The organism is Pseudomonas sp. NFX98 (assembly GCF_047784845.1).
Lineage (GTDB): Bacteria > Pseudomonadota > Gammaproteobacteria > Pseudomonadales > Pseudomonadaceae > Aquipseudomonas.
In genome coordinates this window covers 288,357-344,538 of the sequence record NZ_JBLNNF010000003.1, presented here as the reverse complement: position 1 = coordinate 344,538, position 56,182 = coordinate 288,357, and the positions used below count along the sequence as shown (strand labels likewise).

The following is a 56,182-nucleotide window of genomic DNA, read 5'->3' as shown; positions in this document are numbered from 1 at the left end:
GCGGCGTTCGTCAAAACCCCGGATGCGAAAGACCTGGCTTACCTCGGCGCGGTGCCGTACGACCCGATCTTCGGCAAAGGCGTAGGCGCGGGCATGCGCAAGGACGACACCGAGCTCAAGGCCAAGCTCGACAAGGCGATCAAGGAACTGCTGGCGAGCAAGGACTATGACGACTTGTCGCAGAGCTACTTCGGCACGAGCGTGAAGCCGACGTTCTGATCATCAAATCCAAACACAAATCCCTGTAGGAGCAAGGCTTGCCCGCGATGGGGCCCTTGAGGCTGTCAAAAGCATCGCGGGCAAGCCTTGCTCCTACAGGGGCCGGCGGTGCTTTTGGAGACTGAAATGCCAGCAATGTTCGATTTGATCAATTTCACCGAACAAGGATGGGGTGGGGCGCTGCTCAAGGGGCTCTGGATGACCCTGCAGATTTCGGCCGGGGCCTTTGTGCTCGGGCTGGCCATCGGTTTGGTGGTGGCTTGCCTCAAGTTGGGCGCGCCGAAACCGATTGCGGCATTGGCCCGTGGCTACACCACGTTGTTCCGGGCGGTTCCGGAATTGTTGCTGATCCTGCTGCTGTTTTACGTCGGTTCCATGCTGCTCAATTCGCTGATGACCTCGCTCGGTTACGAAGTGGTCAACGTCAGCGGTCCGCTGGCGGCGATCGTGGTACTGGGACTGGTGCAAGGCGCCTACGCGTCGGAGATTTTCCGCGCGGCCATCCAGGCGATTCCTTATGGTCAGATCGAGGCGGGCAAGGCGTTTGGCCTGCACGGTTTCGGCCTGTTCCGTCGCGTCACGCTGCCGATCATGGCGCCCTATGCAATAGCGGGGATGTCCAACCTGTGGATCAACCTGATCAAGGACAGCGCGTTGATCAGCGTGGTCGGCACCAATGAGCTGTTGTACACCGCCAAGCAAGCGGCGGGGTCGACGCGTCACTATCTGTTGTTCTACCTCACGGCTGCGGCGCTGTATTACGCGGTGACGCTGGTGTCCAACTACCTTTCGGGACGGTTGGAGCGACGTATTCGTCGCTGGATGCCTCTTGTTGACTGAACCGGCAGAGTGAATGAAATGATTCCAGCGTGGATAGTTGAATACGGGGCGCTGTTGGTCCGGGGGCTGCAAACGACCATCGCCATCCTGTTGATTTCCAGTGTGTTCGGTTTTGTGCTGGCGGTGCTGGTGGCGCTGGCGCGGATCTCGAAAAACAAAGTGATCGCCAAGGTCAGCCTGTTCTATACCAGCGTGACCCGCGGCACACCGTTGCTGATCCAGATCTACATTTTCTACTACGGCCTGGGCAGCCTGTTTGCGCAGTTTCCGTTGATTCGCGGCAGTTTCCTCTGGCCGTATCTGCGCGATGGTTACTGGTACATCGTTTTCGCCCTGGTGGTGTCGGTGGGTGCGTACGTCGGCGAAGTGATTCGCGGCGGCCTGCTGGCGGTGCCAAAAGGCGAAATGGAAGCAGCCTCGGCGTTCGGCATGACCCCGCGCCAGGCCCTGTTGCGTGTGCGGTTGCCGCGGGCGCTGCGCCTGCTGTTGCCGACCCTGGCCGGGGAAACCGTGATGCTGCTCAAATCCACGGCGCTGGCCTCGACCATTGCGGTGATTGACCTGCTGGGCGCGGCCAACGTGGTGCGTGCGCAAACCCTGCAAGTGTATGAACCGTTGCTGCTGGTGGCCGGTGTCTACGTTTGCCTGACGTTCCTGATCGAGGCGATGTTTGCCTTTTTCGAACGCCGGGGCACACCGGTACGCAGGTCCGCATGATGAACAAGCCGATAGTCGACCGCTCGTTACAAGGCATAGGTCTGTGCACTTTGGGCTACGCGTTCCTGTCCTTGCAGGACGCCGGCATCAAGTGGCTGGTGGCCGATTATTCGGTGTTCACCATTCTGTTCTGGCGCGCCCTGGTGGTGGCGGTTGCATGTCTGCTGATCGGGCGTTTGCAACTGGTGCAGCGTGCCTGGCGTTCGTCCAGTCGGCGCTTGCTGGTGGTGCGCGGGTTGTTGTCGATCGCCGCGTGGCTGCTGTATTACACGGCAGCCCGCGACCTGACCCTGGCGGAAATGACCACCCTGTATTTCTCGGCGCCGATCATGGTCACGGTGCTGGCGACGGCGATTCTCAAGGAACGCGTCACCGGTTGGCAGTGGTTCACTCTGATCATCGGTTTTGTCGGGGTGGTGATTGCGTGCCGTCCGAACAATCTGGCCAATCCTGTGCCAATTGTCCTGACGTTGCTGGCGGCGATGTGCTGGGCGTTTACCTACATCCAGTTGCGTCAGGTGGATGACCAGACCTCGGTGCTGGAGCAGATGCTGATCACCAACGTGGTGTTCGTCATTTGCATGGCAGTGGCGTTGCCCTGGACCCACACCCCGGCACCGATGCCGGACTGGTTGGGCATGCTCGGCGCGGGGTTGATGGGCGGCATCGGTCAGTTCCTGTTGTTCGCCAGTTTCCAGCGCGCCACGGCGACGGTGCTGGCGCCGTTCGAATACACCGGGCTGATCTGGGCGTTCCTGCTGTCGAGCCTGATCTGGGGCACGTTGATGGACGTGTCGCTGATGATCGGCGCCGGCCTGATCGCAGTCAGCGGCACCCTGGCGATGATTTTCGGTCGGCACTCGTCACAGGACGTCGTCGGCGCTGAATGCTCCGTGTCTCAGTCCCTTTATCCAGCAGCGGCAGATATGGAGCCCGTTGGCGGGGCTGAAAGTGTCGGGGTTGAGGCACCACTCGATCCAGAGGCCGTCGAGCATCGCCGATAGGCCGATGGCGGCCAGGCGCGTGTCGTGAATCACGAAACCTTCACTGGTCGCCAGTTCATCGAGCAACTGGCGCAGCAGGTCGAGGTAGGCGCCGTAGCTTTTTTCGTGGGACTGGCTGACGTGTTCAGAGTGGCGGATCAGGCTCCAGAACACCACCCAGGCACCGAGCAGTTTGGGGTCCATGACCCGCGGTGAAAAAGAGCCGACCAGAAAGGCGTCCATTTTTTCTGCCGGTGTGCCGACCTGACGGATTTCGTGGAGCAGGGCAGTGGTGAGTTCGCTGGCAAGCTTCTGGTAGGTGTCGGCAATCAACGCATCGATGCTGCCGAAATGGTGATTGAGCAGGCCAACGGACACGCCGGCCTCGGTGGCGATGCGGCGCACGGAAATCCCGGCGTGGCCATCGCGGACCAGGCAGCGCAGGGTGGCGGCAACCAGCAGTTCGCGGCGCTCATCGGCTTCGGCGCGGCGGTTTTTCGGGGCGATGGTGGTCACAAAGAATTCCTTGGCGGTGGTCCACGCTGGCGAGCTTAGTTGAACGTGTGTTCAATCACCAGTCTCGGCAGTGCGGTTATTAACGTTCATGACGGGAGGACAAGCGTATGGCGCAGGATATTTCGTTCGAGGTTCGCAACAACAATGGCGGCGCGGTGCAGGTCGGTGCCTGGCGTTTCGAAGGCGCCAGCACTGGGCCGAAGGTGCATTTGCAGGCCGGCGTGCATGCCGATGAAATCGCCGGGATGCTGGTTCTGCACCTATTGATGCAACGCCTTGCGGTGGCCGAGTCCGCAGGCCGACTCAAGGGTACTGTCACCGTGGTGCCACAGGCCAACCCGCTGGGTATCGGCCAATTTCGCCAGGGGCGGATTTTGGGGCGCTTTCACGATGCCACCGGGCATAACTTCAACCGTGGCTTCGACCAGTCGGCGGCGATGACGCAACCGTCCACGAATGTCCAGGAATGGCAAAAGAAACTGGTGCAACTGGCGGCTCCGGCGGACGTGATGCTCGACCTGCACACCGATGACGAAGCGCTGCCCTACATCTACGTGCACCGTAGCTTCTGGCCCCGTGGCCGCGAACTGGCGGCGGCGATGAAAATGGACGTGGCAATCATCTGGGATGACGGCGGCGACGGCTCTTTCGAAGAAACCATCATTGCCCCGTGGCTGCGTGAAGGTACGACGCAAGGACGCATGGCCGCGACCCTGGAACTGCGCGGGCAGGGTGACGTCAGCGACCGCTTCGCCGAACAGGATGCCGAAGGACTGTATGCCTGGCTCTGTGGCTACGGAATCATCGATGACGCAGTCTCACCCGGCGACTGGCCCGTCGAGGTCAAGGACATGGCGCAGATGGAGACCATTCTCGCGCCACAACCCGGCGTATTGATCTTTGAAAAAGAGCTGGGCGACATCGTCGAGGAAGGCCAGCGCTTTGCGCGGATTCTGCGCCGCCCCGGTGATCCGTCTTCAGAAGTGGTGCTGGTGGCCGAGCAGACCGGTCGCATGGTGACTCGCTATCGCGATCGGTTGATCTCTCAGGGTGTGGTGGTGGCGAAATTTACCGGCAGTCGTGTGTCGAGTAATTGGAGCGGTGGGTTGCTGGATCCGAACTAGATATTCGCCGTTAACCGAGTGACCTGCTGCTTAAAACTGGCACTTCGTGCGAGTGCCAGTTGCGCATATCTGACAACCGCTCATCGCTGAACTACGCTGCGTTACGTACCCTGGACCTGAATTTGTGACCTAAGGAACTGACGCATGCTGAGCAGGTTGCTCGCTGTAATTTTTACTGTTTTCGGGATGTTCTGGTCAGTTCTTCTGTTCGCGGAGGACGCCCCCGCACCGGTTGAGCAACCGTCCGCTGAACTGAAAATCGCCAATCGCAGCATCATGGTTTTCCGCGCCGCATTACTCGGTGAAGCGCCGGAAGTGCGGGTCAAGCGCGCGAAAACGGCGATTAATGAAGCACTGGATGATGCGGATGATCTGCGGGTCAGCCTTGATTCCATTCAAAACAGTTATCTGGTGCTGTTGGGCTCGAAGCGCGCCTTTATTGTTTCCCCTAAAGATGTCGATGCCACTGAATTTGAATCAGTCCAGCTAGCGGCCGAAAGCGCGGCCGACAAGTTGCGTCAGGTGGTAGCCGAAACCCAGGAAGCGCGCAGTCTGCGCCTGATTCTCCGGTCACTGGGCGCTGCGGCGCTGGCCACGGGTATCTACATTGCATTGCTCTGGGGCATGGCGTATCTGCGTCGCCGCTTGCTGAGGAAACTGCCTGACTTGATGCATCGGCACACCCAGGCGCTGAAAGTAGGGCGGGTGCAGGTGATCGACGCCAATTACCTGTATCCGCTGGTCAGTCGCTTGCTGGGGCTGCTGCGCTGGCTGGTCGTTTTGCTGCTCACCTACGAATGGCTGGGGTTTGTCCTTTCGCGTTTCCCCTATACCCGGCCTTGGGGCGAGAGCCTGAACAACTATCTGATGGAGGTCGCCGGTTATCTGCTCCAGGGCATCGTCGGTGCAATACCGGGTTTGGGCGTTGCGGTAGCGATCTTCTTCATTGCCCGGGGTGCCACGGCGTTTACCCGCCGGATCCTGCGGCGCATGGCCATGCCAGGCACCCTGAGCTGGCTGAACCATGAAACCCTGCAACCAACCCAGCGCCTGACATCCCTGGCGATCTGGCTGTTTGCGTTGGCCATGGCCTATCCCTATCTGCCCGGTGCGGGCACCGACGCGTTCAAAGGCTTGTCGGTGTTGATCGGCCTGATGATCTCCCTCGGGGCCACCAGTGTGGTCGGTCAGGCAGCGGCGGGCCTGATCCTGACCTACACCCGAACCCTGCGCCCCGGTGAATTCGTGCGCATTGGCGACTATGAAGGCACGGTCACCGAACTCGGCATGTTCACCACCAGCATTCGCACCGGTCTCGGGGAAGTGCTGACGCTGCCCAATTCAATGATTACCGGCACGGTCACCAAAAACTACTCGCGCACGGTGCAAGGCCCCGGCTATGTGGTCGACACCGTGGTGACCATCGGCTACGACACGCCATGGCGGCAAGTGGAAGCGATGCTGCTGGAAGCGGCCCAACGCACGCCGGGTATTCTCGAAGTGCCGCCAGCCCAGGTGTTCCAGACCGCGCTGTCGGATTTCTACCCTGAGTACCGGCTGGTGGCCCAGGCCATTCCAAGCCAGCCTCGGCCGCGCGCTGTGCTGCTGAGCATGCTGCACGCCAACATCCAGGATGTGTTCAACGAGTACGGCGTGCAGATCATGTCGCCGCACTATTTGGGTGATCCGAACGAAGAAAAAAGGGTGCCCAGGGAAAAGTGGTACACGGCCCCGGCACAAGAACCGAAGGATCTTTGATCGCACTGAAAGGGAGACCGCACCATGCTCGAGTTTCTGCTCCATGCCTTGCGGTCCGACCCGGAAATCGCGGTGTTCCTGGCCATTGCGCTGGGCGTCTTCATCGGTCGCATCCACATTGGCAGCTTTCATCTCGGCTCGGTTGCCGGGGCATTGTTGATGGGGCTGCTGATCGGTCAGATCGGCCTGGAAGTGCCGACCGGATTGAAGTCGGTATTTTTTGTGATGTTCATCTACGCGGTCGGTTTCAAGAGTGGCCCGGAGTTTTTCGGCAGCCTCAACCGCGGCACGCTGAAACTGGTGCTGTTGTCGGTGGTGCTGTGCGCGACGGCGCTGGGCTCGATCCTGCTGATGAATGCGATCTTCGACTTTGACGCCGGCTTCACCGCCGGCCTTGGCGCCGGGGCGCTGACTGATACGGCGATCATGGGCACCGCCACCAGTGCGATCAATCAACTGGCGATCGACACCGCCGCCAAAGCCGAACTCAATAGCCATATGGCGATTGCCTACGCGATTACCTACCTGTTTGGCACCATCGGCCTGATTGTCTTCGTCGGCAGCATTGCCCCGAAGCTGCTGGGCGTGGACCTCAAGGCGTCGGCCCGGGAACTGGAACTTGAGCTGGGGATCGCCAAAGAGGAAGAGGCGATCACCGTGCCGTACACGCGCATTGTCGTGCGCGCGCATCAAGTAGCGGCCAATGGACCGGCGGATGGCCTGCGGATTACCGAACTTGAAAGCCAACACGAGTCGCTGACGGTCGAGCGGGTGGTGCGCGCCGGCCAAATCATCGAGCGGGATGAAGGGTTCACCCTCAAGGCTGGCGACATCATTGGCGTCTACGCCTTGCGCGAAGCGGTCGGCCCACTCTCGCAGTGGGTGGGGCCGGAAATCGATCATATTGAATCGCTGTCGTTTCCGACCCGTCAGGTCGACATTGTCCTGACCTCGCCGGAGTTCGCCGGCAAGAGCATAAAGCAGGCCAAATCCCGCCTGGAAAACACCCGGCGTCTGGGCTGCTTCATCAACACCATTACCCGTCAGGGCTATGAGCTGCCGCTGCTGCCCAATACCGTGCTGCGCCGGGGCGACGTACTGACCCTGACCGGCCGCACCGCCAGCGTCGAGGCCCTGGCCAAACGCCTGGGACGGATTCGTGAAAACAACTACAAAAGCGACATCGCCGTGCACACGCTGGGGATGGTGCTGGGCTCATTGTTGGGGTTGCTGTCTACGCACATCGGCATGATCCCGGTGGAGCTTGGCATTGGTGGCGGCGTGTTGGTCGCCGCACTGGTGATCGGTTGGTACAACTCACGGCACCCGGAAATCGGCGCATTGCCACCGGCCGCGCAGTGGGCGTTCTCCGAATTTGGCTTGACGGCGTTCGGTGCCGTGGTCGGCTTGCTGGCAGGCCCGGCGGCATTCGCGGCCATGAAGGAGCAAGGCCTGGCGTTGTTGTTATCTGGCGCCGTGGTGACGATCTTGCCGCCGCTGGTGGCGCTGTACTTCGGCCGCTACGTACTGCGCCTGCACCCGATGATTCTGTTCGGCGCCCTGGCCGGTGCACAGACCGAAGCCGCATCGATGAACAAGATCATCGAGCAATCCGGCAGCAACACGCCGGTGATTGGCTTTACCGTGTGTTATGCGATTTCCAATGTGCTGCTGGCGGTGTGTGGGCCGATTATCATTTTTGTGGTGGCGGGGTAGTGCTGTGGTTCATTCGCTTTACCGCACATCGACTGTAGCGGCCAGTCGTGCTCAATCGAGCTCTACACCGTCAATTTCCGACTGAACTTGGTTTCCATCACAATATGGGAGGCGGTGTGCGCCACGCCCTTGATCATGTTGATCCTGGTGAGTTCGGCGTTGAGTTCACTCAGGGTCGGCGTGGCGAGATGAATGATGAAGTCGGACTCGCCCGAGACCGCATACACGGCCTGCACCGACTCCATCTTGCGAAGTGAGGTCATGACATCGGTGTAGCTCTTGTTGGTGCAGGAAGTCATGGTGAAACAGTTGATGGTCTGCTGCAGTCTGTTCTGGTCGATGCGTACGCTGTATCCGGTGATGACGCCGGCCTTTTCCAGGCGGGTGATCCGCTCTTGTACCGAAGAGCGTGAAACCTCGAGTTTTCGTGCCAAAGAAGCCGTGGGCTCGCGTGCGTTGGCCTGCAAGAGGCCGAGCAACTGCCGGTCCTTTTCGGTCAGGTTAAACAGTGGCCCCGGGTTCTGCGTATCCATCAACACGTCCTTCGATCTCGCTCGGATTCAATTTTTATGCGTCGCCCTGCGTTGAGAGCGCGCCTCCTGAAACATGTCCATCATCTTCAGGCCGGCATATACCGTCTGCGCCGCCGCCGGGCCGAGAGGGCCGCCATTCCATTCAAGACCGTAGGCATCGAACAGACGGTAGCGATCAGTCTCGCCGCAAATGGCTTCGGCAATGACGCGTCCGCCGATAGGGGCGGTGTTCATACCATGGCCACCAAATGATGTACACGCCCACAGCCCCTTCCCGAGCGGGCCGATGTGCGGCATTTTGTGCCTTGCGTAGCCCATCAGCCCGGACCAGGCCTTTTCGATCTGGATGCCCCGCAATTGCGGATACACGTCGAGAATATCGTCGGTCAGCAACTGCCCAAGGCGCTTTTCATCCTGCAGGTTTCGGGTGGTGATACGACCGCCCCAAAGCAGACGGTCACCATCGACAATTCGGTAATAGTCCGAGGCTCGGCGATTGTCGCCGACGGCATCGGTGGTGCCCACCGCATCTGCCAGACGTTCGCCCAAATGTTCGGTCAGTACCGCGTAGGTTGCGATTGGCAGAAATGCGCGGCGTAACTTTCCGAACTCAGGACCACCATAGCCGCCGCAGCAATACACCACATTAGCGCAATCGACCGTGCCCTGATCAGTGAGTACCCGATGGCGCCCATCACGACTCTCAACCCGGACCATGGGCGAGTGCTCATGGATCCTGCCACCGATGCGCTCGATAAGCTGGGCAAGGCCCAGGCAATAGTTCAAGGGGTGGAAGTGAAACCCATGATTATCACGCAGTGCCTGGAAATACCTGTCGGTCTTGAGCTTGTCACGTACGGCCTGGCGATCCAGATAGTCGAGGTGGAAGTCGAAATCCGTCGCCATTTTGTCGCGCATGCGCTTGAGGTTATCGCCATCCTCGTATCGCACCACGCTCAATTTTCCAGGTGTTGGCGCGCAACCAGGCAACTGGTAACGGGCGATCATCTCGCGAACCGTGTCGACGCCTTCGAGCGACAGTTTGAACAGCGCGGCAGCAGTTGGTTTTCCGCAACGTCGCTCGATGGATGACAAGCCTTCGGACCAGCCCTGAAGGACGAAGCCGCCGTTGCGACCCGATGCTCCCCAGGCAACGCGACCTGCCTCAAGCAGCACGACCGACTGACCTCGCGACACCAATTCCCATGCAGTGCTCAGCCCCGCCAGACCTGCGCCGATGATGCAGACATCGGCCTGGACATTGCCTGTCAGCGCTGGGCGCTGATTCGTGTCATTCATCGTGGCGGTGTAGTAGTTGTTGTTATAGGTGTACATGAAGTCCGTTGTCCTTTTTCGGGCGCAGACATGCAGTGCGCCACGTAGAGAACGGGCGCCTGCCATGCTTGGGTTTATTGCACCTGGGCTTTATTGCACTGCGGTGAGATCGGCGCCGTACCACTTTTCAGAAAGTTGCTTGAGCGTGCCATCGGCTTTCATGTCTGCAACGGTCTTGGTCAGCGCGCTGTTGAAGGCCTCATCACCTTTATCCACGGCGATGGCCAACGGTTCGTAGTAAGCGGGTTTGCCTTCCACTCTGACGATGGGATAGCCGTTTTTGACGGCTGCGACAACGGTTGGCAGTGCGGACAAGGTGGCGTTCAGTCTGACGCCGTTGCCCATGCGCAAATCATCGAGAGGGCCCATGCTGTCGCCATACGTCTTCACTTCGCCGGCCGTGACGTCGTAGGTAAACGCTGGCACATCCGCGGCGTCGATCTTGAGCCGGTGATTGATATAGTCTTCCGATGTCGTGCCCGCTTCGACGCCGATAGTCTTGTCGTTCAGATCCGCTGCCTGTGTCCCGGCGGCATCCTTGTGCACTGCGAACACATAGGGCGTGTAGTAATAAATCGCGGGGAAGTCGAGGACGCGGGCGCGTTCGGTGGTTGGCGTCATCGAGCCGACCGACAAGTCCCAGCGATTCGACCAGCGTCCTGCGGTGATGATCCCGTATTCGGGGGTCACGAAGTCGACTTTGCTACCCAGGCGCCGGCCAATTTCGGTGGCGACATCGATATCAAACCCTTGCAGTTTATTGTCCGGGCCCAGGAACGATTGCGGTGGCCAGTTTGCCGCGGTGGCCACTTTGATCACCTTGGTTTCATGGATGCGGTCGAGGGTCGAACCCGCCCAGGCGGCGCCTGTGGTGATCGTGACGGCGGTGGCAATAGCGGCTGCAGTGAAGATGCGTGTGATCGAGATCATGAGTAAGCCTCCAGGTATCTTGAGTGCGGTTTTTTTGTTGTTTTTGTCGATGACTTCGTGGCGATACTTCTCAGTGGCTGAGAATCTGTGAAAGGAATTCCCGGGTACGTTCATGCTGTGGGTTTTCAAAAAACTCGGTTGGCTTGGCTTGTTCGAGGATGCAACCCTCATCCATGAAGATGACTCGGTCGGCAACCCGCCGGGCGAAACCCATTTCGTGGGTGACACACACCATCGTGATGCCGTCCTGGGCCAGTTCCCCCATTACGTCCAGCACTTCCTTGACCATTTCAGGGTCGAGCGCCGAGGTGGGTTCGTCGAACAGCATGACGCGCGGTCGCATGCAAAGGGCGCGGGCGATTGCAACGCGTTGCTGCTGGCCGCCCGAGAGTTGGCTGGGGTATTTATCCGCCTGGTTGCCGATCCGCACTCGATCAAGGTATTCACAGGCCAGTTCGCGAGCCTCGGATTCGCTGAGCTTGCTGACAAGACGCGGTCCCAGCATGAGGTTTTCCAGCACTGTCATGTGTGGAAACAGGTTGAACTGCTGGAACACCATGCCGACCTGGCGCCGTATGCTCGCCACGCAGGCGGCATGGCGGGTCAACTCGATTCCGTCGATGAAGACTTTGCCTTTCTGGAAGTCTTCCAGCAGATTCAGACAGCGAATCAGTGTCGACTTTCCGGAACCCGAGGGGCCGCACACGACCACTATTTCGCCGCTTGAAATGTGCAGGTCGATGCCCTTGAGCACATGAAAATCGCCATACCATTTGTGCATCTCGTGAATCGATATGGCGGGGTACGGGGCAATGGCTGCTGAAGCTGACGGCTGATTCATCGTAATGCTCCTGATTCAGCGGTGGGCGCGATTGAAGTGTTTTTCCAGGCGCGACTGAACGGTTTCCAGCACGATCGACAGCAGCCAATAGAGCACGGCTGCGGTGATGAGCATTTCCAGGTGGCGGAACTCGGCGCGTCCTTGTGTTCGCGCCAGGAACATCAATTCCCAGACGCCGATCACGGACACCAGCGAGCTGTCCTTGAGCATCGAAATGAACTGGTTACCCGTTGGCGGAATGATCAGGCGCATGGACTGCGGGAGAATGACGCGAGTCATCGTTTGAAAGGGATTCAGGCCAATCGCCCGAGAGGCTTCCCACTGACCGCGGGAGATGCTGCTGATCCCCCCACGGAAGATCTCCGTCATATAGGCGCCATAGCAGAGCGAGAGCGCCAGAATCCCTGCCGGGACGGCACCGACCACGTAGCCAAGTTGAGGAATGCCCAGGTAAATGAGGTAGATCTGGATGAGTAGCGGAACACCGCGAAAAAACGAGGTGTAGAAGCTGGCGATGGCAATGGCGAAACCGTTGGAAGATAAACGGGCTGTCGCACCCAACAATGCCAGGACGAATGCAATGGCAATGGAAATCGCGGACACATAGACGGTGGTGAAAACCCCTTGGGTAATCATGAAGCCCACTTTGGTCGCGATGAAGCTGTAGGAAAGATTGAAGGTGTCGAAGAATAAAAGGAACAGCACCAGCAATTCGCACCAGACCGTGATGATCTGCGCCCGCAAGGGAAACCGGCCAAGGATGAACAGATTCAGTACAACCGTGATGGTGAAGGTGCCCCCAACCGCGATGTCACGCGCCAGTGGTGCTTTCAAGTCCAGAACGATTGGCCCCATCAAATTGGACAGTCGCCCTTCACCCACACCGCAGACAAGCGTGATGATGAAAATGACCGCCGCGACCGCTCCCATGAACAGGGCGCTGTCAGTCATGCGAGCCTTGACGATATGGTCTTTGTACATGGCCTACGTACCTCAGGGTGAGCCCCTTTGTTGTTGTAGGCCAATTATGGGTGTGCGAAATGCCGGGCGGGACCCTGCAGAGTGATGGAAATATCAGTATCTTCTGGCATATCAGTGGGTGTGATCCCTACATCTGCCAAAAACGTACCGTCGATTCTTCCATCTGGTTAGTGCCATTCCTCACTCATAAAACCTGTGCGGCTCGGCATCCACACTGAGCAGTGACCGAAGCACCATCTGCTGCAGAGCCTTGATGAGTACTTCGGCCCGGAACTCGTTGCCGGCTGGCCCGAACACCGCGCCATCGAGCATGGCCCGTACAGTAGCCACCGCGATATCAAGGTCATCCACCTGGAAGTGCGTTCGCGCCATACCCGATCGGATGATCTCTCTCAAAATCTGCGTCTGTTTGTCGCGTAAACCTTGGATTCTCGCCTGTTGAGCGGGCTCCAGGCAGCAATGCTCGCGCATGGCCAATAGGTGCTCATCGCGCCGTGGCAGGGAGCATCGCAAGTAAGCGCCGAGGTAGTGCCCTAGTGCAGACCTTGGGTCCAACGGGGCGAGGGGAGGTTTGCTGACGCAGTTGAGCAGGCGATATTCATGTTCTTCAATGAAATCGAACAGCAGACATTGTTTACTTTCGATGTGGTGATACAGCGAACCCGCTTGAATGCCAGTCTGCTCGGCGAGCTGACGCAGGCTCACGGACTGGTAGCCCTCAGTGACGAACATGCGTAGCGCAACACTGCGGATAGCCTCTAGCCTGGACACGGCGACGTGCGTGAACGGCGTGCTTGTCGTTTTAGTCATGATGATTACCGTTGCCCGGCCACGAGCGTGGCCGGGAAGAAGTCAGGAAGCCGTTGTCGGGTTCGAATTCAAAACAAGGCCAATGTGTAGGACATCACGAGTCGCGTCTGGTCCTGAGCTCCGTCACTCGATACTCCGCTTCGAAGCGTTGCGTTTCTCAGGCCCAGGCCCAACCCCTGAAAACTGCCGCTTTGAATGACGTAATCAACAATGATGTCGCGTTCCCATTCCCGGGCATCAGGAGCACCGGATTGTTTAATGTGCGTGCCATGGTAATAGCCAATGGATGCAGTAAGGCCGGGCAATCCTGACGCCACGAAGTTGTAGGCATACATGCCGAACGCGGTATCTTCTCCCGCCCGCAGAAAGCTTGAGACGAATCGATCCGTAGGCAGATAGGTACTGGCGCCGGCGGCACCTTCACCGGTGCTGGCCTGGTTCAATTGAGTGAAGTTGCTGCCGGAGGAAACCCGTTGATAGCCCCCCATCAGCGAATGGCCGCCCATGTTGTAAGTGAGCATCGCGGCCCACGTGTCGTTGTCGATACGGCCCGGCGTGTCGCCATAGCCGCTGAGTGTGTAGCCGGCGGCGCGTCCCTGGGGGCTGTCGTTTTTGCCTTCCGCCCGAGTTCGGAAGTAGCGTAAATCCGTCTTGAATGTTTGCCCTTCGATAATCGGGAACGTGTGCGTCAAGCCGAGAAAGTCTTGATCGTAATAATTTTCGAGTTTGGCGTGGTAGTACTGTAAGAGCAGCTGTTTGTTGAATTGATAGTCTGCGCCGGCGAAGGAAAAATCATTGCTTTCACGTCGTCCTCCAGCAACGGCCAACCCGGCATCATTGGTTGAAGCGCGTCCGGTGGCTTTGTTGATGCGTCCACCCACCAGCGTCAGGCTGTCGAGGGCTTTGGACGTGAGCATTGCGCCTTCAAATGTTTGCGGGAGCAGTCTGCCGTCATTGGCAATCAGGATAGGTAGCTTGGGTTGTAGCGTCCCGACCCTGAGTTCGGTGTTTGACAGTTTCGCTTTGACGGCAACGCCAAGCCGGCTGAACTCATCGACTGCCGTGCCGTCGCTGTTGTCGGGAAACATCGAGCTGCCCCGATGATTGCCCGCTCCGCCGTCCAGACGTACGCCCAAAGTACCCAGTGCATCCAGGCCGAAGCCTAAGGCGCCATCGGTATAGCCCGACTTGAGATCCAGCATGAAGCCATTGCCCCATTCGCGTATTTTGCTCTGTCCCTGGGGGCCAGGCTGATTTCTATAGTCGTTGTTGAAGTAGAAGTTGCGCACATTCAGGGCTCCGTGGCCGTCCGCAATGAAGTCTGCATACGCAGGGGCGGACCCGGCCAATAAGCAGCCCATGGTCGACAGTAATGCCGGTTTTACCGGGAAGACTTTCGTCACTGTTATTTGCTCCTGTTGTTTTTATTGTTGTTTTTTAGCCACGCAGGTTTTTTCCAGGCGAGTTCAGCCCGCCCTGTAAGTTTCATCAGGGCGTTGCCGGGACTCAGCTGGCTACGGTGTCAGAGCATCAAGCTGCCTGGGCGGCAGGGGTAGGGCGCAGGCGGTACACCAGCAGGCCGAGCCCGCCACCGACGACCAATATCGCAGCCATGATGTACATCGCTGCGTGGGTAGTGCCGGTTACTTGTGTCAGCCAACCCACGACAATCGTGCTGAAGAAGCCGGCAATGTTGCCTAATGAATTGATCAACGCCACGCCAGTCGCTGCGGCGGCACCGCCGACCACGGCGCTGGGCATGCCCCAGAAAACCGGCAGGCTGCTGACCATTGCGGCCGTGCCTATGGTCAGGCCGATCATGCCGAGTAACAGGTTGTCGCCGAAGTAAGTGCCGAAGGCGATGCCCAGCGCGCCAATGCCGGCGCAAATCGCCAAATGCCACCGGTACTCTCCATTCCGGTCCGAACTGCGCCCAACCAGGACCATTGCGATAGCGGCTGCTGCATAGGGAATGGCACTCAGCACACCGATCACCGCCGGTTGTTGCACACCGCTGTTGCGGATGATTGTCGGCAACCAGAAGCTGATCACGTATTGGCCCAGTACCAGGCAGAAGTACACGGCGCCGAGCAGCCAGATCTGCGGGTTGAGCAAACCGTCGCGCAGGCGATGGCTCTGTTTTTGCGATGCCTCACGGTCGATGGCGGCCTGCATGCCCTGGCGTTCTTCAGGCGTCAGCCAGTGAGCATCAGCGATTCTGTCGCGCAGCAGGAAGAACACCGCAGCCCCCAACGCCACTGCGGGTAACCCCTCAATGACAAACAGCCATTGCCATCCCGCATAACCGGCGACGCCGTTGAAGTGCTGCAGGATCAGACCGGAGATAAGAGCGCCGAACATGCTGGAGACGGGCAGGGCCATGATGAACATCGCAGTCATCACCCCTCGGCGATGGCTCGGGAACCAGGTGGTGAGGTAGAAGATAATGCCGGGGAAGAATCCCGCCTCGGCGATACCGATCAGCAGCCTCAACGCATAAAAGGCCATCGGCGTCTCGATGAACATCATTGCCGCCGACAGAAAACCCCAGCTGACCATGATCCGGGCAATCCAGCGACGAGCGCCGAAGCGGTGCAGGGCGATGTTGCTGGGAATCTCGAAGATCAGATAACCGAGGAAGAAAATACCCGCGCCCAAGCCATAAACGGCTTCACTGAATTTCAAGTCGTCGAGCATCTGTAATTTGGCGAAACCGACATTGACCCGATCCAGATAAGCCACCAGATAACAGGCGATCAGCAGCGGAATAATTCGCCAGGCCGTCTTTCGGTAGGCCGATTTCAAGGCGTGGTCGGGCATCACGCCCGTTGGGAGTGGAGGTTGGTTCATGGTTAGCCTCTTTATTGTTGTTGTCGAAGCGAAGATGAAACGGTTATTCAGGGCGGTGGCAGTAACCGTGTGGAAGGCCATTCGCCTGATCGGCACATGTCGTGCACGACCTGGGTGATCAACTGCGCAATCAAGGTTCGCAAGTTGCTGGCCGGTCGCGTCCCGCAGGTGCAGATACCCAGTGTGCGAAACACGCCGGGCGCCGCAAACGGGTGGGCCACCAGACGACCTTCGGCGACCTCGCGCACCACCAGGTTGAGCGGCATGATTGTCGGTCCGATGCCAGCCTCGACGGCACTTTTGAGGATGTAGACCGAGTTGACTTCCATGGCCACTGCGGCAGGCGACCGCTTTTGCTGTTCCAGGGCCTGGTCGACGATGGCACGGGTGCTGTGGCTGTGGGCCTTACTGGGAAAGACCAGCGGGCGCGCCACGCCTTGGCTCAACGTCACCTCGCCGGGCAACGGCGCCTCCGGGTCATTGGCGCGATGTATCAGATAGAGGTCCTCTTCGATCAGTGGCGTGAAGCTCACTTCCGCCGGCAATCCCGTTGGCGTGAACAGCGCGATATCGACGCTGCCCCGGATCAACTGGTCGACCAGATTGCCGGTCAACTCTTCGTTCAATTGCATCTCCACCTGAGGGTAGGTCCGGCCTACAGCCTGCAACAGAGGTAGAGCAACGATCGGCGACACGCTCTGCGGCAACGCCACTACGATGGAACCCGTCAACACACCATGCCCCGGCAGAACCGCTGCCTTGGCATCGCGCATTTGCTTGAGGATGCCCAAGGCATACTCGTAAAACACCTGGCCTGCTTCATTGATGGAGATGCCGCTGTTGCCGCGATGGAACAGCGTCACACCCAACTCGGCCTCAAGAGCACTCATCTGCTTGCTTAACGCCGATTGAGCAATCAGCACTTTGCGGGCAGCCGCTGACAGGCTGCCTGCATCGGCAACGGCGACAAAGTATTTGAGTTGACGGAATTCCATAGCGAACCTCCTGCAACCCGGTTTACGCGGCCGGTGTGCCACGGGAAAAGATCTTCCCGGGATTCATTAATTGTTGCGGGTCCAGCGCGGCCTTGATGGCCGCCATGGTGTCCACCGCGTTCTGGCCGAATTCCGCTGGCAGGAATGATTGTTTGGTCAGGCCGACACCGTGTTCTCCTGTGCATGAACCGTTCATGGCGATAGCGCGTTCGGCCAATCGGTCCGCGACGGTGTCGGCCCGCTCGACTTGATCCGGATCATCCGGGTCGATCAGGATCACCGCATGAAAGTTGCCATCGCCAACGTGGCCGAAAATGGGAGCGAGCAAATCGTGTTCCAGCAGATCGACGGCAGTGGCCTCGATGCACTCGGCCAGTCGCGAGATCGGTACGACCGCATCGGTGGTCACCGAGCGGCAACCGGGGCGCAGTGCCAGTGCCGCAAAATAAGCATCGTGCCGTGCCTGCCACAGTCGGGTGCGATCTTCAGGATGCAGCGCCCATTCGAAGTCCTGCCCACCCTGGTCGTCGGCAAGCATGCGCAGCGTTTCCACTTGCTCCTTGACGCTGGATTCGGAGCCATGCAGCTCAAAGAACAGGCAGGGGACTTCTTGCAGCGAAGTCTTGCTGTAGGCGTTCAACGCGCGAACCGTCAACGCATCGATCAGCTCGACACGCGCCATTGGAATGCCCAACTGGATGGCCTGAATAACCGTGCGCACCGCGTGATCAACGCTAGGGAAATTGCACACTGCCGCGGAAATGGCTTCCGGGATCGGATGCAGTTTCACCGTCAGCTCGGCGATGGTCGCCAAGGTTCCGCCGGAGCCCACCAACAGGTGCGTCAGATCATAGCCAGCCGACGATTTGCGAGCCCGGCCACCGGTCTGTAGCACACGGCCATCCGCAAGAACAGCTTTCATCGCCAGGACGTTTTCGCGCATCGTTCCGTAGCGCACTGCGTTGGTGCCCGAAGCGCGAGTGGCCGCCATGCCGCCCAATGAGGCGTCTGCCCCCGGATCGATAGGGAAGAACAGGCCTGTCCCGTGCAAGGCGGCATTCAATTGCTTGCGCGTCACGCCCGGTTGTACGGTGACGTCCATGTCGTCGACCCGCACTTCGAGGATTTGATTCATGCCCGACACGTCGATGCAGATGCCGCCATGTACCGCATGCAGCCAACCTTCCAGCGAACTGCCGCTGCCGTACGGAATGATCGGCACGCGATGGTCGTGGCAGACCTTCTGCACACTGACGATCTCTGCAAGGCTGTTCACGAAGGCCACTGCTTGTGGCGGCATCGGATCGAGGGCAGATATGTCACAGCCGTGGTGCTCGCGAACACTCGACGAACAGCTGAATCTGTCACCTAGCAGCGCAGTGAGTTCGTCAAGCAGCGCTGATGGCAGCGTTTTGAAATCGAAGGTATGGATCGCCGGGCCTTGCATGCAGGGATCTCCTGTTGTTTTTTTCGTGCCGGGCGACGTTCAGGTACGACGCATCCCGGAACGGGTGGGTGGAGTGGCTATATCTTAGCTGCATGGTTTGGCTTGTGGTTGTGCAGAATAGAGATGGGGCTATCGCCGGGGCATATGACGGGCGTGTTGACGCAAAACGCCCGAGACGGGCTCGGGCGTTTGCAGTTCATAAGGTGTATCCGCTTTGTTGACTCAGTTGATGACAAAACCCGCACCGACCGGATCATTGCGCTCGATCGTCCAGCGCGACGTGCCCAGGATGCTGGCGGTGCCCTTCACGGTCGGCCGCACCGCGCGCGTGCCGTTGAGGTCGACTTCGCCGAGCAGGCAGCCTTCGAACGTACCGCTGCCCAGCAGTCCTTCGGACAGAATGGGTTGGTTCAACCCCAGTTTTCCTCGGGCCTCGAACATCGCCATCATCGCGCTGGTGCCGGTGCCACCAGGGGAGCGGTCGAGTTGACCCGCGCTGAAGACATGGACGTTCTTGTAGAACGCACCTTCGATGGTCGCCGGATGCCAGAACGTGATGAAGTTGAGGTCGTTGATATGCGCCTCGGTAGGGTGCTGGATCTTCATCTGCTGATTGATCTGGTCACGAGCCAGCAGGCCGAGGCGCGACAGTTCGCTGCCATTGTCCGGGCTGATGCGCAAGTCGCAGTGGGACAGATCGATGATGCCGAAGTAGTTGCCGCCCCAGACCAGGTCAGCCTTGAGGTCGCCATAGCCGGGAAGATGGATGGGGATGTCTTGAGCCGCAACGTAGGCCGGCACGTTCTCGAATCGGGTCCAGAGAACGGTGTCGCCGTCGGAAGCCACCTCGGCTACGACCAGTCCGGCAGTGGTCTCAAAGCGGATCTTGGTGATGCCATCTTTGCCGCGCGGCACCAGGCCCAGCGCGACCATCGCCATGCTCACGGCGATGGTGCCGTGGCCGCACATGTGCGAGTACACGCTGCCGTCCATGTAGATCAGCCCGGCATCGAATTCGCTGCTTGAGGGCGGGGTGAGGAATACGCCGAACATATCCTTGTGGCCCCGCGGCTCCTGCATCAACGCCTTGCGCAGCCAGTCATAGTTCTGCTCAAGAAAGTTGCGCTTGGCCAGAATGCTGGAACCGGCAGGGTAGGGAATGCCGCTGTGGACGATGCACAGTGGTTCGCCTTCGGTATGGGTATAGATGACATCGAACGTGTCTTGCATGCGCATGACTGAACTCCTGGCTTACGGGATGTATGAGGGGGGTTATTTGCGTTCTGACAAAAGATCGAGACCGATACACAGATCCAGAATGATCACGGCGACCACGACGACGATGATGGTGGCGCCGGAGGCGGCGGCAATGGTCGGATCGACGGTGTATTGCACGTAGTTGAAGAGCTTCACCGGTATGGTGTTGAGGTCTGGCGTGGTGTTGAAGATCGACAGTTCGACGTTGATCCATGACGAGATGAAGGCAAAGATCGACCCGGTGACGAGCCCTGGGCGAATCTGCGGCAACACCACCAGAAAGAACGTCGCCCAAGGCGTACCGCCAAGATCACTTGAGGCTTCTTCCAGCGCTCGTTGCTCGGGCGTCAGCATCGACAGCACCGAACGCAGTACGAAAGGCGAGATGATGATGGTGTGGCCAATCAGCAAGGCCAGGAAGCTGCGGGTCAATCCGAGGTAGCCTCCGAATTGCAGCAGCGCCGCACCCAGCACAATGTGTGGAAATACCAGCGGTGAGGTCAGGGCCGCGAGGATCGTGCCTTTGCCGGGGAAGTCGTAGCGTGCCATCGCCAGGGCGGCGGGTACGCTGAGCAGCACAGCGACAAAGGTAGCGGCCAGCGCCAGTACCGTGCTGGTAGCGAACGAAGCCACGTAGCTTGGATCGCTGAGCATTTTCGCGTACCAGTCCAGCGTCCAGCCCTGAGGCGGGAAAGCCAGGAAAGACGTGGCGGTCACGGAGACACCAAGGATCACCACCAGCGGCAGCAGCATGTAGCCCAGCACGGCCCAGGCCACGAGTCTGACCAGAATTTGAGTGATCATTGGTTGCTCCCCCGAATGCTCCCGACACGTCCCGCCAGACCGACCATGACCAGGGTAAAGATCAGCAGCACGACGCTCAGCGCTCCGCCGTAGTTGAAGTCAAAGACCGAGCTGTATTGCTGGAAGATCAGCATCGAGAGCACGGAGATTCGTCCACCCGAAAGCAGGGCCGGGGTGACATAGGCGCTCGCTGCCAGGGTGAACACCATGATCGAGCCGGAAATGATCCCCGGCATGGTCAATGGCAGCACCACATGAAAAAACGTCGCGCGGGGGCTGGCGCCAAGGTCATCGGACGCCTGCTCGTAGGCCGGGTCGACTTGTGCCAGGGCATTGCCGGCCGCGAGGACAATGAACGGCAGCAGGATGTACACCATGCCGATCAGGATGCCGAGTTCGGTTCCCAGGAAACGGACCGGAGCATCGATCAGGCCGGTATCCATAAGGCTCTGGTTGACCAGGCCTTTGCGTCCCAGCAAGACCATCCAGCCGAACGAGCGGACGATGTTGCTGGTGAACATCGGCACCACCAGCAAAATCACGCAGGCTCGGCGCCAGGCACGCCACTTCACGGCGCGCACCAGATACCAGGCCAGCGGATAACCGAGCAGCAGCGAGATCAATGTGGTCAGCGCAGCTATGCGGAAAGTCACGAGAATCACATCCCAGTGGTACTGGTCGCCCAGCACGCGGATGTAGTGCTCCAGCGTAAAAGTATGTTCCGCACCCTTGGTCAGGCTGGCGAAAATCACCACGGCGAAAGGCGCAAGAAAGAACGCCGTGAAAAACGCCAGGGCGGCGAAGAGCATCAGCCACGGTACGAGCGCCGTGCGTTTCATACCGACTCACCAATCAGGTGCAGATGCGCGGGGTTGAAGCCCAGGCGCACGGCACTGCCGGTATGAAGGTCGGCGCTGGGCAAACCCATGGTGCGCGCCACGATTGTTTGTCCATCGATCAGCGAGTGGACCAGGGTGTGACTGCCGACGCTGACGATATCGGTCACGGTGCCGTGGATTTCATGACAGCCAGAGGTTTGCGGCGCCGATGCGTCAAGCACCTGTAAATGCTCGGGACGCAGCACCGCCACACCGCGTGGCAACAGGTTTTTTGCGGTGTGCTGTATGGGTTTATGCCGGATCGCCAAACTGATCTCGCCGCTATCGTTTGCCTGATAGCTGATCAGGTTGGCCTCGCCGATGAAGTCTGCGACGAAACGCGAAGCCGGCGCACTGTAGATCTCGGTGCTGGTCCCGACCTGTTCGATGCGCCCGGCATTCATCACCACGATGCGGTCGGCGATGGTCATCGCTTCTTCCTGGTCGTGAGTCACAAAGATGAACGCGATCCCCAGCTTGGCCTGCAGATGCTTGAGTTCAAGCTGCATGCGCTTGCGCAATTTCATGTCCAGCGCCGAGAGCGGTTCATCCAGCAACAGCAGCTTCGGTTGATTGACGATGGCGCGAGCCAGGGCCACGCGCTGTTGTTGTCCACCGGACATGCCACGGGGAAAACGGTCTTCCAACGCTTCCAGTCCGACCATCGCCAATGCCTCGCGAGCCTTGAGCTTGGCATCGGTGCGATTGATGCCTTGGCGACGTGGTCCGTAGGCCACGTTTTCCAGTACGGTCATGTGCGGAAACAGCGCGTAATTCTGGAACACCGTATTGAGTGGCCGACGGTACGGCGGCAGACGACTCACATCCTGGCCATCGATCGCAATGCTGCCCGAATCGGGTTGCATGAAACCAGCGATCGAGCGCAGCAGGGTGGTCTTGCCGCAGCCGCTAGGGCCGAGCAGGACGATGAATTCGCCCTGCTCGATGTCCAGGTGAATATTGTCCAGTGCCTGGAACGGCCCGAAGCTTTTGCAGACACTGTCGATGCTCAATAAAACTGACATTGCAGACCTCTTGAGCTAGTTGGCGGTGACTTTGCGGTTCCAGTCATTGGTGACGCTGGCGCGTTGCGCGTTGATCTGACTCCAGTCGAACAAGCGCAGGTTGTCGATCGAACCATTCACGCCCCATGGCAATTTGCGGGCGACGTCTTCAGCGACCTCGACACCTTTCACCGCCGGGCCCAGATACAACTTGCCGGCGAGGCAAGACGCGGCTTCTTTCGTCAATGCGGTGTTGATGAACTGTTCGCCGGCCTTGCTGTTTTTTGCGCCCTTGATCAGGTGCAGGCGAGCGTCGGTGGCCCAGGCACCTTCCTTGGGAATGGTGAACGCAATGGGTGCGCCCTTGTCGATCAGGTCCCAGGCGCCGACGTTGAAATGCGCGCCGATGATTGCTTCGCCACTCTGAAAGGCATTGGTGGCGGCACCCGAGCTGTCGAAGAACAGCGCGGTGTCCAACGCACCTAGCTTGGTGTAGACCTGGTCCAGATTTGCCCGGTCTATGCCCCAGACATCAGCCATGAAAAACACGAAAGGCACGCCGGAAGAATTGGCGGGTGAGGGCAGGGCAATCGCGCCGGCGTACTCAGGCTTCCACAGGTCTTTCCAACTGGTGGGCGCCTCTTTGATTTCCTTGGTGTTGTAGGTCAGGCCGAGGGAGTAGAAGCCGCTGCTGACAGCGAATGTATGGCCGGCATCGGTATAGATCGCTTTGTCCTGCACGTTTTTCAGGTTGGGGATGTTCGTCGGATCAAGGTCTGCGACAACGCCTGCGGCGTAGGCCAACTCGCTGATGCCGCCGTCCATCCAGGCCACATCAATCGTCGGGCTGGATTTTTGTTGCTGGAGCTTGGCCAGGGTGACGGTCGAGGTGCCGACCTCCGCTGCAACGGCAATCCCCGTTGCTTGTGTGAAAGGTTCTGCAACACATTTGAGGAACGCGTCACCCCAGTTACCGCCGTACAGCGCAACGGTCAGCTTCTGCGGGTCAGCCATGGCGGCTGATGAGGAGATGCAGCCGGTAACTAAAAGAGCAGCGGTGATTTTCTTGCCTGTCTTCAGTTTCATCGTGTGTCCTCTGGGGCGTTGTTGTGCTGTTCCCCTTGCGTGCATCTTGCTCGTATCGTTGATTCGAGCGCTTGCACTTCGGGGTCTTAAAGTTGAATAGTTAGGTCATGCCAAAAATGACTCAGATACCTCGAGATTGCCATCTGCCTGACGCCCTCGGACCCGAGGTGGTCAGCCGTCCGCAACTGTCCGTGGGACTGGTCCTGCTGGATCAATTCACACTCGCTGCGTTTTCCGGTTTGATCGATGTGCTGCGCCTGTCCGCCGACCTGGGTGGCGGCAGTCGGCAGATCCACACGGCGTGGCGGGTGATGAGCGTTGACGGACTGCCGCGAACCTCCAGTGCGGGCATTACGCTGGAGGTTTCCGGCGGCTTGGCGCAGGACGTGGAAGCGTTCGACTACATAGCGATCTGCGGCGGCAACGATTACCTCAATACGCACATGCCCAACAATCTGCGTGATTGGTTGCAGCGCGCCGCGAAGAGTCGCACGCGGTTACTGGGTATCTGCACCGGCACCTTCGCGCTGGCGCAGGCGGGCGTTGTTGGAAGTCGCTCGGTGTGCGTGCACTGGAACGTGCTGGATGCGTTTCGCGCCCGGTTTCCCAAGACCCCGGCAGCGGTCGATCATCTGTTCATCGACGAGGGCGATCTGATCACCTGTGCCGGTTCGACGGCGGCTATTGATCTGGGCTTGTATCTGGTAGCCCGGCATTGCGGCCGGGAAAAAGCCCAACAGGCGGTGCGGCATATGATGTTGCAAGGGATACGTCAGGGCCGGCAGCCACAGGCGCATTTCTACGCGAACCTGGAGGACATCAAGGATGAGCGTGTGCGTCAGGCTGCGCACTACATCGAACAGCGAATGGATAGCCTGCCGACACTGGATGCGATTGCGCGATATGTAGGACTCGGCAGGCGCCAACTGACGCGGGCATTCCAGCAGTCGCTGGGGCTTTCACCGATGGAGTTCCAGCGCTCGTTGCGGGTTGAATATGGCGCCTGGCTTTTGGTCAACAGCCACAGCAGCATCACGCAAATTGCCATGGACTGTGGCTTCTCCGACGGCGCGCATTTTTCCCGCGAGTTTCGAGCTCGATTCAATATGTGTCCGCGGCAGTATCAGAACGAGGCGAGGGCGTGATCGGTATACAAAAAAGCCTGAATGCTTTCCCGGATGCATTCAGGCTTTGGCGAGAGGGTTGATGATCAGATCGAGCCAGCCGGCGTAACGGCAGGGAAGTCTTTTTCGGGATCGAACACGTTATTGAAAAAGTTCGTCAGGGAGTACATGGCCACCAACGCGATGATCTCCATGACATTCGCATCCGTGTAGCCCGCATCGCGGACGGCTTTCAGATCGGCATCACTGACCTTGCCGCGAGTCTCGATGACTTTGTGCGCGAATTGAAGGGCGGCGTTGCGCTTCGGGTCGGTGGCCTGGCCCTTGCGGGCGAGAATGATGTCATCGGCGGGCAGCTTGGCCATATGTTCTGCGGTAAAGCTGTGAACCGTCAGGCAGTAGTTGCAGCCATTCGCTTCGGAAACAGCGAGGCCGATGCTGTCACGCGTTTTTACGTCCAGCGCTTTGCTCAAAGAGCCGAGCAACGTAGCCCACGAATTGAACGCGATCGGGCTTTGCGCGAAGGTCATCATCATGTTGGGCGTGAACCCGATGTTCTTGGTGAACGCATCGAGCGTTGCTTTGGAATCGGCCGGCACGTGTTCAGGCTTTAGAACTGCACTTCTAGGCATAGTAGTCTCCGTCAGTTGCTGGGTTTATCAATGATTAAACGAGATCCAACACGTCAGTCAGCGGACGGCGCGGCTTCTGAGCCCAGTTTCCTGGACGCTCCGCGCCTATGGACAGCAGCATGACCGGCACTTCGTTTTCAGCCAGACCGAACTCGCGAGCCACTGCTTCGGCATCGAAACCGATCATTGGCGTCGAACCCAGGCCGAGCGAGCGGGCGGCATAGATGATCGCCGACGCACCGAAGGTGGCCGTGCGTACCGCCTCGTCGCGCTGGCGTTGCGGGTGCTCCAGATACAAATCGCGCGCAGGCAGTTCCCAATCCGACACCATCGATGCCGGCATGACACCCGCTTCAACCAGCGGTGCAAGGCGTGCCGGTATGACGCTGGAATCGGCCAGTTGACCGCAGACGATGAAGGTAACGGCTGCTTCAGTGATCGGTGGCTGACTCCAGGCGATCGGGCTCAACCGTGCTTTGGCTTCTGGCGTGCGTACTGCGATAAAGCGCCAGTTCTGTATATGGAAGGAGGTTGGCGCGGTGGTGCCGATTTGCACCAACTCACGGATCTGGTCGTCGCTCAAAGTGGCGGCTGGGTCGTAGTACTTGGCGGCGCTGCGACTGACGATACATTCGATGACGGCATTGGTCATGATGGTTCCTATGGTTGAAGGGGTTGGTTTCTCCGTCTTGGTCTTTAAATCTTGTACCGATGATGGTACGAATAAAAGAACCAAGACCACCCACTTTTGTGTGTACCAAGATCATGAATCCAGGCCTGCAGATTCAGCTCGACCGGACAGCCAGGCTGTCTCTGTCAGAACAGATTCGTATGAGTATCAGCAGGGCAATCGAGTCAGGCCTGTTGACGCCGGGCACGCGATTGCCTTCGTGGCAGGACCTCGCTGCGCACCTGGGTGTGGCGCGCGGTACGGTTCAAGTGGCGTATGAACGGTTAGCCGACGCGCAAATGATTGAAACATTCGGAGCCAAGGGCACACGTGTGGCGCCGCGCCTCCGTGCAGTGGCGGCTCAACCGGGACCGCCGGAGCCCGGTGCTTTCATGAGCGCCTATGAGCGGGTGAACACCGGGCCTGCGATCTTTCAGAACGGCATACCCGCGTTTGAAGGACTGGAAAAGCTGTTCGCACGTGCGCGCTCGTCCAATCTGTTGAAGGCGGGATCGTTCTCGTCATTGATCTATCCCGATCCGCGAGGGGAATTGGAGATGCGCCGGGAGATTGCTGGCTATCTTTCCATCTCCAGAAACCTCCATTGCCTCCCTGAGCAGGTGTTCATCACGTCGGGATACAGCGCCGGCCTGGGACTGGCCCTGCGCGTATTAGGTCTGGACGGTAAGAAGGTCTGGATGGAAGACCCTGGGTTCTTTCTGACTCGCAAGGGTTTGGAACTCGCTCGTTTGAATATCATTCCGGTCCCGGTAGACGCTGAAGGCCTTAACGTAGACTACGCAATCGAGTGCGCCGCGGACGCTGCATTAGCCGTCGTGACGCCCGGTCAGCAAGCGCCCCTGGGCTCGACTTTGTCTTTGAGGCGACGGCTTCAACTGCTCGAATGGGCGGTCGCGAACGACGCCTGGGTCATCGAAGATGACTACCTCAGCGAGCTGCAACTGGAGGGCAGGGCGGCGCCTGCCTTGGCGTCTCTGGACGAAGGTAAACGGGTTTTCCATATAGGTTCTTTCAGCAAGACCGTCAGTCCGGGGCTGCGACTTGGATTTGTCGTAGCGCCAGTCGAACTGATTACGGCGTTCGCCGAGGTAGCGACAACACTTGCCCCGGCGCCTTCACCCGTCATCCAGCTCGCCATGGCGCAATTCATGCGCGATGGTCACTACATCCGGCGTGTCCGTCGGCTCAAGCGACTCTATTCGGCCCAGCGTGACGCGCTATGCGAGCAGTTGCGAATGCGTGATGCGGAGTGGGTGAGGGCGGGGCTGGCAGTACTACTGAAACTTCCCGACGGCGCGCCCGACGTGCAGATCGTTCGTGAAGCGATGACCTACGGCATGGCGCCATCGCCTTTGTCTGCGTGGTTCGCGACGCCGACCGGGAGCTCGTCTGGTCTTTTGCTCGGGGTTGCCACAGCGCCTGAATCTCACCTCGCTGAATCGTGCCAGCGATTGTTCGAGATCATCGGGCGACATTGCTAGTGCGGCGTTCGAGAGAATTTTGAACTCCCAATCCACGAGCCAACTCCTAACACACAAGGCACTGCGCAAGACAATGAGGTGGCGATGACCCACCAACAGCTGTACGGCCGCGAGGCCGGCGCGATATTCGAAACCACTCTTCCTGCACGCCTGGACCGCTTGCCGTGGGGGCGCTTTCACACGCTTCTAGTGATCGCGCTTGGCATCACCTGGTTGCTCGATGGACTTGAAGTGACCCTGGCCGGTTCGGTGTCCGGCGCGCTGAAAAACAGTCCTGATTTGCGCATGAGCAACTTCGACATTGGCTTGGCCGGCGGCATCTATATCGCCGGCGCAGTGATCGGTGCCTTGCTGTTCGGCTGGCTGACCGATCGCCTGGGGCGGCGCAAGCTGTTCTTCATTACGTTATGGCTGTATGCAGGCGCCACGGCGGCCACAGCGTTTTCCTTCAACCTGGAAAGCTTCCTGCTGTTCCGTTTCCTGACGGGCATGGGCATCGGCGGTGAATACACGGCGATCAATTCGACCATCCAGGAGTTCACCCCGGCACGCTATCGCGGCTGGGTCGACCTGACCATCAATGGCACCTTCTGGTTAGGCGCCGCGCTTGGCGCCGGAGGGGCCATCATCCTGCTCGACCCGCATGTAATCGGCGGCGACCTGGGCTGGCGCCTGTGCTTTGGCATTGGTGCGGCGCTGGGTCTGGTGATCCTGGTGATGCGCTTGTGGCTGCCGGAAAGTCCGCGCTGGCTGCTGATCCACGGCCGGCACGAGGAGGCGCGACACATCGTCGAAGGCATCGAAGCGAGTCTGCGCGAACAAGGACATGAACTGCCAGCCGCGACCAGCAAACCATTGCGCCTGCACGCGCGTGACCATACGCCGCTGGCAGAAATCTTCCACACCCTGTTCATCGGATTCCGCCGCCGTGCGCTGGTGGGGATGACCCTGATGGCCGCGCAGGCCTTCTTCTACAATGCAATCTTCTTCACTTATGCGCTGGTGCTTACCGATTTTTACCAGGTGCCTGCCGAGCGTGTCGGTTGGTACGTATTGCCTTTGGCACTGGGCAATTTCTGTGGGCCGTTGCTGCTGGGGCGCCTTTTTGACGTGATCGGACGGCGCGTGATGATCAGCTTTACGTACGCGATATCCGGGATTTTGCTGGCACTTAGTGGATATGCTTTCGAGCAGGGTTGGCTGGATGTCACCCAGCAAGCCGTGGCGTGGATGGTGATCTTCTTTTTCGCTTCGGCAGCGGCCAGCTCGGCCTACCTGACCGTGGCAGAAACCTTCCCATTGGAAATCCGCGCACTGGCCATCGCGGTGTTCTACGCGTTTGGCACTGGCCTGGGCGGCATCATCGGGCCGACGCTGTTTGGCCAGCTGATCCAGACGCAGCAGCGCAGCAGTCTGTTGACGGGATACCTGATAGGCGCTGCACTGATGTGTGTGGCGGCGGTGGTACAAGCGGTTTGGGGAGTGGCTGCCGAGCGTCAAGCGTTGGAGCAGGTGGCCAGGCCTTTGTCCCAGGCTCAGGATTGAAGGGCTATTACTAGACAAGGAGACATCATCATGACAGTCAAGCGTATGGACAACATCGGCATCGTTGTAGAAGACCTCGACGCCGCCATTGAGTTTTTCACCGAACTTGGCCTCAAGCTCGAGGGGCGTGCGCCCATAGAAGGAGACTGGGCGGATGGCGTCACCGGATTGCGCGAGATGCGCGTCGAGATCGCGATGATGCGTACGCCGGACGGGCACAGCCGGCTCGAGTTATCCCGATTCCTCGCGCCACCGGTGATCACCGATCACCGCAGGGCCCCGGTGAACGCACTCGGTTACCTGCGTGTCATGTTCACAGTCGAGGACCTCGACGACACACTCGCCAGACTCTGCAAACGCGGCGCGGAACTTGTCGGCAGCGTGGTCCAGTACGAAGACACGTACCGGCTCTGCTACATTCGGGGGCCCGAAGGCATTCTCATCGGGCTTGCGCAAGAACTCGGGTAGTTCGTTTCTGATGAGAGTGCCATTGAGGATTTCCAGCCTTGGGGTAGGGCGCGTGGAACCGATGTATTAAAGAATCAGGACGCTTTAAATTTAAATCGACTAAATAGATGTTTAGTCGAGTTATGCGGCTAAATTAGTCAAATGTGCGGTTATTGTCGTCGAAATGCATTTCAAGGGGAAAGACGTGTTCAAAAGCCCTGCAACCGCTCAACACCTGATCTTCGCGTTGGAGCTGGAACCTCACGAGGAAGGCGGTTTTTACCGCAGAACGTTCCAGTCTGACGATCAAACCCTGCTCATGACCGCAGGCGGTCCGCGCTATCGGATGACGTCTATTTATTACCTGTTGACCAATGATTCACCTGTAGGTCATTTCCATCTCAACCAATCAGACATTGCATTACTACCATTTGGGTGACGCGATTGAGTACAGCCTGATTTATCCGGACGGCACATTGAAAACCGTGGTGATGGGCAACGACGTGATCGCCGGCCAAAGTTTGCAGTTGCACGTACCGGGCGGAATCTGGAAAGCGTCACGACTATTGGAAGGTTCGTCTGGATTCGGCTTGATCAGCGAAGCGGTTTCGCCAGGGTTTGATTATGCGGATATGGAAATGGGTGATCGAAAGAAGCTCAGCGAGCAATTTCCTGAGCATTCGCATTTGATTGAAGCGCTGACGGATGATTGAGGAGCTGACGTGAATTCCAGTCCTCAGATCTGCGTGCAGCGAGGCTGATATGGAAATACGTTGTTACGTGTAATGTATATTATGTTAAATGATGTGTCTTAGCGGAACTCTGCTAATGGATAAGCAACCAGACGATGGTGGATTCTCCATCCATTCGGTAGTTCGAATTTCAGCGTTCTCCAAAGAAAAAAACCGCTCATTGTCCTCCGTCAGTTGACAGTGAAACCGTTTCCACCGTCTTTTTCTCCCCGCCATCGATCCTTAATCTGAGCCCATGTTGAACGACAACATTCACCCACCTCAAAAGGACTTCATCATGAGCAACGCTACCTACAACCGCTTGAACAAAGACGACGCTGTAGTGCTGTTGGTCGATCACCAAACCGGTCTGATTTCTCTGGTTCAGGATTTCACGCCCAACGAATTCAAGAATAATGTGTTGGCACTTGCTGACGTTGCCAAATTCTTCGAGCTGCCGACTATCCTTACCACCAGCTTCGAGCAAGGTCCGAACGGACCATTGGTGCCGGAGCTGAAAGAGATGTTTCCTGACGCGCCTTACATCGCTCGACCTGGTCAGATCAATGCCTGGGACAACGAAGATTTCGTCAAGGCAATCAAGGCCACCGGTCGCAAGCAATTGATCATTGCCGGTGTCGTCACTGACGTCTGTGTAGCGTTCCCGACCCTGTCGGCACTGGCAGAAGGATTTGACGTGTTTGTGGTGACCGACTCTTCCGGTACGTTCAACACTACAGTGCAACAGGCATCCTGGAACCGCATGACGCAGGCCGGTGCTCAAATGATGAACTGGTTCTCGGTGGCCTGTGAGCTACAGCGCGACTGGCGCAACGACATCGAAGGCTTGGGCAATCTCTTGTCCCAGCGCATTCCGAACTATCGCAACTTGATGAACAGCTACTCGGCGTTGGCTGCACGCCAATCGTAAGTCTGGTTTGAAACCCGAGGCCCGCTTTTGCGGGCTTCAGGCATGGGATTCATATGGAATTGCTATAAATCATGTTCAAAAGAAAAGGGCCCTCTCGCCCTTCCCCATGCAGCCTGTCGACGGACAGCCTGCACCGTTCTCGGCGCCCCTGGATAGGCGTAAACGTTGCCGAATGCGCCCTCCTCATAATCTTCGTCCGTCAGATTCTTCACGTCCAGTAACGACTCAAATGTCCAGCACTAGTGTCTCGCTGCCCTGCGCCGGTACTGCGCAACAGATCAGCACTTCGTCGCCTGCCAATCGTTGCGCTGGCATATTCAGGTAATGGACCAGTCCCCTGCCAAGTCGTGTTTTACACGTACCGCAGGAGCACCGCGGCAACTGAACTCGGGATTGAGTCCACGTGCTTCTGCCAGCTCAAGCAACGTCCCTGCCCCGGGTTCCCATCGTGCTTCCTTGCCAGACTTCGCGAACAGGACCTTCACGGCTTCATTGGCCATGGGTACCTGCTGCGCCGCGGGCACACTGACTTCTATGTCACGAACGAGCGTTGATGGTCCGAAGGTTTCAGCGTGAATGCGATCATCGGGAATACGCATCTTGCGCAGTCCGTCATACAACGCCTGAGTAAAACTCCCAGGACCGCACAGGTAGTAGTCGTAGTCATTGAGGGGGAGCAATGTCTTGAGCAGCTCGACATCGATTCTGCCCGGTACATCAAAACTTTCGCTTGCGCCGTCGATGGGGGGTTGGCTGACAACACGTAGAATCCGTATCCTGTCCCCCGCCCGGGTCGACAGTTCATCAATTTCCTCACGAAAGGCCAGATCGCCTACCGAACGACTGCTTTGTACTACCCATGTCGGACGCATTCGATTGACGCGCTTACCTTGATAAACCACTTCACGCAGCATCGACAATAAAGGCGTAATGCCAACGCCGGCCCCCAGCAGTACCAACGGACGCCGCTCGGAGGCTTGAACCGTGAAATCTCCTTGGGGAGCCCGTGCTTCAATCGAGTCATCGACCCGGATCCGATCATGCAGGTGCGAAGACACCGATCCGTCGCGCTTGACGCTGATGCGCAAGAAGTCATCGGACGGTGAACTGAATAGGAGCGCTTCTGAGTTTGCAACTTTCATGAACTCTCCAACAGGCATCTATAGGCAGGACTTATGCGAAGGATTGTTTATCGGTCTTGGACGCTATCGAGCAAACGGCAGAAGATTGCTTCACACCCAAGCAACACTCACCAAGCAAGCCCGATAGGAGAAACACCATGCAACAGTCCCACGCTTACAACGACACCAGCCTCGAACTGACCGCGAAAATCCTCGACGCCAAGGCCCGCAAGAATCTGTCTTTCGAAGACGTCACTCAAGGCACCGGCCTCGGTCTGGCTTATGTCACTGCCGCCCTGCTCGGCCAGCATCCGCTGCCTGAAGCCGCTGCCAAAGTGATCGGCGAAAAACTGGACCTGGACGCCGACTCGGTTGCCCGTCTGCAAATCATTCCGCTGCGCGGCAGCCTGTCGGGTGTTCCCACCGATCCGACCATCTATCGCTTCTACGAAATGATCCAGATCTACGGGACCACCCTCAAAGCCCTGGTCCACGAGCAGTTCGGCGACGGCATCATCAGCGCCATCAACTTCAAGCTCGACATGAAGAAAGTCGAAGACCCGGAAGGCGGCCACCGTGCAGTGATCACCCTCGACGGCAAGTTCCTGCCACTGCGTCCTTTCTAAGGATGCAACCAGACCTGTAAATCGGCCCGCAGCCTTGCGGGCCTGCTTCAAAAAAATTCTTAACCCTTTTCGATCAATCACCACATTTGAATGGAGGATTCGTCATGAAAAAAATTCTGTTTCTCGCCCTGTCCCTGACGGCTTCGCTGTCTGCCTACGCACAGCAAGCTGTAGTCGCCCCTGAGGCCGATCCATATGCGTATGGCATGCATCTGGATATCGCCAAAGTCATCCACCTCACTCCGACGGCGGATGTCTGTGGCCCGACGCAGGTGCAAATGACTTACCGCGACTCGCATGGTGAAACCCACATCCTGGAATACAGCGTGATCGGCAGCGGCTGCACCAACTGATCGTTACCCAAATACAACTTATTGAAGGTACACACCATGAAAGCGCTCATCGAAGGTTTCTTGAAGTTCCAGAAAGAAGCATTCCCACAACGCACTGACCTGTTCAAACACCTGGCCACCACACAACATCCAGGCACCTTGTTCATCACCTGTTCCGACAGCCGCGTTGTACCGGAACTGCTGACGCAGCAAGAGCCTGGCGAACTGTTCGTGATCCGTAACGCCGGCAACATCGTGCCGTCCTACAGCCCGCATTCCGGTGGTGTGTCTGCCACCGTGGAATACGCTGTCGCCGTACTGGGCGTGACCGATATCGTGATCTGCGGCCATTCCGATTGCGGTGCCATGACCGCTGTCGCCAAGTGCAAGTGCATGGATCACCTGCCAGCGGTCGCCGGCTGGTTGCAACATGCCGAGTCGGCGAAAGTCATCAACGAGTCGCGTCCTCACGCGAGTGAAGCCGCCAAAGTCAGTTCGATGGTGCGTGAAAACGTCATCGCCCAACTGGCCAATATTCAGACCCATCCGAGCGTGCGCCTGGCTCAGGAAAAAGGTCTGGTCAATCTACATGGCTGGGTCTACGACATCGGCACCGGTTCAATCGACGCTTTGGACGCCGACAAGACTTTCAAGTCTCTGGTCAAGCATCCGAACACCGTCGCCGTTCATGCCCGCCCAGCCAAAGCTGTTGCCTGACCCGCGCATGGCGGGATGAGTACCGATGACGCCAACTCACAAATCCAGCACCAGGGGGGCGTCGCCCTCCTTGGCTTGCGCTGGCACCGCACAGCAAATCAGTACCTCCCCTTCGGCCGGCATCTCAGCCGGCAGGTTCAGATAATGCACTTGGCCACTGACCAACCGGGTCCGGCATGTACCGCACGATCCGCCCCGGCAACTGAAGTCCGGGTTCAGGCCACGGCTCTCGGCCAGTTCCAGTAAACTCCCGCCACCCGGCTCCCACCGAGCTTCCTTCGCCGACGCCGAAAACAGCACTTTGACCGGGCTGCTTGCCGCGGGTATCTGCTCGACCGCCGGAGTTAAATGATCCCGTTGGCGAACCAGGGTCGAAGGACCGAAAGTCTCCGCGTGAATACGATCATCGCCAATACGCAACTGACGCAGGCCGTCGTACAGCGCCTGGGTAAAAGCACCAGGGCCACACAGGTAAAAGTCGTAATCGTCCAGGGGCAGCAATGCCTTGAGCAATTCGACATCCACACGCCCCGCCACCTCAAAATCCTCACCAACGCGCGCATGCGTTTCCGGCTGACTGAGCAGACGCAGTGCACGAATTTTATCCTTGGCACGGGTCGCCAGTTCGTAGAGCTCATCGCGAAACCCTAGCTCCCCCAGGCTGCGCGCACTTTGGATGAACCAGGTGGGACGAGTGCGACGAATTCGTTCGCCTTCATAAATCACTTCACGCAGCATCGACAACAGCGGGGTCACACCCACGCCTGCGGCCAGTAAAACCAATGGTCGATACTCATCGGCTTGCACCGTGAAGCGCCCTTGAGAGGCACGGGCTTCAACCAGATCCCCGACCTGAACGCGGTCATGCAGATGGGACGAGATAAGTCCGTCACGCTTGACGCTGATGCGGAAAAAACTGTCCGACGGCGCGCTCGACAGGCTGTAGGTCCTGACCAGAGGCGCCTGTCCTTGCGCAAGGCAAAAGCGCACCGGCAGGTGTTGGCCAGCCTCGAACCGAGGTATGCCCGCGCCATCGGCCGGTTCAAAGTAGAAGGAGCGAATGGTGCTGCTCTCGTCAACGATCCGCGTCACCCTCAGCGGTCGCCATTGATCGCGCAAGCTATCGGCTTGCAATCGGCTTTCAGCCTGCTCCCAACTGCCCGTCATCAGGCTGTTAGGCGAAAAACCTTCAAACCGCCAACGCAGGGCCAACACGGCCTGACGTCGAACCACCTGTTCCACGGTCAGCGTCCAGAGCCGCTCAGCCCCCTGAAAGGCTGCAATCTGCGGCCCTTCGAGAATGATCTCGGTACGCCCGCTGACTTGCAGCATGTCGCCTGTTTCAAAATCGATGAACGCCAGCCCCGCGCGCGGGTTGAGCAGGAAATTACCCAAGGTGTTGAAGTGCAGGTTGCCAGCGAAATCGGGAATCGTCAGCACGTTGCCTTCGATCCTGACGAAACCTGAATTGCCCCCCCGGTGCGAAACGTCCACCGAGCGTCGGGATGCATCGCCGTCCAGGTCGACGTAGCTGGCGATAAAAAAGGTATCGGCCTTGCTGATGGTCGCCTTGGCGGCTTCATCGAGTTCGCTGAGACATTCGGCCGGGACATTTGACGAGGCTTGGCCAAGGCTGACCGGTTCAACGCCTCGCAACTGAATGTATTGCGGGCAGTTGCCGAAAGCGTGCACCACAGAAACGGCAAAACCGCCTGACGAGGCGGTACTGATGTTGCCGTTCATTCGATTGCGCCTTCGGGTCTTCAGGTCAATGCCGAGCAGTCCCACCGCAGCGCCCTGCTTAAGGGCCGTCCTGACCGGATCACCCTCGGCGGGCAGGCGGTCGAGCTGCAGCACTCGCGGTTCGGGTGAATGGATGAAGCCCGGTGGGCCTTCGATCAACGTGGCCCAAGGCATCCCTTGTTCATCGACCGCGCCCACCACCAGGTAAGGCAACTGGTTGTAAAACAATCGATGCTGATCAGGCATGTAGTCGCGTACGACCTTGCGTCCGAATATCTCCATTTGATCGGCGACGCCGACGCTTTCCTGCAACTCTCGCTCACCCGCATGCCAAGGGGATGCTTCTGGCGCGTCCGATTGATTCATGATCACCTCTACGCATTCGTGAACAGGTGCCCGTCACCCGCCGCCCGGCGAGGAAGGGTTGAATCCCCGGCAGCGGGGGCTAATCGCAGTTGCCGGGGATCATCAACTCTGTGCTTTGCCTAGGCCACGTACTCGTCAGTGCTCAGCACTTCGGCGTACCCGAACTTCAAGGCGGCCATGAACGCCGCATGCACCAGAGGCGCAGGAACCTTGACGTTGTTGAACTCCAGATCGTGGGTCGTACAGGCATCGTGAATAACGGTCGTCTCAAACCCGAAATCGTCAGACGCGCGGGTGACAGCATCGATGCACATGTGGCTCATGTTGCCGACCACGGTGACCCGTTCAATCTCGTTGTGCTCAAGCACTTCGAGCAATTGCGTTTCGCGGTACGGGTTCATGAAGTGTTTGACGATGACCAACTCGTCCCTAAGATTGCGCACCTTCTCGTGCAATTGCGCGCCGTCGGAGCCTGGGACAAAAAACGGTGCATCAGGCGCTAAAGTCTCGTGCCGGATATGGATGACCAAGTCACCCCGCTCACGTGCTGCGCCAATGACACGAGCCGCATTGTCAGCGGCCGAGTCAGTCGCGTTGAGTTCCCATTTGCCGCCGGAAAAATAGTCATTCTGAATATCAACGACGATGAGTGCTGTGTTAGTCATACGGTTACCTTGGTAAAGAGTCGATTCGGAGTGGGTGGATCATTTCAGGGCACTTGCGGCGTTTCGTACCAATCACGGTCGGGGGTGGCGAAGCGCATCTTCTTGCGAATAAAAGCGGCATTTTCGGCGCTGGTTATTTTTTCGAGCAGCGCGAAGGCAACTTCGGTGGCAGTGCCCGGCCCGCTTGAAGTGATGATCTGGTCATCGACAACCACCGGGCGATCGACAAAGCGTGCACCGGTTTCCAACAGTTGGTTTTTGCGCTTGCCGCCCTCCTGGTGATAGGTCGTGGCGTTCCTGTTACGCAGCACGCCGGCCACGCCCAGGCACACGGAAGACACGCATACGCTGGCAACGGGTTTGCCGGCTTCGACGAAATGCCGGATGGTCGCCAGGAAGGGTTCGCTCAGGGCTTCCTCGTAAAAACCCGCCGGTTCAAAACCACCTGGCAGTGCCAAGGCATCGAAGCTGCCCACGTCCAGATCGCTCAATAAAAAACTCGGATTGAGCGAGAGACCGAAGGTGGTCACGATCTTTCTGCGAAGGCCGGCGTTGACCAGCTCCACGGGGTGATCCCCCAGCAGGTTGGCCCAGCCAAGCACATCGGTAAAAGCGGCCATTTCCAAGGGCTCTACGCCGTTGGCCAGTAACATAAGCACGCGTTTCATCGGTCATGAACCTCTGCTGTACAGCATGGAAGAGTGTGTGCTTATGCTCCGCCTTAACCGCCGTACAAAGAACGACCACAAAAGACAATCCACTATTTCGCTCACTGAAATGCCCGATAGGCATCTGTATCAGTGCAAGTTGCGAGCGCTGCGAACGTTCAAAGAGTATCCGGCTGCATGGCCGGATGTTCGCGCAGGCCTTCGACGATGTGGTCGACGAAACTGCGTACCCGCATCGAGGCCTTGCGCCCCTCGCGGTACACCACATGCACCGGCAGCGCCGGTAACTCATAGGGCTGCAATACGCGGCGCAATCGCCCACTGTTCAAATACTCGTACAACGGATAGCTCAGGCAGCGGGTAATGCCGGCGCCATGAGCAGTAGCATCGATGGCCGCCTGCACCGTCGCGCAACTGATCCGTGACCGGGCTTTTATAGGGTTCAATTCACCGTTCTGGTGAAAGTCCCACTGGATCTTGTCTCGATAAGCATGAGTGGCAATCAACCGATGATGTCTCAAATCTTCCGGTACGCCGGGCTCACCGTGAGTGGCCAGATAGGCCGGGCTGCTGCAAACCATCGAGCGCACGTGGCCCACTTGTCGTGCGATCAATGATGAGCTGGGCAGATTACCGACGAGCACAGCTACGTCGATTCCCTCCTCATTCATGTTCGGAAAACGATCATGGTATTGCGCGAAGACTCTTACTTCGGGATACAGGTTCGTATAACTCGATAGCATTGAGTTCATGACATAGCGGCTGAACAGCAAAGGCATCAGCACCGTGAGATTGCCTTGGGCCTGCACGTGCAAGCCCTTCGCCGAAGCCTCTGCGTCTTCGATGGCCTTGAGAATGCGTGAACAATCGGCCATGAAGCCGGCCCCGGCCTCAGTCAGCGACACACCGCGGGTACTGCGAAGTAACAGTGGCACGCCAAGACGTTCCTCCAGCCGTGCAATGGCGCGAACGACCGTGGGTCCTGACACGTTCAAACGACGTGCCGCAGCAGCCAGGCTGGGTCGCTCCGATAATGCTTCGAACATCAGCATTTCATGGTAGCGATCCATCAGCTGGAGCCCTTCACCACAGCCTTGAGCGCCGAATCCTTGCCGAGTCGATCCGCGAGAAAATCCACGAAGGTATGGACCTTCGCCGGTATTCGGGTGCTCTTGAGGTAGACCACTTGAATGGGTAGCGCAGGCGGTTCGAAGTCTTCCAGCACCAATTCCAGTTCGCCAGCCGCCACCTGGCTGGCCACTTGGTAGGACAAGACACGCGTGACGCCCCAGCCCAGGCTGGCGATATTGATCGCGGCCTGATTGGCGGTGACCACCAATCGCGGTTCGAATCGAAAGCTCAGTGCGTTGCCGTCGTTGACGAATTGCCAGTCGCTCAGCAAATGGCTGGCCGAAGACATGACGATGTTGGCGGTACTGAGTTCACCGGGATGACGCGGCCTGCCGTTGCGCTCGAAATAATCGGGCGTACCGCAGATCACCTGGCGTACTTCGCCGACTTTGATGGCGTGCTGATTGGTCTCATGCAAATGGCCGATGCGTATGGCCACATCGATACCCTCGTCAGCCATATTCACGACACGATCCACCAGCAAGGCATTCAAGTGCACCGAAGGAAACTGATCCACGTAGTCGGCCAGCAGCGGCGCGATGAACAACTCGCCAAACAGCACCGATGCGGTCACGGTCAAATGCCCGCACGGTATCGAGTAACTGCCAGCCGCCGCCTCCTCCGCCTCGTCGATATCACTGAGGATACGCCGACAATCTTCAAGGTAGCGTTGACCCGCTTCGGTAAGATGCAGGCTGCGAGTGGTGCGAGAAAGGAGCTGTGTGCCGATGCGCTCTTCCATCGCGGCGATGGCACGGGTCACGCTGGGGGGAGAGATGTTCAACCGGCGGGCAGCCGCGGCAAAGCCTTCTTCCTCGGCTACTGCCATGAATATCTGCATTTCTTGAAAACGATCCATAGGCGACCCTGTCTTGATGAGAGGACAGCGAGGAGCCTCGCCGCTTGCGTGGCAAGACCTGGTTGCCAGTATCGTCGGCCAAAGCGACTTTCGCACGCGCCGTCGGGCTGGCTGCATGTACGCAAAGCAATCCTGAGCGATCTGCGCAGCCAATGAAAAGGAGCTTTCCGCAAGTGTTCTCCCGGCAAGCTCCTTCAGGATCGAATCAAGCCTCCTGCAGGCCTACAGCGGTACGTTGCATGCCAACGAAGTTCGGCAACGCTTCGATGCTGCTCAACCAGGCACGGACTTTCGGGTAGTCAGTCAGCGCCACGTTACCTTCTGGTGCGTGGGACACGTACGTGTAAGCGGCAACATCGGCGACGGTCGGCTTGTCGCCGGCCAGAAATTTGCTTTGACCCAGTTCTTCTTCCATGACGTTAAGCAGGGCATGAGAACGTTTGATCGTTTCTTCGGCGTCATAGCTGGCACCAAACACGGTGATCAATCGCGCGGTGGCAGGACCCGAATTGATCTGACCGGCGGCCACCGACAACCAGCGTTGAACCTTGGCTTGCTCTAGCGGATCGGTCGGCAGCCATTGGCCCTTGCCATATTTGGTGGCGAGATAAACCACGATGGCGTTGGAGTCCGCCAGGACGGTGCCGCTGTCATCGATCACCGGCACTTGGCCAAAGCGGTTGAGCGCCAGGAAGTCAGGCGCTTTGTGCGCGCCCTTCATCAGGTCTACAAATACCAATTCCGTCGGCAGGCCGAGCAGGGACAGCATCAGTTCAACCCGATGAGAGTGACCAGACAACGGGTGACGATAAAGTTTGATCGCTTGCTGGGACATGACGTACTCCGACTATTTATGTGTTCGACCCGGTGATCGCGTCGATGGAGTCATCTTCCCCTCCTCTCATAAACAGAGGAATGACCAGCAATTACAATCCAGCATTTCATGGCGTGTAATGATCATTTTTTTGCAGAGGCTACTGACGCCCCGATTCACCCAACATCAAGTCCATGAAGGCGACTGACGCCGCGCTGTGATAGTTGTTTTTGCGCCGCAACAAGGCGGCTCCGCGCTGTGGCCCCTTGTCCAGCAGCGCGATCCTGCGCAGGGCGCGGTCCTGGGTAGCGATGGGTTCCGGAAGAATAGTGGCAACCGCCGTGTGCCGCATGACTTCCAGCAAAGTGTTGACCGAGTTGACCTCGATCACCACGTTGGGGGTGATCTGCGTCTTGGCGAAGTACTCGTCAATACAGACGCGGGTGGCGAAGTCGGGAGTCAGCAACGCGAAGTTCAGTTGCGCGACCTGCTCGGCGGTCAAGGGTTTCTTCCAGTCGTATAACGGGTGATCGCGCCCCACCACCAGCCCCAGGGTTTCAACAAAAGCCGGGATTGTTTCGATGTCCGGGTTTCGCACCTCGTCAAACGCAATGGCGATATCCAGTGAGTCCTCTGCCAGGCCGGTTTCGATATCGGCCATGGAGAGTTCAAGGATCTCCAGATGGATATTGGGATAGAGAGCCATGTAGTCGCGCATCAGCGGTCCCACCAGGTACGCCATGAACGTCGGTGTCATGGCCAGGCGCAGGGTGCCGCGCGACAGATCCTTCACATCGTGCAGTGCACGCTTGCCAGCCTCCAGCTCGACCAATACACGACGGGCACATTCGATGTAGGCCTGCCCTGCATCAGTCGGTTTGACAGTGCGTGACGTGCGGTCGAACAGCACTACACCAAGCGTATCTTCCAGCTGCCGGATCTGTTGCGACAAGGTGGGCTGGGAAACATGCAACGCCTCGGCGGCGCGGGTGAAGCCGGCGTTATCGGCGACTGCCAACAAATAGCGCAAATGGCGTAGCAGCATAAGAACTCTCCTCTATAGGCACTGCTTATGCGCTGCATTGTATATCGATCCTGGAGGCTATCGAACCAACGGAAGAAGATTAGCCGTCTGCCGTTATCTGCCGGTGACAGGCGTACGCAGCGTCACAAACTCTTCTGCCGAGGTCGGGTGCACACCGATGGTTTCATCGAACAGGCGCTTGGTGGCCCCCGCTTTCAGCGCGATGGCCAACCCTTGAATGATGTCTCCGGCGTCGGGGCCGACCATGTGCGCGCCCAGTACTCGATCCGTCGCAGCGTCCACCACCAGCTTCATCAGCGTCTGCTCGGACGACTCCGTGAGGGTCAGTTTCATCGGTTTGAACCGGCTCTCGAAAACCACGACTTTGTGGCCATGCTCCAGTGCCTGTTCCTCCGTCAGTCCAACGGTGCCGATATTGGGCTGGCTAAACACCGCGGTGGGAATGTGTCGGTAATCCACGGGACGATATTCTTCGGGTTTGAACAAGCGACGCGCGACGGCCATGCCCTCCGCCGTGGCGACCGGCGTCAGTTGCACCCGGCCAATCACATCACCCAATGCCAGAATCGATGGCTCGCGGGTTTCGAAGTTGTCGTTGACGTCGATGAAGCCCTTGTCATTGAGTGCGACGCGGGTGTTTTCCAGGCCCAGATTGTCGAGCATCGGGCGGCGGCCAGTGGCGTAGAAAATGCTGTCGGTCTCCAGTTGACGACCGTCGTTGAGTGTTGCCAGCAGACTGCCGTCCGCCTGTTTGTCGATCTGCACGATATCGGTGTTGAACTGCAATTGCAGACCGCGTTTGGTCAGTTCTTCCACAAGGTGCGTACGAACCGATTTATCAAACCCGCGCAGGAACAGATCACCGCGATACAGCAGGCTGGTGTCGGCACCCAGGCCATTGAAAATGCCGGCAAATTCGACGGCGATGTAACCACCGCCAACCACCAATACCCGCTTGGGCAGTTGTTTCAGAAAGAATGCTTCATTCGAAGTGATCGCGTGCTCACGACCTGGAATATCCGGAACCTGTGGCCAGCCGCCGGTGGCAATCAGAATGCGTTCTGCGCTGTAACGTTGGCCGTTGATTTCAACGTGATGGGCATCGGTCAGCCGTGCATGACCTTCGAGCAAGGTCACGCCGCTGTTGATCAGCAATTTGCGGTAAATCCCGTTGAGCCGTTCGATCTCGCGGTTCTTGTTGGAGATCAGTTTTTCCCAGTCGAAATGCGCCTTGCCCGCCGTCCAGCCAAAGCCCTCGGCCTGTTCGAAGTCGTCGGCAAAATGCGAGCCGTAGACCAGCAGCTTCTTTGGCACGCAACCGACATTCACGCATGTACCACCGAGGTAGCGGCTTTCGGCAACAGCCACTTTCGCGCCGAATCCTGCGGCAAAACGCGCGGCACGGACACCGCCGGAGCCTGCACCAATCACAAATAACTCAAAGTCGTAGGTCATCTCAATTCTCTGCAAGGTCGCACAACACAGGTGTGGCCAACCATCGTTAAAGGGGAGAAAAACGAAGTTTCAATGCGCGCAAAATCGGGGCGCATCGTTTCAAGAGCGAAACCTTGTTCTGATGCGTATTGGATCTGTGCGTGACAGGAGCCGCTCTGGACTCGCTAGCCAGTGCGCCCATCAGTTGGGGCAGCAGAAAGCCACCTTCGTATTCGCTATGGGCCATGGCTGGAGCCTCCAACCAAGGGTTACCGTCGCAGGAATGAGCAACATCAATCATGTGTGGACTCCCTGGATGGACTCTGCATTAGCCCGAAATGGGTCAATGCCTTCTGCGTTCAGTCTCGCTATCTATGGGCAATTAGAGAACCGGCAGGGATGTCATGGCTTAATTGTGCGGGGTGAAACAATCCAGCGAGGCGTTGATGGCTCATGCACGACTTTCCCGCAGCAGATGACGAGCGGAGTCGGCCATCACAGTCAGCGAACCTGCCAGCATCAATACGTCTTTAAGCACCAGGCGACCACCTCCGGACAGGTAGGGAAAACCGATCTGAGCGTCGCCCAGCGCACCGACCCAAGCCTCTGGCGTGGTGATCAGAAAGCTCAAAGTCACCAATGGCGTACCGAAGGCCAATGCACCACCGAGTAGTCCGGTGCGTCGTTTGATGGGATTGGACAGCACCAATAAGCCAATCAGGAGTTCGACAATGCCCAGCCCGGCCGAGAACCCGTAGGTGTTATTGGCTGTCTGCCAGGCGCGCTTGTCTGCGTTCAGTTCGCCTTCATGTGTCAGGTGAGCCTTGTACTCTTGCGGGTGCTCGTAGAAGAACGACATGAAGGGGCTATTGGCGACAAACGGTGTGATGCTGTCGGCCTCGTAGGGGACGAATTTGAGTGCGCCAATCCACAGGAACACGATGCCGATTGCCAGTCGCATAAGCGAAGCGCCAAAGGTATCCACTTTGCTGAGGAACCGTAACCAGGTTGCAAATGAGGTGAACATGAGACTTCTCCAGAACATTGAATGTGGAGCCAGTCTGCGGATTTGGCGAACGGTGCTTTTGTTCGTCATGCTCAAGTTGTTGCTTGATCGTCTCAACGTGAACAGGTTGAGTGTACTGTTTCGACGCACTCTGTTTTCTCCAGGGGCGCGATTCGGATTTGTTCGGTCGGCTCAGCTTTTATTGCGAAAAACTCAAAATGAACTCAATCGATAAACTCATCAGCTTGGCCAATGTTCGCGGCAGTCTGGATTTGCGCTGCCAATTCGAGGGGGATTGGGCACGCGAGCATGCGCAGGAAGCCTTGGGCAGGGCGCCCTATCACATCGTGCTGGCCGGAGAGTGCCGGGTAGATTTTCCCGATGGCCAGCGCGTTCCCATGAAGGCCGGGGACATTCTGCTGCTTGCGCGAGGCGCGCCGCATGTCATGCACAGCCCAGGCAAAACCGTAGCGCCGACCGTGCCGAGCGTTAGCGAAGGTGGTGTCGTACCGATGCATCGAATTGGCGGGACCAGTCGCGATTTCGACATGCTCTGTGGCGGGTTTCACTTCAATCGCACATCACTGCTGTTTGCCGCGCTACCCGAGTATCTGGTCATCCCGCCCTCGGCCAGTGGGCAGTTGCCTGCGCTGGTGGAGATGCTGCGTGGCGAAGCGGATGGTGATCAGGTCTGCTCCAGATTCATGCTCGACGCGCTATCCCAGGCGTTGTTCACCTTGATCCTGCGAGCGCATCTGGCAAGCGATGGCCAGACCACCGGTTCACTCGCCTTGCTCAGCGATAAACGCCTCGGACGCGCGTGGCAGGCAATGTTGGCCGACCCTGCATTCGAGTGGACCGTTGAAGGGCTGGCGCAAATGGCAAGCATGTCCCGGGCAACCTTTCTGCGCGCCTTCGCACGAGTGGCGGGCGCATCACCCTGGGCGGTATTGACTCAGGTCCGGATGGAATTGGCGTTCAATCTGCTGAGCCACTCCCATCTAGGGTTGAGCGATATTGCCGTGCAGGTCGGTTACCAGTCGCAGTCGGCTTTCAGCAAGAAATTCAAGGCGTTTTACGGGGAAGCGCCGGGGAAACTGCGTCGCGAGATTTAGCGTATCCATTTCGCCAACGTCCCGACCATTGCAGCAGCTGAAATGCTGGATTGTAAAAGCGGGTTGGCAGTGGCAGGCGGTACCAAGGATTCAGCGAATGCCGAGCGGCAACTTGCGCCGGCGCTGTTGCAATGCTCTCGTGGGTTGACCAACTCGGCGCGGAATCTGGATTGATCTCAAGGCTGACGGTTTATTCCTGTGTTCCGCAGGACGTCAGTGCCGAAGTTAAAGTCGCTACGGGTGATCAATCTTGTAGAGGGATTCAACCGTATCAAGACCGGCGAACTTCGCCTACAGGGCATCGAAGGACTCTGTAGATCTCAGAAACCACCTGCTTCGTTGCCTCTTCGATCGTTCCTTCATTACGGCATAAAACCCAGCCGTGATCCGCAACCGCTCGCTCGAACGCCTTAGTACATGCGACATGTTCCTCCAGCTTATGCATCACGGTACTGCTCAGTCCACGCGATCGTGCCGCTGCCCTCGCCCATGAAATATCAGGGTCGGTGACAACCCCGACATGCAGGTCTGGCACTTGCACGTTTCGATCAAGGTTCAACTGCAGAATCTCTGCAAACGGGACTATCCGCCGAAACGCGGCATCCGACGGATACCAGCGATCGATCAAGACGATGCTGTCGGGTGGCTGTCTAGTCAGGATGTGCCGGGAGATCCAGGCACGGCTATCAGCAAAGCGCTCACAAACCTCCAACTCCAGTTCCCGCGTGGGATTTCTGGCGAGTTGGTTCACGAGGGTCATTGTTTCCCCCCGAAAGGGATCGCTTTTTTTCTCGCAAAGCCGGATCACTTTTTTGTTGTCTGCCCTCAGTACTTTCGTAACGGCCTCCAACAATGTGGTTTTCCCGGCTCCCTTGGGTCCATCTAGAGAAACAAACAGCGGACGATTCATTCTTCACTTAACGATAGATATACGGTTTTTTTGCCCTGAATCCGGGATTACAGCCGCTTATGAACATCGGTCATCGCTCATAGGTTAAATCATGCGTCAGGATTAAGCATGACAGTGGCGCCATGACGCTCAGGAGACCGTCCTGGTCTTCGCCAATCCGCCCAACGCCAAAATAGCGCTGCCGGCAATGAAAGAGGCAAGCGCGGTCACGCCCATTTCCAGACCAAAAAACTCAATCAGATAACCCGTGGCGACTGGAATGATGCCCGCTGGAATGTATCCGCCGATATTGAAGATCGCGTTCGCTTCAGCGCGGCGATTGGCCGACACGTTTTCGGCAATCAGCGTCAACCCGCCCAATTGCCCCAGACCTTGACCGGCACCCGCCAATAAAGCGCCTACCAAAAGCCAAGCCGCAGAACCGAAGTGCAGCGCTAGCCACAAGCTGATCATCCCGACAATCGTCGAAATCCCACTCAACGCAAACATTCGTTTAACACCGAACGGCTTCATCGCGAATTGCACGAGCACTGCGACAAGAAACATAAAGAACGCCATCACCCCACTCAGCAGTGGCTGATTGGTATGCAACAGTGTCGCGAGCATCTTCGGTCCCAAGGAGAGTACAAAAGACGTGGCCGTTATGCCGGGCCCGAAAAAGGTGATCCCCAGCAATACAATGCCGATGCTCTGCTTTGGAATAGAAGGAAACTTGGGACGAAATGCACCTGTGCCTAGCTTGCGGTGTGGCTGGCGAAGAACAGTGACCAGCGCAAGCAGCAACAGCAGGATTTCAGCGCTGAACACCAGGCGGATCGGGTCCGCATAGTAGTGGGCGATCAGCCCCGCTAAGAGCGGCCCCGATCCAGCGCCCGCCACCATGGCGACAGAGGCCATTAACGAAGCAAATTGCCGGCGATGCGACGAGGTCTGCTCAACGACATTGGCCATTCCCGCCGAAACAACAATCCCCACTGAAAGGCCTGTTAAAAAGCGTGCAAGCATCAAGACAAATACACTGTCTGCCGCTTCAAATAGCAGCGCGGCCAAGATGGCAATCACAATGCCCGGCAGCAGCATCGCCTTGCGCCCATAGTGATCAGAGAGTTGCCCGGCAACAACTAGCGTCATTAACAAACCGAGAATGTAACAACCGAAAATGACGGTCAGTATTCCTGACGCAAATCCCAATTTATCCTGCCAGAAGCCATATAACGGCGTTGCTGCGTTGGACAGTATAAAAATGGCTGTGATGACCCAGGCTGCTCGCATCACGCCAAGTGTATTATCGACTCTCGCTTCAGTAGTCATTGTTGGTACTCCGCATGAATTCCCGTAGTGAGGCGAGCATACAGACTGCTCTTTAGCCTACATACGGCCGAAAATGCGGAGCTGATGTGCAGAAATTCACAAGCACTTTTTTGAATACTTGAAGTTACGATTGGCTTTTTCTCAATTCTCATTCCACAAAAAGTCAGTTGAACTTTTAATTGCCCGCTCCTGTAATGAAGCCACGCAGGCGCATAGTCGCCTTTGATAAACAGGAGACACGTATGCTGTTTCAAGTAACGATGCAGATCCACATTCCCCACGACGCCGATCAGGAAAAAATAAGAAACCTCAGCGCAGCGGAGATGAAGCTAGCGCAGAACCTTCAACGCCAAGGGAAATGGCTTCATCTGTGGCGGATGGCTGGCAAGTGGGCAAACGTCAGCATTTTCGATGTCGACAGTAACGACGAGCTTCACGAGATCCTCAGCACCCTGCCCTTGTTCCCATTCATGGCGCTGGAAGTCACGCCATTGAGCAAGCACCCGGCATCCATCGTCTGACGGATGAGCCGGGCAAGTGAAAAAGATCCGCGAAGTGACGCAAGACGCCCGTTGATACTTAGCCTGCCGCCGAACGCCGGCGGCGCGCTGCGCTCTCCTGCGCGCCGTCGACAATGTGCTGCACGAGAAACTCCGCATCCCGCGCCACGCCGGAGAAACGCCCCGAGCCCCACGTGTACAGCCACGGCAGGCCGAGGAAATACAAACCAGGCTGCGCCGTGATCCCGCGTTGGTGGCCGGGGTGACCGCGCCCGTTGAAGACCGGCGCATCGACCCAGCTAAAGTCCGGGCTGAAGCCGATGCACCAGATGATGCTGGTGATGCCTTCGCTCTCCAGGTCCAGTTCGCTGCGCTCCTGAGCGGGCGTCCAGCTCGGCTGGTAACACGCTCCGGTCGGGGCATCAATCGAGTGCTGTTCGATGTACTTGTCGATTGACGCATTGATGCGGTTATAGACCGCATCGGCACTGTCCAGGCTTTCGCCAAGGTTGCTGGCAAACTGCAGGCGAGTGCCCTGCAAACCTTCCAGGCGACCGTATAACTCCATGCCTTCGCGGGCAAAGCTGCGCAGGTCAATATCACGCCCACCATCGCGACCGGTGACGTAGTGATTGGTGTTATCGCGCACACCTTCACGCAGCGGATGGCTGTCGACGCCAATCTCGTAGTAACCCATTTGCGCCAGCCAATCGACCACATCCTTGCCACGGTAAAACCGCGCGCACCGTGGCGCATCACCTACTGCCAGGTACACCTTGCGCCCGGCCAGGTGCAGGTCCTCGGCAATTTGCGCGCCCGATTGCCCCGAACCGACCACCAACACATTGCCGGCGGGCAAGGCCTGCGGATTGCGATATTGCTCGGAGTGAATCTGCTGAATGCCGGCAGGCAGGCGTTCGGCCAGGCGCGGGATGATCGGCGTGTGATAGCCGCCCGATGCGACAATCACTTGATCGGCCGTGAATTCGCCTTGCGAAGTGTGCACCTCGAAACCACCGGGGCTACCGGGCACCACGCGCTGAACCGTGACACCTTCACGGGCCGGGGCATTCACCGATTTGACGAAGCCGGCCAGGTATTGGTTGATCTCATCCTTCTTCATGAACCCGTGGGGATCGCTGCCTTTGAAATCCTCGGTATAGGTGTAACCCGGCAAAGCGCACTGCCAGTTGGGCGTCACCAGACTGAAGGCGTCCCAGCGCTGATCGCGCCAGGTGTGGGTCAATCGGTGTTTTTCCAGGATCAGGTGGTCGATACCCTGCTGTTGCAGGTAGTAGCTGGCGGATAGCCCGGCCTGCCCGCCGCCAACGACGATCACGCTGTGGTGTGGAGGTTTGATTGTGGTGAGTGGGCTGGTCATGGGGCACTCCGGTACTCGGTAATGAAAAGGGTCGAATGAAAAAAACGATGTATCAAAATGAACTCCAGCCTGCGCCGAACACCTGCCCCGCGCCTTCGGTACGCAGGCTGAGAATGTTCACTTGCCCCGCCGCGTGGTCTGGCTCGACCAGATAACTGGCCTGGCCCTTGAGTGAACTCAACGTGTCCATGGCGGAGCTGCAATAGAAACCCTTGACCTGCTTGACCCGCTCCGAGGCGTTGTTCAAAGCGCTCTCAAGGCGTTGCAGAAAGTCCGGCAGCGGGTAACTGGCGCCCTCCTCCAGGTAGTTGAAAATCACGGTCGAGGGCGAATAACCGTTCGCTTCCTGGCCATTCGGCCAACGGATTTTGAAATTGACGGCGGGCATGTCAGTGCTCCTGTTGTTTGCGGTTTAAGGGGCTCAGGTCGAGATGGGGATAGCTGAAACCGGTGAACGCCTGCTCGCGCAGGTTCCAGAATTCGCCGCGCTGTTCACCGAGTTGCACATTCAACGCGCCGCTGGCATTGACCTGGCCGACTCGCTCACAGCGCACGCCTTCGAAGGCGAATGCGGTCTGCACTTGCGGCCAGTCGCGTTCGTCCAGCGTCATCAAGAAGCCATAACTGGGGAACACCTGCAGCCAGCGAAACAGGTCGGCGTCCGGCGGACACGGCACTGCCGCCAAATCGATGGTCGCGCCGCAGCCAGTGGTTTCCAGCAGCATCAACAGGCTGCCGAGGACCCCGGCGTTGCTGATGTCTTTGGCCGCATGCAGCAGTCGCGCGTCTGCCAGGCGCGGCAGTACGTCGAGCTTGCTGCGCAGGCGTTCGGCAGGCACACCTTCGAAGGCTTTCCAATAGGTGCTGTCGGCATGCCAATGCCCATCAAGGTCCACCGCCATCGCGATGACCTGACCGGGCGCGACATGCAAGGTCGACAGCAGATTTTGCGCGACGCCGGTAATCGCCACGGCCAGCGCGGTCGGGTTCCCCGTCGTCAGGCTGGTGTGCCCACCGGCGAGCAACAAGCCATACGCTTCGCACGCAGCGCGAATGCCCGCGAGCAATTGCTGCGCGGCCGCGTTGTCGTGATGCCAATACGCGTTGACCACCGCCGTCGCCCGTCCACCCATGGCGCTGATGTCGCTGACGTTGGCCATGACCGCCGACCACCCGGCAAACCACGGCGATGCTTCAACAAAGGCCGGCAACATGCCCTCGATGGCCAGCAACTGAAAATGGTCGCCGCAGCCTATCGCCGCCGTGTCATCGCCGGGCAAGGCATAAAGCTGCTCGCGGGTCAGTGCCGGATTTGCACCGCCGATCAGCGCCGCTGGCTGTTGGATCGCCTGTTTCGAGTGCATGGCGCGAGTGCTGCGCAACGTCTCAAGCAGCGCCGCCAAATCAATGACCTCAGTCATGACGAGCCACCTTCAACGCGCGCAACGACACCTGACGCGGCATCAGTGGGTAGCTGGGTAAATCCGCCTGCATCAGGCAATGAGGCTGGCCGAGCAACTCCAGTTGCTCCAGGGTTTGCCAGCGCAAGGCATGAAAGTACATTTCGTTTTGCGCCTGCACCGTGGCGCGGAACACTTCGCAGCCGAGTTCCTTGGCACGCGACACCGCTTCGTTGACCAGCGCCTTGCCAATCATGCTGTGGCGTCGATACGCCGGGGCCACGCACAAGCGCCCGCCGAACCACAGCCCCGGCTCGGGCTGATAGATGCGCACCGCGCCGACCACCTGATCGGAGATCCCGCAATTACCGGCCAGGGCGACGATGGCAATCGCCTGAAAATCATGGCGGTCCTTGTCCTGCGCCAGCAGTTGTTGCTCATCGGAAAACACCGAGCGCCGCAGGGCGAAATAGGCCTGTTTCTCCCAGTGTTCACTGGCGGGCTTGACCAGCAATTCACCCGCACGAAACGGTTCAAACGTGCTGTCGACCAAAGCAAAGGCGAGATTGGGCATGGGTGTTCTCCGGCTTATTCGTAGCTTTTCAGGGCCGAGCACGCGCCGCATTTGGCGCAACCGGCGTTGATCTGATCGGAGTGCAAACCGTGACGACGCAGGCTCGCGCCGATCTGCGGATACAAGCGGGCCATCATCGCGCTGTCGGGTTTGGGGTGATGGGCCAACGGCGTGCCGTCGATGGGCACGAAGGGCACCACGAACGGGTACACCCCCAGCGCACACAAACGCTCGCTCATCGCACTGATCGCCGCTTCGCTGTCGCCCAGGCCGGCAAGAATGTAGGTACTAACCTGGCCTCGACCGAACACCTCGACCGCTGCGCTAAATGCCTCGAAGTAACGGCTCAGCGGCACTTCGGCCTTGCCGGGCATGATGCGTTGGCGCACTTCATCGGTGACCGCTTCAAGGTGCATACCCAGCGAGACCACGCCGCTGTCGGCCAGACGCTGGAACCAGCGATCGTCATCCGGCGGCTCGCACTGGGCCTGAATCGGCAGGTCGACCGCAGCGGTCACCGCGGCGGCGGATTCACACAAAATCGCCGCGCCGCGATCCGGGGTTTGTGGCGTGCCGGTGGTCATCACCATGTGCTTGACGCCATCAAGTTCCACCGCGGCTTTCGCCACTTCCGCCAGTTGTTGCGGACGTTTGCGGGCGATGGTTTTGCCCGCCGCCAGCGACTGGCCGATGGCGCAAAACTGGCAAGAGCTGCCGCGATCGTTGAAACGGATGCAGTGCTGCAACACCGTGGTCGCGAGCACATCACTGCTGTGCAGCGTGGCGATTTTCCAATAGGGAATGCCGTCGGCGGTGCTCAGCCCGTAGAACTTCGGTACACCGGGCATTTGCACCTGGCCGACCTGCAAGCCTTCGCGAAAGATCAGCGCCTGGCTGCCATCGGCGCTGGGTTGCGCTTGATAGGGCGAATCCTGCGAGGCCTGATTGAGGATCGGCACCATCATCGTCCGGCTGCCGAAACTCAGCGCCTTGTGGTCGGACGGTCCCGCGCCACCCTGCCGGGACAGGCCGTTCTGCGCAGCGGGCCAGCGCACGCCATGACATTGCAGCTCGGCCAGCAACTCATTGGTTTGCATGATCGAACTCCTCGGGCGTAACCGTTGCAAGCTGCGGCCTGCGTTCATGCACATGCGCGGCGGGCGTACGGTCGATCAGCAGGCTGAGCAGTTCTGGACGACTGTAATGCCCGACCGAATCCATCATCCGTTTGCGCTTGTCGATCAAGGCCAGATCAAGGTCGGCGATCACCGCGCCTTCTCCGGAACGCAACGGCTCGCCGAGTAACTTGCCTTCGGGCGACACGATGGCGCTGAAGCAGCCGCCCGAGATCGGGCCAAGGCCACAGCCAGTGTCCCGCATGATCTGGCCCTGTTGATCGGCGTCCAGCCACGCGGTGGCGTTGACCACAAAACAGCCGGATTCGAGGGCGTGATGGCGGATGGTGACTTCGATCTGCTCGGCGAAAATGTCTCCCACCAGGGAACCCGGAAACATCGCGGCATGTATTTGCTCGCCGTCCGCCATCAAGGCGTAACGGGCCAGCGGGTTGTAATGTTCCCAGCACGCCAGCGAACCGATACGCCCGACAGCGCTGTCGATGGCGCGCAGCCCGGAACCGTCGCCCTGCCCCCAGACCATGCGTTCGTGATAGGTCGGGGTGATTTTGCGGCGATGCTGAATCAGGCTGCCGTCGGCATCGAAGAGTAATTGCGCGTTGTAGATCGTGCCGCCATCGCGTTCATTGACGCCAATCGAAACCACCATGCCCGCTTGCTTGCACGCCTCGCCAATGGCCTGGGTGGCGGCGGACGGAACGGTAACGGATTGATCGAGCAATTTGAGGTGCTGTGCGCCCATCGCGAATGCCGGCTGCACGAAGGAAAAATACGGGTAGTACGGCACCACCGTTTCCGGGAAAACGGCGAACTGCACGCCTTGTCGACCGAGGGCGATGATCTGCTGGCAGACCTTGTCGACGGTGCCTTCGCGGCTGTAAAGCACCGGGCTGATTTGTACGGCGGCTGCGCGAATGATGGCCATGTTCGGTCCTGATCTCCGGTATTTAAAAATCTCTATCGCCAAAACCCGACGTGTAGGAGCAAGGCTTGCCCGCGATAGCGATTTCAAGGGCGCAATCGCGGGCAAGCCATGCTCCTACAGGGTTTGAGTGACCCTGTAGAACCAGCGAAATCAGGCAGTCCAGGTATCGATGATCATCGCGCCCTCACGGCGCATCAGCAGGCGCAGGTCCATCACGTCCAGCGGGTTGATCGGGCGGATGCCTTCGATCAGGGCTTTTTCGGTCTGGCCGTACAAGGCTTGCAGGGCAAAGCGGCAGGCGTACACCTCGCCCCCCTCCTCCATGAACTGCATGAGTTGCTTGTTCACCGCCAGGTGACCGGGAAACGCTTCTGCTCCCAGGGTCGGGAAACCGCGCTGTACCCCAAGTTGCACGCCTGGGCCGTACAGCAGGATTTTGGTTTCAAAGCCTTTGCGCAGCAGGCGCTTGGCCTGAAGCATGTTGACCAGGCCAATGGAGCCCTCGAAGGCGATGGTGTGAAAGGTGATGAGGACTTTTTCGCCGGGTTCGGCTTTGACGTCCTCGAAGACTTTCTCTTCGTAATTGACCAGGAAGTCGCCGTCTTTGTAATGGGGGATGTCCACGGTTGGCATAGTGTTGCTCTCCAGTTTCTTCGTGCTTGAACGCCAGCCTGTGTGGCTGCCGGGTTGCAGGAGATAGAGCGAACGCCGTGCCAGGAAACAAAATTATTTTTTGCGCATAAGTAAGTGGTTGATTTGGCTGGAAATGGCGATCTGATCCGGTTTTATTTGAAGTTTCTGCTGCTATCGGCGAATCACGTATTCCCGTAGAAATACGATTATTCGTAGCGCTCATTCACGAGATTTCGTAGTCATGAACGAAGCAGACTCTTTAACCGGTTGGGCCGATCTGGCGTATTCGTCGCGGCACATGGTGTTCGAGCATTGCGCCGAAGCCATCGTGCTGCTCAATCCGTTTACCGATCGGCTGGGCGATCTGAACATCGCCGCCTGCAAGTTGCTCGGCTATCCCCGTCAGGAGTTGCTGGAACTGCCGGTGAGCAAGCTGTTCGGCCATCAGCTCGCGGACCTGATTGTGTTCACGCAAGCGGTCATGGACAAAGGTCGCGGCTGGAGCGAAGAACTGAGTTGCAACTGCAAAAGCGGCGAACGCATCGAGCTGGAAATCTCCGCCACAATCCTTCAGATCAAGGGTGAGCAACAGCTGATCCTGGTGCTGCGCGAGCTGAGCCATGAGAAGTATCAGCGCGACCAGGCCCACACCGAGCGCACCATGCGCGGTGGGCTGATCGAATGGCGCAACATTCTCAACCTGTTCCAGGAAACCGAACGCGACAACCAGCTCTTGCTCAGTTCGGTCGGTGACGGCATCTACAGCATCAACAGCGACGGTCTGGCCACCTTCGTCAACCCGGCCGGCGCGCGCATGCTGGGTTGGGAACCGCAGGACATGATCGGCAAGAATATCCATCGCATCCACCACCACACCCACGCCGATGGCAGCCATTACCCGGTCGATGAGTGCCCGATCTACAAAGCTGTGCGCGACGGCGTGGTGCATGAAGGCCGTCAGGAGGTGTTCTGGCGTCGTGACGGCAGTTCGTTTCCGGTGGAATTCACCAGCACGCCGGTGATTTCCGATGGCCGCATTGTGGGTGCTGTGGTGGTGTTTCGCGACATCACCGAACGGCGCAGCACTGAAAACCAACTGCAAAGCGCCCTGGAAGAACTCAAGGTGCTCAAGGATCGGCTGGAAGAGCAAAACGCGTACTTGCAGGAAGAGATTCACATCGAGCACAACTTCCGCGAAATCGTCGGCCAGAGCGAGCCGATCAAAAAAATCATCAAACAGATCGACGTGGTCGCCCCCACCGATGCCAGCGTGCTGATCAACGGCGAATCGGGGACCGGCAAGGAACTGATCGCCCGCGCAATCCATCAAGCCAGCCGGCGCAATGCCAGCCCGCTGATTCGCGTCAACTGCGCGGCGATTCCGGCCGAATTGTTTGAAAGCGAGTTTTTCGGGCACATTCGGGGCGCCTTTACCGGCGCCGTGCGGGACCGCGTCGGACGCTTTGAACTGGCGGATGGCGGCACTTTGTTTCTCGACGAAATCGGCGAAATCCCTTTGGAGCTGCAAAGCAAATTGCTTCGGGTGTTGCAGGAAGGCCAGTTCGAACGGGTCGGTGAAGAACGCACCCGCAAGGTCGATGTGCGGATCATTGCCGCGACCAACCGGGATCTTCGACAGGAAGTCGCCGCGAAAAACTTTCGCGAAGACCTGTATTTCCGGCTCAACGTTTTTCCTATCCAGTCGCCGGCACTGCGCGAACGGCCGATGGATATTGCGCCGCTGGCCGCGCACTTTCTCAAACAGACGGGCAAGCGCCTGAATATGCCGGGGCGGCGTCTGCGCAACAGCGACATCGAGCGGCTGCAACGCTATTCATGGCCGGGAAATATTCGCGAGCTGCAAAATGTCATTGAACGCGCGTTGATCACCTCGAACGGCGCGGACTTGAATCTGGACCTGCCCGACGAACCAAAACCGATCACTTCGGTGATCGTGCAACCCTCCACGTTGACCGAGATTCTGACTGACGCGCAGATTCGCGAGCTTGAGCGTTGCAACATGCAAGCCGCACTCAAAGCCTCGGATGGAAAGTTGTTCGGCAAGGGTGGCGCCGCCGAGTTACTGGGGATCAAGCCCACGACACTGGCGTCGAGATTCAAGCGGCTGGAAATCAAATAACCTCCACGCATTCCTTGATTTTTTGTAAACCGAAAGTGGCTAAAAACTCGGTTGCCCGCAATGGGCAAGCTGAATAAGTTGGGACACTGATCACTGTTCGGTTTGATCAAAAAACTACAGGAAAATAAAGATGCGTATTGCCGTCCTTAACGATATTCACCATGCCTACGAAAACACCTCAGGCATCCGTCGGCTGCGTGAACACGCCCAGGTCAAAATCTTCACCGGGCCGCTTGACGGTCCAGAAGACTTGAAAGGTTTTGATGCGGTCATCGCCAATCGTGAGCGAACCTTGTTCACCGCCGAGTTCATGGAACAAGTCCCGGAACTGCGCATCATCGCCCAAACAGGCAATCATGCTTATCACATCGATCTGGAAGCGGCGCAAAGGCTGGGTATCGTGATTGCCAAGGCCACTGGGGGT

General features: G+C 58.3%; 55 protein-coding genes and 3 pseudogenes (2 of these 58 only partly in view). 20 read left to right on the top strand and 38 right to left on the bottom strand.

The window, feature by feature from the left end:
- From ACM110_RS05915 to ACM110_RS05900, 4 genes are all read left to right on the top strand, one after another.
- Window positions 1-219: the 3' portion of a transporter substrate-binding domain-containing protein gene (locus ACM110_RS05915; RefSeq protein ID WP_416127007.1), read on the top strand. It extends 564 nt beyond the left edge of the window; the window shows 219 of its 783 coding nt (coding positions 565-783); its start codon lies off the left edge, out of view; it ends in the stop codon at window positions 217-219.
- 126 nt (window positions 220-345) lie between these two features.
- Entirely contained in the window at window positions 346-1,059 is a 714-nt protein-coding gene (locus ACM110_RS05910; RefSeq protein ID WP_416127006.1) for an ABC transporter permease, read from the top strand.
- Between the two features lie 18 nt (window positions 1,060-1,077).
- On the top strand, window positions 1,078-1,776 hold the full coding sequence (locus ACM110_RS05905; RefSeq protein WP_338580983.1) for an ABC transporter permease subunit: 699 nt from the start codon (window positions 1,078-1,080) through the stop codon (window positions 1,774-1,776).
- A complete protein-coding gene (locus ACM110_RS05900; protein WP_416127005.1) occupies window positions 1,776-2,780 on the top strand; it encodes a DMT family transporter in 1,005 nt (334 codons plus the stop codon). The genes ACM110_RS05905 and ACM110_RS05900 overlap by 1 nt, the downstream gene beginning before the upstream one ends.
- Here ACM110_RS05900 and ACM110_RS05895 read toward each other — a convergent pair.
- A pseudogene (locus tag ACM110_RS05895) lies at window positions 2,736-3,164 on the bottom strand (TetR family transcriptional regulator C-terminal domain-containing protein); the annotation flags it as partial. The gene ACM110_RS05900 and the pseudogene ACM110_RS05895 overlap by 45 nt on opposite strands.
- A gap of 218 nt (window positions 3,165-3,382) precedes the next feature.
- On the opposite strand from ACM110_RS05895, the gene ACM110_RS05890 reads away from it, so the two are divergent.
- The 3 genes from ACM110_RS05890 (at window position 3,383) to aspT (ending at window position 7,873) form a co-directional block, all read left to right on the top strand.
- Window positions 3,383-4,399 (top strand): succinylglutamate desuccinylase/aspartoacylase family protein, encoded by a 1,017-nt coding sequence (locus ACM110_RS05890; RefSeq protein WP_416127004.1) that lies wholly within the window; start codon window positions 3,383-3,385, stop codon window positions 4,397-4,399.
- A gap of 144 nt (window positions 4,400-4,543) precedes the next feature.
- Window positions 4,544-6,157, top strand: coding sequence for a mechanosensitive ion channel family protein (locus ACM110_RS05885; RefSeq protein WP_416127003.1), 1,614 nt, complete (start codon window positions 4,544-4,546; stop codon window positions 6,155-6,157).
- Window positions 6,158-6,181: 24 nt separating this feature from the next.
- Entirely contained in the window at window positions 6,182-7,873 is a 1,692-nt protein-coding gene (gene aspT, locus ACM110_RS05880; protein WP_416127002.1) for an aspartate-alanine antiporter, read from the top strand.
- A 62-nt stretch (window positions 7,874-7,935) separates the two neighbouring features.
- On the opposite strand, the gene ACM110_RS05875 is transcribed toward aspT, so the two are convergent.
- The 15 genes from ACM110_RS05875 to ACM110_RS05805 all read right to left on the bottom strand — a co-directional run bounded on the left by ACM110_RS05875 (window position 7,936) and on the right by ACM110_RS05805 (window position 23,624).
- Entirely contained in the window at window positions 7,936-8,406 is a 471-nt protein-coding gene (locus ACM110_RS05875; RefSeq protein ID WP_338580976.1) for an Lrp/AsnC family transcriptional regulator, read from the bottom strand.
- A gap of 27 nt (window positions 8,407-8,433) precedes the next feature.
- Complete coding sequence (locus ACM110_RS05870) at window positions 8,434-9,741, bottom strand: NAD(P)/FAD-dependent oxidoreductase (RefSeq protein WP_416127001.1); 1,308 nt, start codon at window positions 9,739-9,741, stop codon at window positions 8,434-8,436.
- A 90-nt stretch (window positions 9,742-9,831) separates the two neighbouring features.
- Window positions 9,832-10,671, bottom strand: a complete 840-nt coding sequence (locus ACM110_RS05865) for a transporter substrate-binding domain-containing protein (RefSeq protein ID WP_416127000.1) — start codon at window positions 10,669-10,671, stop codon at window positions 9,832-9,834.
- 70 nt (window positions 10,672-10,741) lie between these two features.
- Window positions 10,742-11,512, bottom strand: coding sequence for an amino acid ABC transporter ATP-binding protein (locus tag ACM110_RS05860; protein ID WP_416126999.1), 771 nt, complete (start codon window positions 11,510-11,512; stop codon window positions 10,742-10,744).
- A 15-nt stretch (window positions 11,513-11,527) separates the two neighbouring features.
- On the bottom strand, window positions 11,528-12,493 hold the full coding sequence (locus ACM110_RS05855; RefSeq protein ID WP_416126998.1) for an amino acid ABC transporter permease: 966 nt from the start codon (window positions 12,491-12,493) through the stop codon (window positions 11,528-11,530).
- A gap of 180 nt (window positions 12,494-12,673) precedes the next feature.
- Window positions 12,674-13,303: a TetR/AcrR family transcriptional regulator gene (locus ACM110_RS05850; protein WP_416126997.1), complete on the bottom strand. Its 630-nt coding sequence runs from the start codon at window positions 13,301-13,303 to the stop codon at window positions 12,674-12,676.
- A 68-nt stretch (window positions 13,304-13,371) separates the two neighbouring features.
- The gene (locus ACM110_RS05845) at window positions 13,372-14,664 is read right to left on the bottom strand and encodes an OprD family porin (protein WP_416127036.1); all 1,293 of its coding nucleotides are present in this window, start codon (window positions 14,662-14,664) and stop codon (window positions 13,372-13,374) included.
- Between the two features lie 169 nt (window positions 14,665-14,833).
- A complete protein-coding gene (locus ACM110_RS05840; RefSeq protein ID WP_416126996.1) occupies window positions 14,834-16,153 on the bottom strand; it encodes an MFS transporter in 1,320 nt (439 codons plus the stop codon).
- Between the two features lie 47 nt (window positions 16,154-16,200).
- Window positions 16,201-17,148, bottom strand: coding sequence for a LysR family transcriptional regulator (locus ACM110_RS05835; RefSeq protein WP_416126995.1), 948 nt, complete (start codon window positions 17,146-17,148; stop codon window positions 16,201-16,203).
- Between the two features lie 22 nt (window positions 17,149-17,170).
- Complete coding sequence (locus tag ACM110_RS05830; protein ID WP_416126994.1) at window positions 17,171-18,595, bottom strand: FAD-binding oxidoreductase; 1,425 nt, start codon at window positions 18,593-18,595, stop codon at window positions 17,171-17,173.
- Between the two features lie 222 nt (window positions 18,596-18,817).
- Window positions 18,818-19,831: a proline racemase family protein gene (locus ACM110_RS05825; RefSeq protein WP_416126993.1), complete on the bottom strand. Its 1,014-nt coding sequence runs from the start codon at window positions 19,829-19,831 to the stop codon at window positions 18,818-18,820.
- Window positions 19,832-19,867: 36 nt separating this feature from the next.
- Window positions 19,868-20,656: an ABC transporter permease gene (locus ACM110_RS05820; protein WP_338580965.1), complete on the bottom strand. Its 789-nt coding sequence runs from the start codon at window positions 20,654-20,656 to the stop codon at window positions 19,868-19,870.
- Complete coding sequence (locus ACM110_RS05815; RefSeq protein ID WP_416126992.1) at window positions 20,653-21,495, bottom strand: ABC transporter permease; 843 nt, start codon at window positions 21,493-21,495, stop codon at window positions 20,653-20,655. The genes ACM110_RS05820 and ACM110_RS05815 overlap by 4 nt, the downstream gene beginning before the upstream one ends.
- Window positions 21,492-22,559, bottom strand: a complete 1,068-nt coding sequence (locus ACM110_RS05810; RefSeq protein ID WP_338580963.1) for an ABC transporter ATP-binding protein — start codon at window positions 22,557-22,559, stop codon at window positions 21,492-21,494. The genes ACM110_RS05815 and ACM110_RS05810 overlap by 4 nt, the downstream gene beginning before the upstream one ends.
- 15 nt (window positions 22,560-22,574) lie before the next feature.
- Window positions 22,575-23,624: an ABC transporter substrate-binding protein gene (locus ACM110_RS05805; protein WP_416126991.1), complete on the bottom strand. Its 1,050-nt coding sequence runs from the start codon at window positions 23,622-23,624 to the stop codon at window positions 22,575-22,577.
- A 116-nt stretch (window positions 23,625-23,740) separates the two neighbouring features.
- Here ACM110_RS05805 and ACM110_RS05800 point away from each other — a divergent pair, with 116 nt between their 5' ends.
- Complete coding sequence (locus ACM110_RS05800; RefSeq protein ID WP_416126990.1) at window positions 23,741-24,769, top strand: GlxA family transcriptional regulator; 1,029 nt, start codon at window positions 23,741-23,743, stop codon at window positions 24,767-24,769.
- A gap of 65 nt (window positions 24,770-24,834) precedes the next feature.
- On the opposite strand, the gene ACM110_RS05795 is transcribed toward ACM110_RS05800, so the two are convergent.
- Both ACM110_RS05795 and ACM110_RS05790 read right to left on the bottom strand, forming a co-directional pair.
- A complete protein-coding gene (locus ACM110_RS05795; RefSeq protein ID WP_416126989.1) occupies window positions 24,835-25,380 on the bottom strand; it encodes a carboxymuconolactone decarboxylase family protein in 546 nt (181 codons plus the stop codon).
- Window positions 25,381-25,414: 34 nt separating this feature from the next.
- Window positions 25,415-26,032, bottom strand: a complete 618-nt coding sequence (locus ACM110_RS05790; RefSeq protein ID WP_416126988.1) for a nitroreductase family protein — start codon at window positions 26,030-26,032, stop codon at window positions 25,415-25,417.
- 113 nt (window positions 26,033-26,145) lie between these two features.
- Here ACM110_RS05790 and ACM110_RS05785 point away from each other — a divergent pair, with 113 nt between their 5' ends.
- The 5 genes and pseudogenes from ACM110_RS05785 to ycaC all read left to right on the top strand — a co-directional run bounded on the left by ACM110_RS05785 (window position 26,146) and on the right by ycaC (window position 31,206).
- Complete coding sequence (locus tag ACM110_RS05785; RefSeq protein ID WP_416126987.1) at window positions 26,146-27,552, top strand: PLP-dependent aminotransferase family protein; 1,407 nt, start codon at window positions 26,146-26,148, stop codon at window positions 27,550-27,552.
- An 84-nt stretch (window positions 27,553-27,636) separates the two neighbouring features.
- Complete coding sequence (locus tag ACM110_RS05780; protein ID WP_416126986.1) at window positions 27,637-29,097, top strand: MFS transporter; 1,461 nt, start codon at window positions 27,637-27,639, stop codon at window positions 29,095-29,097.
- A gap of 30 nt (window positions 29,098-29,127) precedes the next feature.
- On the top strand, window positions 29,128-29,565 hold the full coding sequence (locus ACM110_RS05775; protein ID WP_416126985.1) for a VOC family protein: 438 nt from the start codon (window positions 29,128-29,130) through the stop codon (window positions 29,563-29,565).
- 163 nt (window positions 29,566-29,728) lie between these two features.
- Window positions 29,729-30,257, top strand: a pseudogene (locus ACM110_RS05770) (cupin domain-containing protein).
- 316 nt (window positions 30,258-30,573) lie between these two features.
- Window positions 30,574-31,206, top strand: a complete 633-nt coding sequence (gene ycaC / locus ACM110_RS05765) for an isochorismate family cysteine hydrolase YcaC (RefSeq protein WP_338580953.1) — start codon at window positions 30,574-30,576, stop codon at window positions 31,204-31,206.
- Between the two features lie 225 nt (window positions 31,207-31,431).
- Here the strand turns inward: ycaC and ACM110_RS05760 are convergent.
- A pseudogene (locus tag ACM110_RS05760) lies at window positions 31,432-32,321 on the bottom strand (2Fe-2S iron-sulfur cluster-binding protein); the annotation flags it as partial.
- Between the two features lie 164 nt (window positions 32,322-32,485).
- Between ACM110_RS05760 and cynS the strand changes: the two are divergent.
- The 3 genes from cynS (at window position 32,486) to ACM110_RS05745 (ending at window position 34,002) form a co-directional block, all read left to right on the top strand.
- Window positions 32,486-32,953, top strand: a complete 468-nt coding sequence (gene cynS / locus ACM110_RS05755; protein ID WP_338580945.1) for a cyanase — start codon at window positions 32,486-32,488, stop codon at window positions 32,951-32,953.
- 104 nt (window positions 32,954-33,057) lie between these two features.
- Window positions 33,058-33,306 (top strand): DUF2790 domain-containing protein, encoded by a 249-nt coding sequence (locus ACM110_RS05750; protein WP_416126984.1) that lies wholly within the window; start codon window positions 33,058-33,060, stop codon window positions 33,304-33,306.
- Between the two features lie 36 nt (window positions 33,307-33,342).
- Window positions 33,343-34,002 carry a carbonic anhydrase gene (locus tag ACM110_RS05745; RefSeq protein WP_416126983.1) on the top strand — a complete coding sequence of 220 codons (660 nt, stop codon included), beginning with the start codon at window positions 33,343-33,345 and terminating at the stop codon, window positions 34,000-34,002.
- Between the two features lie 36 nt (window positions 34,003-34,038).
- On the opposite strand, the gene ACM110_RS05740 is transcribed toward ACM110_RS05745, so the two are convergent.
- The 10 genes from ACM110_RS05740 to rclC form a co-directional block, all read right to left on the bottom strand.
- Complete coding sequence (locus ACM110_RS05740) at window positions 34,039-36,111, bottom strand: pyridoxamine 5'-phosphate oxidase family protein (RefSeq protein WP_416126982.1); 2,073 nt, start codon at window positions 36,109-36,111, stop codon at window positions 34,039-34,041.
- Between the two features lie 119 nt (window positions 36,112-36,230).
- The gene (locus ACM110_RS05735) at window positions 36,231-36,776 is read right to left on the bottom strand and encodes a cysteine hydrolase family protein (protein WP_416126981.1); all 546 of its coding nucleotides are present in this window, start codon (window positions 36,774-36,776) and stop codon (window positions 36,231-36,233) included.
- Window positions 36,777-36,820: 44 nt separating this feature from the next.
- Window positions 36,821-37,444: a DJ-1/PfpI family protein gene (locus ACM110_RS05730; RefSeq protein WP_416126980.1), complete on the bottom strand. Its 624-nt coding sequence runs from the start codon at window positions 37,442-37,444 to the stop codon at window positions 36,821-36,823.
- A 158-nt stretch (window positions 37,445-37,602) separates the two neighbouring features.
- Window positions 37,603-38,514 (bottom strand): LysR family transcriptional regulator, encoded by a 912-nt coding sequence (locus ACM110_RS05725; protein ID WP_416126979.1) that lies wholly within the window; start codon window positions 38,512-38,514, stop codon window positions 37,603-37,605.
- Window positions 38,514-39,434 carry a LysR substrate-binding domain-containing protein gene (locus tag ACM110_RS05720; RefSeq protein ID WP_416126978.1) on the bottom strand — a complete coding sequence of 307 codons (921 nt, stop codon included), beginning with the start codon at window positions 39,432-39,434 and terminating at the stop codon, window positions 38,514-38,516. The genes ACM110_RS05725 and ACM110_RS05720 overlap by 1 nt, the downstream gene beginning before the upstream one ends.
- A 205-nt stretch (window positions 39,435-39,639) precedes the next feature.
- Entirely contained in the window at window positions 39,640-40,269 is a 630-nt protein-coding gene (locus ACM110_RS05715; RefSeq protein WP_416126977.1) for a glutathione S-transferase family protein, read from the bottom strand.
- 139 nt (window positions 40,270-40,408) lie between these two features.
- A complete protein-coding gene (gene cynR, locus ACM110_RS05710) occupies window positions 40,409-41,293 on the bottom strand; it encodes a transcriptional regulator CynR (RefSeq protein ID WP_416126976.1) in 885 nt (294 codons plus the stop codon).
- 93 nt (window positions 41,294-41,386) lie between these two features.
- Window positions 41,387-42,748, bottom strand: coding sequence for a glutathione-disulfide reductase (gorA, locus tag ACM110_RS05705; RefSeq protein ID WP_416126975.1), 1,362 nt, complete (start codon window positions 42,746-42,748; stop codon window positions 41,387-41,389).
- Window positions 42,749-42,794: 46 nt separating this feature from the next.
- Complete coding sequence (locus ACM110_RS05700) at window positions 42,795-43,028, bottom strand: hypothetical protein (RefSeq protein ID WP_416126974.1); 234 nt, start codon at window positions 43,026-43,028, stop codon at window positions 42,795-42,797.
- 150 nt (window positions 43,029-43,178) lie between these two features.
- Entirely contained in the window at window positions 43,179-43,754 is a 576-nt protein-coding gene (rclC, locus tag ACM110_RS05695) for a reactive chlorine resistance membrane protein RclC (RefSeq protein WP_416126973.1), read from the bottom strand.
- A gap of 197 nt (window positions 43,755-43,951) precedes the next feature.
- Between rclC and ACM110_RS05690 the strand changes: the two genes are divergently transcribed.
- Window positions 43,952-44,848, top strand: coding sequence for an AraC family transcriptional regulator (locus tag ACM110_RS05690; RefSeq protein ID WP_416126972.1), 897 nt, complete (start codon window positions 43,952-43,954; stop codon window positions 44,846-44,848).
- Window positions 44,849-45,119: 271 nt separating this feature from the next.
- On the opposite strand, the gene ACM110_RS05685 is transcribed toward ACM110_RS05690, so the two are convergent.
- Window positions 45,120-45,758: a dTMP kinase gene (locus tag ACM110_RS05685; RefSeq protein ID WP_416126971.1), complete on the bottom strand. Its 639-nt coding sequence runs from the start codon at window positions 45,756-45,758 to the stop codon at window positions 45,120-45,122.
- A 129-nt stretch (window positions 45,759-45,887) separates the two neighbouring features.
- Window positions 45,888-47,069 (bottom strand): MFS transporter, encoded by a 1,182-nt coding sequence (locus tag ACM110_RS05680; protein ID WP_416126970.1) that lies wholly within the window; start codon window positions 47,067-47,069, stop codon window positions 45,888-45,890.
- Window positions 47,070-47,311: 242 nt separating this feature from the next.
- Here ACM110_RS05680 and catC point away from each other — a divergent pair, with 242 nt between their 5' ends.
- A complete protein-coding gene (gene catC, locus ACM110_RS05675) occupies window positions 47,312-47,590 on the top strand; it encodes a muconolactone Delta-isomerase (protein ID WP_416126969.1) in 279 nt (92 codons plus the stop codon).
- 58 nt (window positions 47,591-47,648) lie between these two features.
- Here catC and ACM110_RS05670 read toward each other — a convergent pair whose 3' ends face one another.
- From ACM110_RS05670 to ACM110_RS05640, 7 genes are all read right to left on the bottom strand, one after another.
- The gene (locus ACM110_RS05670) at window positions 47,649-48,950 is read right to left on the bottom strand and encodes an MSMEG_0569 family flavin-dependent oxidoreductase (protein WP_416126968.1); all 1,302 of its coding nucleotides are present in this window, start codon (window positions 48,948-48,950) and stop codon (window positions 47,649-47,651) included.
- 52 nt (window positions 48,951-49,002) lie between these two features.
- Window positions 49,003-49,338, bottom strand: a complete 336-nt coding sequence (locus ACM110_RS05665) for an MSMEG_0570 family nitrogen starvation response protein (protein WP_416126967.1) — start codon at window positions 49,336-49,338, stop codon at window positions 49,003-49,005.
- Between the two features lies 1 nt (window position 49,339).
- The gene (locus tag ACM110_RS05660; RefSeq protein WP_416126966.1) at window positions 49,340-50,371 is read right to left on the bottom strand and encodes a sll0787 family AIR synthase-like protein; all 1,032 of its coding nucleotides are present in this window, start codon (window positions 50,369-50,371) and stop codon (window positions 49,340-49,342) included.
- Window positions 50,364-50,924: an MSMEG_0567/Sll0786 family nitrogen starvation N-acetyltransferase gene (locus tag ACM110_RS05655; protein WP_416126965.1), complete on the bottom strand. Its 561-nt coding sequence runs from the start codon at window positions 50,922-50,924 to the stop codon at window positions 50,364-50,366. Before ACM110_RS05655 ends, ACM110_RS05660 begins: the two co-directional genes overlap by 8 nt.
- Before the next feature lie 14 nt (window positions 50,925-50,938).
- Entirely contained in the window at window positions 50,939-52,021 is a 1,083-nt protein-coding gene (locus ACM110_RS05650; RefSeq protein ID WP_416126964.1) for an MSMEG_0568 family radical SAM protein, read from the bottom strand.
- A complete protein-coding gene (locus tag ACM110_RS05645; RefSeq protein WP_416126963.1) occupies window positions 52,008-52,985 on the bottom strand; it encodes a Nit6803 family nitrilase in 978 nt (325 codons plus the stop codon). Before ACM110_RS05645 ends, ACM110_RS05650 begins: the two co-directional genes overlap by 14 nt.
- 150 nt (window positions 52,986-53,135) lie before the next feature.
- Window positions 53,136-53,618 (bottom strand): MSMEG_0572/Sll0783 family nitrogen starvation response protein, encoded by a 483-nt coding sequence (locus ACM110_RS05640; protein ID WP_020294052.1) that lies wholly within the window; start codon window positions 53,616-53,618, stop codon window positions 53,136-53,138.
- 241 nt (window positions 53,619-53,859) lie between these two features.
- Here ACM110_RS05640 and ACM110_RS05635 point away from each other — a divergent pair, with 241 nt between their 5' ends.
- Together ACM110_RS05635 and ACM110_RS05630 are read left to right on the top strand one after the other, a co-directional pair.
- Window positions 53,860-55,758, top strand: a complete 1,899-nt coding sequence (locus tag ACM110_RS05635) for a sigma 54-interacting transcriptional regulator (RefSeq protein WP_416126962.1) — start codon at window positions 53,860-53,862, stop codon at window positions 55,756-55,758.
- Between the two features lie 130 nt (window positions 55,759-55,888).
- On the top strand, window positions 55,889-56,182 hold the 5' end (the start) of the coding sequence (locus ACM110_RS05630; protein WP_416126961.1) for a D-2-hydroxyacid dehydrogenase family protein. 654 nt of this gene lie beyond the right edge of the window; only the first 294 of its 948 coding nucleotides appear in the window; the start codon lies at window positions 55,889-55,891; the stop codon falls past the right edge of the window.

Excerpts from the sequence above, each read along its gene's own strand:
- ACM110_RS05665 (WP_416126967.1), bottom strand. The coding sequence starts at position 49,338 with ATGCCCGCCGTCAATTTCAAAATCCGTTGGCCGAATGGCCAGGAAGCG.
- ACM110_RS05745 (WP_416126983.1), top strand. The coding sequence starts at position 33,343 with ATGAAAGCGCTCATCGAAGGTTTCTTGAAGTTCCAGAAAGAAGCATTC.
- ACM110_RS05875 (WP_338580976.1), bottom strand. The coding sequence starts at position 8,406 with ATGGATACGCAGAACCCGGGGCCACTGTTTAACCTGACCGAAAAGGAC.
- ACM110_RS05890 (WP_416127004.1), top strand. The coding sequence starts at position 3,383 with ATGGCGCAGGATATTTCGTTCGAGGTTCGCAACAACAATGGCGGCGCG.
- ACM110_RS05865 (WP_416127000.1), bottom strand. The coding sequence starts at position 10,671 with ATGATCTCGATCACACGCATCTTCACTGCAGCCGCTATTGCCACCGCC.
- gorA (WP_416126975.1), bottom strand. The coding sequence starts at position 42,748 with ATGACCTACGACTTTGAGTTATTTGTGATTGGTGCAGGCTCCGGCGGT.
- ACM110_RS05790 (WP_416126988.1), bottom strand. The coding sequence starts at position 26,032 with ATGACCAATGCCGTCATCGAATGTATCGTCAGTCGCAGCGCCGCCAAG.
- ACM110_RS05860 (WP_416126999.1), bottom strand. The coding sequence starts at position 11,512 with ATGAATCAGCCGTCAGCTTCAGCAGCCATTGCCCCGTACCCCGCCATA.
- ACM110_RS05850 (WP_416126997.1), bottom strand. The coding sequence starts at position 13,303 with ATGACTAAAACGACAAGCACGCCGTTCACGCACGTCGCCGTGTCCAGG.
- rclC (WP_416126973.1), bottom strand. The coding sequence starts at position 43,754 with ATGTTCACCTCATTTGCAACCTGGTTACGGTTCCTCAGCAAAGTGGAT.
- cynS (WP_338580945.1), top strand. The coding sequence starts at position 32,486 with ATGCAACAGTCCCACGCTTACAACGACACCAGCCTCGAACTGACCGCG.
- ACM110_RS05685 (WP_416126971.1), bottom strand. The coding sequence starts at position 45,758 with ATGAATCGTCCGCTGTTTGTTTCTCTAGATGGACCCAAGGGAGCCGGG.
- ACM110_RS05680 (WP_416126970.1), bottom strand. The coding sequence starts at position 47,069 with ATGACTACTGAAGCGAGAGTCGATAATACACTTGGCGTGATGCGAGCA.
- ACM110_RS05845 (WP_416127036.1), bottom strand. The coding sequence starts at position 14,664 with ATGGGCTGCTTATTGGCCGGGTCCGCCCCTGCGTATGCAGACTTCATT.
- ACM110_RS05825 (WP_416126993.1), bottom strand. The coding sequence starts at position 19,831 with ATGCGCATGCAAGACACGTTCGATGTCATCTATACCCATACCGAAGGC.
- ACM110_RS05805 (WP_416126991.1), bottom strand. The coding sequence starts at position 23,624 with ATGAAACTGAAGACAGGCAAGAAAATCACCGCTGCTCTTTTAGTTACC.
- ACM110_RS05775 (WP_416126985.1), top strand. The coding sequence starts at position 29,128 with ATGACAGTCAAGCGTATGGACAACATCGGCATCGTTGTAGAAGACCTC.
- ycaC (WP_338580953.1), top strand. The coding sequence starts at position 30,574 with ATGAGCAACGCTACCTACAACCGCTTGAACAAAGACGACGCTGTAGTG.
- catC (WP_416126969.1), top strand. The coding sequence starts at position 47,312 with ATGCTGTTTCAAGTAACGATGCAGATCCACATTCCCCACGACGCCGAT.
- cynR (WP_416126976.1), bottom strand. The coding sequence starts at position 41,293 with ATGCTGCTACGCCATTTGCGCTATTTGTTGGCAGTCGCCGATAACGCC.
- ACM110_RS05870 (WP_416127001.1), bottom strand. The coding sequence starts at position 9,741 with ATGTACACCTATAACAACAACTACTACACCGCCACGATGAATGACACG.
- ACM110_RS05730 (WP_416126980.1), bottom strand. The coding sequence starts at position 37,444 with ATGAAACGCGTGCTTATGTTACTGGCCAACGGCGTAGAGCCCTTGGAA.
- ACM110_RS05735 (WP_416126981.1), bottom strand. The coding sequence starts at position 36,776 with ATGACTAACACAGCACTCATCGTCGTTGATATTCAGAATGACTATTTT.
- ACM110_RS05700 (WP_416126974.1), bottom strand. The coding sequence starts at position 43,028 with ATGATTGATGTTGCTCATTCCTGCGACGGTAACCCTTGGTTGGAGGCT.
- ACM110_RS05645 (WP_416126963.1), bottom strand. The coding sequence starts at position 52,985 with ATGGCCATCATTCGCGCAGCCGCCGTACAAATCAGCCCGGTGCTTTAC.
- ACM110_RS05820 (WP_338580965.1), bottom strand. The coding sequence starts at position 20,656 with ATGATCACTCAAATTCTGGTCAGACTCGTGGCCTGGGCCGTGCTGGGC.
- ACM110_RS05830 (WP_416126994.1), bottom strand. The coding sequence starts at position 18,595 with ATGCAAGGCCCGGCGATCCATACCTTCGATTTCAAAACGCTGCCATCA.
- ACM110_RS05810 (WP_338580963.1), bottom strand. The coding sequence starts at position 22,559 with ATGTCAGTTTTATTGAGCATCGACAGTGTCTGCAAAAGCTTCGGGCCG.
- ACM110_RS05640 (WP_020294052.1), bottom strand. The coding sequence starts at position 53,618 with ATGCCAACCGTGGACATCCCCCATTACAAAGACGGCGACTTCCTGGTC.
- ACM110_RS05750 (WP_416126984.1), top strand. The coding sequence starts at position 33,058 with ATGAAAAAAATTCTGTTTCTCGCCCTGTCCCTGACGGCTTCGCTGTCT.
- ACM110_RS05885 (WP_416127003.1), top strand. The coding sequence starts at position 4,544 with ATGCTGAGCAGGTTGCTCGCTGTAATTTTTACTGTTTTCGGGATGTTC.
- ACM110_RS05715 (WP_416126977.1), bottom strand. The coding sequence starts at position 40,269 with ATGTCCCAGCAAGCGATCAAACTTTATCGTCACCCGTTGTCTGGTCAC.
- ACM110_RS05840 (WP_416126996.1), bottom strand. The coding sequence starts at position 16,153 with ATGAACCAACCTCCACTCCCAACGGGCGTGATGCCCGACCACGCCTTG.
- ACM110_RS05740 (WP_416126982.1), bottom strand. The coding sequence starts at position 36,111 with ATGAATCAATCGGACGCGCCAGAAGCATCCCCTTGGCATGCGGGTGAG.
- ACM110_RS05815 (WP_416126992.1), bottom strand. The coding sequence starts at position 21,495 with ATGAAACGCACGGCGCTCGTACCGTGGCTGATGCTCTTCGCCGCCCTG.
- ACM110_RS05690 (WP_416126972.1), top strand. The coding sequence starts at position 43,952 with ATGAACTCAATCGATAAACTCATCAGCTTGGCCAATGTTCGCGGCAGT.
- ACM110_RS05785 (WP_416126987.1), top strand. The coding sequence starts at position 26,146 with ATGAATCCAGGCCTGCAGATTCAGCTCGACCGGACAGCCAGGCTGTCT.
- ACM110_RS05650 (WP_416126964.1), bottom strand. The coding sequence starts at position 52,021 with ATGCAAACCAATGAGTTGCTGGCCGAGCTGCAATGTCATGGCGTGCGC.
- ACM110_RS05655 (WP_416126965.1), bottom strand. The coding sequence starts at position 50,924 with ATGCCCAATCTCGCCTTTGCTTTGGTCGACAGCACGTTTGAACCGTTT.
- ACM110_RS05720 (WP_416126978.1), bottom strand. The coding sequence starts at position 39,434 with ATGGATCGTTTTCAAGAAATGCAGATATTCATGGCAGTAGCCGAGGAA.
- ACM110_RS05855 (WP_416126998.1), bottom strand. The coding sequence starts at position 12,493 with ATGTACAAAGACCATATCGTCAAGGCTCGCATGACTGACAGCGCCCTG.
- ACM110_RS05835 (WP_416126995.1), bottom strand. The coding sequence starts at position 17,148 with ATGGAATTCCGTCAACTCAAATACTTTGTCGCCGTTGCCGATGCAGGC.
- ACM110_RS05905 (WP_338580983.1), top strand. The coding sequence starts at position 1,078 with ATGATTCCAGCGTGGATAGTTGAATACGGGGCGCTGTTGGTCCGGGGG.
- ACM110_RS05800 (WP_416126990.1), top strand. The coding sequence starts at position 23,741 with ATGACTCAGATACCTCGAGATTGCCATCTGCCTGACGCCCTCGGACCC.
- ACM110_RS05670 (WP_416126968.1), bottom strand. The coding sequence starts at position 48,950 with ATGACCAGCCCACTCACCACAATCAAACCTCCACACCACAGCGTGATC.
- ACM110_RS05725 (WP_416126979.1), bottom strand. The coding sequence starts at position 38,514 with ATGGATCGCTACCATGAAATGCTGATGTTCGAAGCATTATCGGAGCGA.
- ACM110_RS05635 (WP_416126962.1), top strand. The coding sequence starts at position 53,860 with ATGAACGAAGCAGACTCTTTAACCGGTTGGGCCGATCTGGCGTATTCG.
- ACM110_RS05900 (WP_416127005.1), top strand. The coding sequence starts at position 1,776 with ATGAACAAGCCGATAGTCGACCGCTCGTTACAAGGCATAGGTCTGTGC.
- ACM110_RS05795 (WP_416126989.1), bottom strand. The coding sequence starts at position 25,380 with ATGCCTAGAAGTGCAGTTCTAAAGCCTGAACACGTGCCGGCCGATTCC.
- ACM110_RS05910 (WP_416127006.1), top strand. The coding sequence starts at position 346 with ATGCCAGCAATGTTCGATTTGATCAATTTCACCGAACAAGGATGGGGT.
- ACM110_RS05780 (WP_416126986.1), top strand. The coding sequence starts at position 27,637 with ATGACCCACCAACAGCTGTACGGCCGCGAGGCCGGCGCGATATTCGAA.
- aspT (WP_416127002.1), top strand. The coding sequence starts at position 6,182 with ATGCTCGAGTTTCTGCTCCATGCCTTGCGGTCCGACCCGGAAATCGCG.
- ACM110_RS05660 (WP_416126966.1), bottom strand. The coding sequence starts at position 50,371 with ATGACTGAGGTCATTGATTTGGCGGCGCTGCTTGAGACGTTGCGCAGC.